This is a genomic window from Thermomonas haemolytica (assembly GCF_004346265.1).
Lineage (GTDB): Bacteria > Pseudomonadota > Gammaproteobacteria > Xanthomonadales > Xanthomonadaceae > Thermomonas > Thermomonas haemolytica.
In genome coordinates this window covers 1-40547 of sequence record NZ_SMAP01000013.1, presented here as the reverse complement: position 1 = coordinate 40547, position 40547 = coordinate 1, and the positions used below count along the sequence as shown (strand labels likewise).

The following is a 40547-nucleotide window of genomic DNA, read 5'->3' as shown; positions in this document are numbered from 1 at the left end:
ATCGGCCAGCTTGTAGTGCCTTGTCCCCTCGCACGAAGGGCATCGCTTCATGACCAAATCCTCGTTGATCTGGTCCGGTTTGGCTAGGAATTACCAAATACTTTCACCCATTCAGTTTGTCGGGAGCACGGCCGGCGGGCATGATCGCCAGACCCCGGACCGGAGGCGGCGATGCAGTACCTGACCCTGATCCACATCGATCCCGCGCTGCTCGACGCATTGCCGGCAGGCGAGTTCGACCGCCTGATGCGCGGCTGCTTCGCGAAGGCCGACGCCCTGCGCGACAGCGGCTGCCTGCTGGGCTCGCAGCAACTGGAAGACCCCGCGAGCGCGCGCACCCTGCGCGTGCGCGACGGGCTGGCACGGGTGACCGACGGCCCCTTCGCCGAAACCCGCGAGTTCCTGGCCGGCTTCAACCTGATCGAGGCCGACTCGATGGACGCGGCGATGGAGATTGCCCGCCAGTTCCCGTGGGCACGCTTCGGCAGCATCGAGGTGCGCCCGGTGCGCGACATGCAGGTCGTGCGCGGACGCGTCGGCGCCGGCTGAGAGGGCGCCTCGACCGGGCAATGCAACCCTTCCGGGCGCTCCTGCATCCCATCCGGACGTCGATGCCGCCGCCAGCGGCATTGCCGCTTCCCCCTGGAGACCGCCATGCCCGTCCGCCTGCCCCTGTTCGCCGCCCTGCTGTGTGCGGCCATCGCCCTCCCGCATGCCGACGCATCCCCGGCGTCGCCGCCGGCAACGCGCATGGACCTCACTTTCCAGCGTCTAGGCGAGGCCTTCGTCAAGGGCGGGCACACCGATGGCATGTCGATTGCCGTGGTGAAGGACGGCAAGGCCCATTTCTACAATTTCGGCACCACCACCCGCGGCAAGGACAGCCCGCCGACCGAGCACTCGGTGTACGAGATCGGCTCGATCAGCAAGCTGTTCAACTCGCTGCTGCTGGCCCACGCGGTGCTGGAGGGCAGGATCGATCCCCAGGCCGACATCCGCCGCTACCTGCCGGGCGCGTATCCGAACCTGGAGTGGGAGGGCACGCCGGTACGGATCATCGACCTCGCCGACACCACCTCCGCGCTGCCCGACAACCTCCCCAACCCGTTCCCGGCGAATACCGACCCCGACAAGGCGCCCTTCATTGCGAATGCGGCGATGGAGCGCACCACCCCCGCGCAGGTGGACGAAGCCCTGAAGGACGCCAAACTGCTGCGCAAGCCCGGCACCCAGCCGCAGCACTCCAACCTGGCGCCGGACCTGCTGGGCCGCATCCTCGAACGGATTTACGGGGAGCCGTATGAAACCCTGCTGGCCCGTTACATCGAGCAGCCCATGGGGATGCAGGCCGGTACCGGGAATGCGCGCGCGGCGGATGAGGTGGATGGCTACAACAAGCGGCACGTGGCCATGCCGCGCCTGTACGCGCGCGCGTTCCTGATGGCCGGTGGCCTGCGCTACAGCACCACCGACATGGCGAAGTTCATCCGCGCGGAACTGGAAGCGACCGACCCGGCCATCCGCCTGACCCAGCAGCCGGCCTGGGGCGACCCGCTGCAGTCGGCCGTCGGCTACAACTGGACGCTGAGTAGGACCGTGGACGGCAAGCGCCGCCTGCGCACCTCCGGCAGCACGTTCGGCTGCTCCAGCTACATCGAGCTGTATCCGGACATGGGCTACGGCATCATCCTGCTTGCCAACCGCCCGGGCGAGACCCAGAACGAGATGCAGGACCTCGCCAACCAGGCGCTGGAGGACATCTTCGGCAAGCCCGCGGCGCTGCAGGCGCTTGAACAGGCGCTGCAGGCAGGCGGCGGCCGCGATGTCTCGCGCACGGTGGCCGACGTGAGGCGCAAGCATCCGGAACTGCACCTGACCGAGGATTACGTCAACACCTGGGCGTATCGCCTGCTGCGCGAGGGCAAGCCACAGCAGGCTCTCGGCCTGTTCCGCTACAACACCGAGCAGTGGCCGCAGAGCTGGAACGCCTTCGACAGCCTGGCCGAAGGCTACGAGGCGCTCGGCGACAAGCCGCAGGCAATTTCCAATTACCGCAAGTCGCTGGTGCTGGACCCCTCCAACACGCACGGTGCGGAGCGCCTGAAGCAGCTGCTGCAGCCGTAAGCGGCGGCCACAGGCCACCCGTGCCGATACGGCGAACTCCGATGCACCACCGGGACAACGGCCGATGGGCAGGGCGCGCACGCCGCGCGACGCTGGCCGCCCGCCTCACCGGAGCCCGCCATGCATCCGCGCCCTGCCCTGCTCGCCCTGCTGATCGCCACCGCCTGCCTGGCGCCGTGCCCGGCGTGGTCGGACAGTCTGTCGCCGGCGCCGATGCTGGCGATGCGGATGCACGACGGAATCGACCTCCCGGCCTGGCTGGTCAGCGAAAAGCTGGACGGCGTGCGCGCACGCTGGGATGGCCGTCGCCTGCTGACCCGCAACGGCGATGCGATCGACGCGCCGGGCTGGTTCACCGCCGGCTGGCCGTCGCAGCCGATGGACGGCGAGCTGTGGATCGCGCGCGGCCGGTTCCAGCAGATCAGCGACCTGGTGCGCGCGCTGCGGATGGACGCCGACGGCTGGCGCCAGGTGCGCTTCATGGCGTTCGACCTGCCCGCCGACCCCGGGGTGTTCGGCCAGCGCGCGGCGCGCCTGCGCGCACTGGTGGCGAAGACTGCGGCACCGCACCTGCGCGCGATCGCCCAGACGCCCGTTGCCGATCGCGCCGCACTCGATGCGCGGCTGCGCGCCGTGGTGGCGGCAGGCGGCGAAGGCCTGATGCTACACCGCGCGTCCGCTTACTACCGCGGCGGCCGCAGCGACGACCTGCTCAAGTACAAGCCCGCGGCCGATGCCGAAGCGCGCGTAGTCGGCTACCGCCCCGGGCAGGGCAAGTACGCCGGGATGGTCGGCGCCCTGCTGGTGGAGGACGCCCACGGCCGCCGCTTCGCGCTGGGCAGCGGGCTGTCCGACGCCGATCGCCAGCATCCACCGCGACCAGGGACGATCGTGACCTACCGCTACGATGGCCTGACCGCCAAGGGTACGCCGCGCTTCGCCCGCTATCTGCGCATCCGCGACGAGAGGCCGCCGCGCGGTGAACCGGCCGGCGCGCCTGCTCAGGGCTTGCGGTAGAGGTGCACGAAGCGGTCGGTCCTGCCGCGGATGGCGGGGTCGAATACGCTCTTGCTGCGGTCATCCTCCGGATTGCGCAGCGCCGGGATCGCCGCCTCCCACTGCAGGCCGTGCTTGCGGAAATCGGCGATCGCGAACTGCTCGTCGATCCGATGCAGGGTCTGCGCGTCGGCGCTGCCGGTGCCAGCCTTGGCGCTGTGATCGACCACCAGCAGCACGCCGCCGGGCTTGAGCGCACGCACTACCTGGTCGAGGAACTTGTCGGCATCGACCTTCGGCCAGCCTTCCTTTTCGTCCACCCAATACAGGTCGTGGTAGGACATCACGATCACCGCGCCGTCGAGCACGTTCTCGCCCATGCCCAGCGCGTCGCTGGGGCCGACGACGTGGACGACGTTGGGCAGGCGGTTGCCGGCAAGGCGTTCGGCCAGTCCTTTCTTGCCGAAGGCTTCATAGCCGGTGTTGTTGACCAGCAGCACCTTGCCGCTCGGGCCGACGATGCCAGACAGGATCTCGCTGTAATAGCCGCCGCCGGCCAGCAGGTCGGCCACGGTATCGCCGCGCTTGAACCTGGCCAGCGCCAACACCTCGGCCGGCTTGTCGCGCGCGTCGCGCTCGCGGTCGGCGGCGCTGCGGGCCGGATCGGCCAGCACCCGCGCGACAGCAGGCGACGGGCTGACGCTAACGCCGGCACAGCCAGGCAGCAGGGCGATGGCCAGCGCCGCCAGGGCCGGGGCGAAGGACGATGCAGGCGGGACGCGGCGCATGGCGGACTCCAGGGGGGCGTTGGGTGCTCCCATCATCCACGACCGAGCGCGGCGAACACGGGCCGGAGGTCATGCCGGACGATGCCGGCTTCATCGCGGCAAACCCGGTGTTCGTCGCGCGCCACCTTCCCATCCGGGTGGGCGCGGCTATGCTCGCGGCCATCTCCCGACGGCCCACCGCCCATGTTCAAGCGCCTGTTCTTCCTGCTGCGCATCACCATCGCCTGGGGCCTGGCGGTGATGCTGGTGGTCGGCCTGTATTCCAGCCTGCCGCTGATCGGCCGGCTGGAGTTCCCGGCGGTTCTGTTCACCTTCTTCACTATGGGCCTGGTGATCGCCGGCGCGTTCTCGCACCTGCACCGCGTGCGCTTGGTGGCCGGGCGGGTGGACAACGAGACCCTGGACAACCGCCAGAAGCGCATCATCGAAATCCCGCTGGAAGCCGGCGAGGCCTTCGACGTGGTCGAGGCCGCCGTGCGCGAACTTCCGGGCGTCGGCGACGTGCGTGCGGCGCGCGACAGCCTGCAGGTGCGCGCGAAGATCGCCCGCCCCCACCTGTACGGCGAGCCGCCGCTGCGGCGCTGGAACCCGCTGCTGTGGTTCGCACCCGACCACAACCTGCTGCAGGCCACGGTGACGCCGGCCGGCGACAGCGGCCGCGTCACCCTGATCTGCGAGCCGGAGAGCCCAGCGTGGAGCGACTGGTTCCTGGTGGACGACGGCACCAACTTCGAGAACGCCGAGGCGATCGCGCGCGCCATCACCCGCCGCATCGGCGACCGCCGCCGCCGCGAGCAGGCCAGCGCCGCCCAGACCGCGACCGAGAAGGAGCTCACCGAGGCCCGGCTGCACCTGCTGCACGCGCAGGTGGAACCGCACTTCCTCTACAACACCCTGGCCAGCGCCCAGCTGCTCACCCGCAGCGATCCCGCGCGCGCCGAGGCGATGCTGGGCCACCTCATCCAGTACCTGCGCCGCTCGCTGCCGAGCGCGGAGGACGACATGTCCACCCTCGGCATCGAACTGGAACGCGCGCTGGCCTACCTGGAAATCCTCAAGATCCGCATGGGCGACCGCCTGGCCGTGCAGGTGGACGTGCCGCAGGCGCTGCTTGCCACCCCGCTGCCGGCGATGATGCTGCAGACGCTGGTGGAGAACGCGATCAAGCACGGCCTGGAGCCGCGCACCGGCGGCGGCACCGTGTGGCTGCGCGCGCGCCGCGACGACGATGGCAAGGTCGCCGTGACGGTGGCCGACGACGGCGAGGGCTTCAATACCCAGACCAGCGGCACCGGCATCGGCCTGAAGAACGTGCGCGAGCGGTTGCGCCTGCGCTACGCCGGCGAGGCCAGCCTGGCGGTGATCGCCAATTTCCCCAGCGGCGTCGCCGCCACCATCACCGTACCGCCGCAGCTGCCCACCCGCGGAGACCGCCATGATTGATGCCGCCCCGAACGCCCCGACCTGCGTCGTCGCCGAGGACGAAGCCCTGCTGCGGCAGGCGCTGGTGGCGGAACTGAAGCGCGCCTGGCCGGGCCTGCAGGTGCTGGCCGAATGCGAGGACGGCGCCAGCGCGGTGGAGGCCCTGGCCGAACACCAGCCGGACGTCGCCTTCCTCGACATCCGCATGCCCGGCCTGACCGGGCTGGAAGTCGCCGCGATCGCGGCCGAGGCCAGCCCGCGCACGCGCATCGTGTTCGTCACCGCCTACGACCAGTACGCCATCGACGCGTTCGAGCGTGGCGCCATCGACTACCTGCTCAAGCCGGTCAAGCCGGAGCGCCTGGATGCCACCATCGCACGCCTGCAAACGCGAGGCGGCCAGCCCGATGCCGCCACCCTGGCCGCCTTGCTGGGCCAGCTGGGCGCACTGCCGCGGCAGGCCGATGCCCCCGAGCCACTGACCTGGCTGACCGCCAGCGCCGGACGCGAGACCCGCCTGGTGCTGGTGGACGACGTGCTGTATTTCCAGGCCGACCAGAAGTACACCACGGTGGTCACCGCCGACGGCGAGGCGCTGCTGCGCAGTTCGCTACGCGAGCTGCTGCCGCGCCTGGACCCGCGCACGTTCAAGCAGATCCACCGCTCCACCATCGTCAACCTCAAGGCCATTGCCGGCATCGTCCGCGACGACAGCGGGCGCGGCAGCGTGCGACTGAAGCAGCGCACGGAGACGCTCACGGTCAGCCAGCCGTTCATGGCCCTGTTCAAGCACATGTGAGGCCCGACATGTTCGATTTCGGCATCAGCAAGCTCGTCGCCCTGCTGCAGTTCCTGCTGGCCCTGGCCGGCTGCTCGATGGGGGGCGTGGATTACACCAGCCGGGTCGCGCAGGACGGCCACGTCAGCCTGTCCAGCCGGGCGCGCGTGGAAGATGGCGTGGCCCGCTTCGAATGCCGCGCCAGCGACAGCGGCTGGTGCCACTACACCCTGTACCCGGAGGCCTGCGGCCAGCGCCGCGACTGCGCGCTGGCGCCGCTGCGCCGCTTCGCCGTGGCCCGCGGCGACACCCGCCAGTTCGCGGGGCTGCGCGATTTCACCCCGTGCGTGGCCGCCGCCCCCCGCCCGCTCGGCCCGGACTGCAAGCCCGACCCGGCGCAAGGCGCCACCGCGGCGCCCCCGCACTGACCGCACCCGTCCCGCGCCGTACCATCGGCGCATGAACTACCTCGCCCACGCCTGGCTGGCGCGGCATTCCGACGACGCCATCCTCGGCGCGCTGCTGGGCGATTTCGTGCTCGGGCAAAGCGCCCTGGATGACTGGCCGGCCCCGGTGCGGGCGGAGATCGTGCGCCACCGGCGGATCGACCGCTATACCGACGCACACCCCGCGGTGACAGCGGCACGCGCACGCTTCGGCCCGCTGCGCCGCTATGCCGGCATCGTGCTGGACGTGTATTTCGACCATTGCCTGGCGCGCGACTGGGCGCGCTGGGAAGCGCAGGTACCACTGGCGGAGTTCACCGCCCGTGTCTATCGGATCCTCGACGAGCGACGCGAAGGACTGCCGCCGCGGCTGGCGGCGCTGGCACCGCGCATGGCGGCGCATGACTGGCTGGGGTCGTATGCCCGGCGCGAGAGCGTGGATACCGCAGTGCGCGGCATCGCGACCCGGCTCTCGCGCAACGGCGAGAAACTGGTGGCCTGCCTCGAGATGCTGCGCGCGGACGAGCCCCACCTGCAGGCGACGTTCGAGGCGTTCTTCCCGGACCTGCTGCAGGCCGCCGCCGCATTCCGCGCCACCCCGGGCTTGGGGCTCAGCGGCAACGGAACAGCGCCGGCTGGCTGCTGACGTAGCTGCGCACGCGGGCATACCCGCTGCTGCGCCCGTAGCCGATGCCGAACTCGCGCTCGCCCACCCGCTGCAGGCGGGTCTCGACCTCGTTCGGGGTCCGCGGCGCCTTGCGGCGCTCCCCGGCCAGGCTGCCACGGGACACGGTGGAGATGCTGGAGATGTTCATGACTGCCTCCTGAATTGGTGTGTTAGTAATGTAATACACCAGTTCAAAGGCAACACGTGCCGGAAGTCATGGCACCAGTGCGCACCCTCCTTCCCGCAATGCGTTCATCAGCGGCTGCAGGTGGGGCTCATATGCCTTCCACTTCGGGACACGCTGATCGATGACGCGCTGACGAACCTGCACCGTACTGGCAGTCGCCACGGCCTTGCGGCGGCTGTTGCGTGGATCCGCCATCTCCGGGACATACTGCATTCCGCAGAAAGCCGACACCCTGCGCAGGCTGCCCTCGGGATCCGCGACCAGATCCGAATAATTGACGTCGAGTATCCTTCCCGGAAACATCCGGTGCCAGTGCGCCATCAGCTTCCGGTAAGCAAGGTAATGGTCGGCAAGCGTGGCCTGATCGTACGAAAACGCATTGATTCCGTTGAAGATTTCCCGAAGGTTCGAAAAGCAGACCTCCAGAGGATGCCTCACCATGTGCAGGACCCTGGCCTGCGGCAAGGCCCGGCAGATCAGTCCCAGCACCCTGTAGTTCCCCGGCTGCTTGTCCGTGAAGAAGCGGACCCCCTCGAGACGCCACGCGACTTTTCCGAGATAAATGCTTCCGACATCGACCTGGCGCCGTTCGATCAGCCTGTCCAGGACATTCACGTCGACAATATCCCGGGCATGGCAGTCGGCCGCATACCGCAAAGCCGCAGGAAAATCCGAAAGCTCGCCAAGCGCACTCAACTGCGGACTGGCGGCAAGCATCTGCTCCAAGAGCGTGGTGCCAGACCGGTGCATGCCGACAATGAAAATCGGCACCGCCCCCTGATCAGCGGCAGCGGATATGGCATCTAACGGGAAATCGAGCAGGCGTTGAAGCAGGCGTCGCTCTTCCGACGGGTCGTAGTGCTCAACGCGTCGCTTTGCCCGGCACATCAGCTCGAGGGCGCTCCATGCCAGCGCCCTGTCGCCGACATCATCCGCTTCCTTGTGAAGTGCCCGAGCCAGCAGTGCGGCGCGATGGGGATCATCACCAGCGACCTGCAACGCGGAAAGGATGCGCGCGATGTGGTTCCGCTCTGCAGTGTGCGACTTGAGCCTGGCGAGTAGCCACCAAGCCTGGGCGTTCGCGGGGTTGCGCGCAAGCAGTCCCTCGAAAATATCCTCCGCTTCCTGCGAAGCACCCTCCTGGACAAGTAGTTGCGCGTGCAGGAGCGATATCGCCTCGCTGGCCTGGCCATGCTGGATCGCAGCGTCGATACAGCGCCGTGCCATGGCGAAATCACCGGCCAGGCTCAGGCAGCGCCCGCATTCGGCCAGCACCGTCGGGGACGCCCCCCGATCCGTCAGGAATCCCTGTGCGGTCGCGTGCAGGGCGCTCGACAGGTTGAAGGTGTGCAACCTACGGATAAGCCCGAGCCTGCCCTCTTCGGTGACGGGCAGGTGGCCAGATGCGCGTTCGGCCCACTCCAAGGCCTTCCGATAGCCTCCCGCATGGGATTCTACGTACGACAACTCCACCATGATGTCGCCGGAATCTGGCATGCCGGCCAGTTCGCGCAGCCACAACGCGCGTACCTCGGCCCATGCCCCCCTGGCGACGAGCCCTTGCGCCTGTTGCCTTGCAGCCATCAATTTCATTTCCATGCTGCGCACCATCATGGCAAAAAAAACCGGCCCCTTGCGGGGCCGGTGAAGTCGCTTGCCGACAGCAGGCGCCCAGTCGAGCGCCCGCTGCTGTAAAGCGGATTACCAGTCGTACGAAACGCTGAACTGGACCGTACGCGGAGCCTGCTGCGCGATCGGCAGCAGGTAGGTGTTCGACACCGTGTACGGCGCCGTCTCCGAGGTGACGTCCACCTGCGTGGTCTTCCTGTCGTTGGTCACGTTGCGCACCGCCACCGCCACCGACAGCTTCTTGTCGAAGTAGGCCGGACGGTAGGTCAGGCCCAGATCGATGGTCTTGGTCCAGGGCGTCCGCTGGCTGCCCGGAGTCGCGACCTGGCCAAAGCAGGTGTGGTAGCTGGAACCGTAGCCGACCGGATCCGCGGCCGGATCGTTCTCGTTGATGTTGCCGGGGTTGAAATAACCCAGGCAGCTGATCGGCGCACCCGAGACGATACGGATATTGGCCGAGGCCAGCCACTCGTCGGTGATGGCGTAGCTACCGCGCATCTTCAACTGGTGGCGACGGTCGTTGGCCAGATAGCCGTAGGAGTAGCGCATGAGGGCGGCCGCATCCCAGTCCTGCGTCTTGGAGATGTTGGTCTGGCCGAACTCGGACTTCACCTGGCCCTCGGTATTGCCGCGGCTCTTGCTGAAGGTGTAGTCGATGCGGGCTTCCCACTTGCCATCCCACGGACGCTCCAGGTACAGGTCCAGAGCGGTGTAGGTGCGCTTCACGCCCTGATCGAAGCCCAGCTGCGCGGAGCTGATCTTCATGTCGGTACGGGTGCCGGTCGGGTTATTGCTGCCGTCCACGTTGGCGAAGCTGTAGGTGTTGGCGCCACCCGGGTTGAACATGTAGCAGTAGGCCACTTCCATGCGGGTACCGCCCGCGTTGGTGGCGATGAACTTGCCGTTCTGGAAGTCCACCGGGGTCAGGCCGGCCGCATCCATCAGCGCGTAGGGATCGCAGAAGTCATCCACGGCCGACTTCAGGCTGCGATGGGTCAGCTTGGCACCCAGCATCCAATCCGAGGTCAGCATCTTCTCCATGCCCAGGATGTACTCGTCCTGGTACATGTTCTTCAGATCGCTGGGCGCGAACGCCTTCACGTCGACAGGCAGGCCGTACTCACCGTTGGACGAGTACGGGCCGCTGCCACCGTCCGTGCGCGGCACCGGGGTCAGGCCGGTCGGGGTGCCGTCCGCGGCGATGCCGGTGTAGGTGAAGTACTCGCGGGTGAAGGTCGAGGCCGACGCGCCACGGATGGCGACGTTGTTCGGCAGCGCCAGGAAGTAGCGACCGGCATTACCGAACACCTTCATCGAGCTGTCGCCGTTCACGTCCCAGGAGAAACCGATGCGCGGCGCCCACTGGTTCTTGGCATCCAGATAGGCTTCGCCCACGTTGTTGCGGTTGACGAACTTGTCGTTGCGGATACCCAGCGACAGCAGGAAGTTGTCGGTGATCTGCCAGCGGTCTTCCAGGTAGTACGCCTTCTGGTCCAGCGACATGCTGGTCGCGGTCTTGAAGATCAGCTTGTAGGCGTAATAGCCGTTCGGATTGGACGGGCTCGCCGGGCTGCCAACGTGGCCGGGCACGATGTTGCCGGTGGTGCGGCCATAGATCCAGCGGTCGACCAGCTGATCCTGGCCTTCATTGAAGGCTTCGAACTTGATGTTGTCGATACCGGCCGTCAGCGTGTGGCGCCCCAGCACCCACTCGAGGTCGACGCGCGTACCCTTGCTCTTGTCCTTGGCATTGATACCAACGGCACCGCTCTGGTTGTTGGTGATCGGCGTGCCGCCGGTGATGGCCGGGTTCTGGTTGCTCACGCCGCCCAGGAGCGGAACGCCCGGCAGGATGGACGGGTTGATCTGGCGCTTGTGCAGCGTGCTCTCGCCGTACAGGGCGCTCAGGGTCAGGGTGTCGGTGAGGTAGCCGGTGTACTTGAGGATGTTGAATTCGTTCTTCTGGTAGAACGGATCCGGCACCACCGACAGCTTGGAGCCGATGCTGCCGTCGGAGAAGGTGTAGGCATAGTACTCACCCGTGCGATCCGACTTGTCGCTCAGGTAGGTGTACTCCAGGAAGTGGTTGTCAGTGATCGACCAGTCCAGCTTGCCGTACAGCTTCGGATTCTTGGTGGTGTTGTCGGTCAGACGCGGCGCACTGGCCAGCGCGGTCGGGGTCGTGGTGGTTTCCGAACGGTTCCACTCACCCAAGGCGAAGAAGAACAGGCGGTCCTTGATGATGGGGCCGCTGGCGTAGGCCGTGTAGCTGTGGCTCCAGGTCACATTGTCCTTGCCGCGCTGGTAGAGCGTACCCGGCTGGGTGGTGTTCTGGTAGGTATATCCGGAAGGCAGCGAGATGTTGGGGAAATAGACATCTTCAGGCTTGCCACGCAGGCTCTTCGGGGTGTAGGTCACCTGACCACCGAAGTGCCAGTCGTTGGTGCCGCGCTTACCGATCTGGTTGATCACGCCACCGTCGGAACGGCCGTACTTCGCGCTGTAGCCGCCCAGGAAGGTTTCCTGCTGCTCGATCGCCTGGTACGGCAGGGTGAAGCCGCCCAGGTTGGACACCGGCTCGCCGGTGAAGTAGCCGTTCACGTAGTAGGCGTTCTCGGACACGCCGGAACCGCCGAAGGACACCAGGCCACCGAAGAAGCCGGCCGCGCCATTGACGGCACCCGGAGCCAGCAGCGCGATGGCTTCGGCGGAACGCGCCAGCGGCAGGCGCTGCAGCTGCTGCGCCGTGACCACGGAGCGGGTGTCGAGGGTGGTGGTGTCGATCGGCGCGATGGTGGTCCCGGTGACGGTCACGGTCCCGAGGGTGGTGGCGGCGCCACCGAAGGAGGCCGCGGCGCTGGAGCCGACGGTCACCACCACTTCACGCTTCTCACTGCCGGAGGTCACGGTGTAGTTGCCGACCGGCAGGTTGTTGATGTTGAAGCGGCCGTTCGCGTCGACGGTGACGGTACGGGTGAAGCCGCTGTTATTGGTCACGGTCACGGTCGAGCCTGCCGGCGCGGAACCGTTGATGCCGCCCGTGGTGCTTTGCGCCTGCACGCCACCCGCGAAGCACAGACCCAGAGCAACGGTCAGTGCGCTTCGCTTCAGGCCCTTGGCCAGGTAATTAGAAGCCATTGTGTGTAACCCCCATGTGGGACGAAGTGACTAGAAGTTGTACAGATACGCCCGGCCTGCGATGGCCCGACTGCCCGACTATAGACCAGTCAACAATTCTTTAACAAGGCCCTCAGGGCGCATTCATGATGCTGGCTGCGCATTCAGTTTCGGGCGCAACGGATGCCGGACGGGACTTGACAGCGCAGGCATGGCGGCGGTCGCCGCTACAGAAGACGAAGCCCCGGCGGGGCCGGGGCTTGGCGGGATGCCGGCGGATGCGGCGTGATCAAGCGGCCAGGGCGCGCGCGATCCGCTGCTGCTCTTGTCGCAGGGCCTCGGGCAGGCGCGGGCCGTAGTCCTCGAGGTCGCGGCCGATGCTGGCGAACTCGGCCTGCCAGCCCGCATGGTCGAGGCCAAACAGCTTGGCGCGCGCCTCGTCGGACAGGGCCACGCCCTCGAGGTTGAGGTCGGCCTCGGCCGGCAGGTGGCCGATCGGGGTCTCCACGGCACCCGCCGTGCCTTGCACGCGACCGATGATCCATTCCAGCACGCGCAGGTTGTCGCCGAAGCCGGGCCACAGGAACTTGCCGTCGTCGCCCTTGCGGAACCAGTTGACGTGGAAGACCGCGGGCAGCCGTGCGCCCGGGCGGTCGAACGACAGCCAGTGCGCGAAGTAGTCGGCGAAGTTGTAGCCGCAGAACGGCTTCATCGCCATCGGGTCGCGGCGCATCACGCCGACCGCGCCGGTCGCCGCGGCGGTGGTCTCCGAGCCCATCGCCGCCCCCACCAGCACGCCGTGGGTCCAGTCGCGCGCCTGGAACACCAGCGGCACCAGCGAGGCGCGGCGGCCGCCGAACACGATGGCGCTGATCGGCACGCCCTGCGGGTCTTCGGCCATCGGCGAGTACGACGGGCATTGGCGGGCGCTGACGGTGAAGCGCGCGTTCGGATGCGCGGCCGGGCGCGTGGCCGGGTCGAACGGCTCGCCGCGCCAGTCCAGCGCGGGGGCCAGGCCGTTGTCGATGCCTTCCCACCACGGCTGGTTGTCCGCGGTGACGCCGACGTTGGTGAAGATGGTGTTGGCCTGCACCGAGGCCAGCGCGTTCGGATTGGACTTGGCCGAGGTGCCCGGGGCCACCCCGAAGAAGCCGGCTTCTGGGTTGATGGCATACAGGCGGCCATCGGCGCCGGGACGCATCCAGCAGATGTCATCGCCCACCGTCCACACCTTCCAGCCGGCGCGGCGGTAGCCTTCCGGCGGGATCAGCATGGCCAGGTTGGTCTTGCCGCAGGCCGACGGGAACGCGGCGGCGATGTAGTGGGTCTGGCCCTGCGGGGTCTCGATGCCGAGGATCAGCATGTGCTCGGCCAGCCAGCCCTCCTGGCGCGCCTGCCAGGACGCAATGCGCAAGGCATGGCACTTCTTGCCCAGCAGCGCGTTGCCGCCGTAGCCGGAGCCGTAGGACTTGATCGTCAGCTCCTCGGGGAAATGCATGATGAAGCGGCGCTCGGGATCGAGCTCGCCGGTGGAATGCAGGCCCTTGACGAAGGTGCCCTCGCGCTCGATGCGCGCCAGCGCCGGCGCGCCCATGCGGGTCATGATGCGCATGTTGGCGACCACGTACGGCGAGTCGGTGATCTCCACCCCGCAGCGCGACAGCGGCGAGTCGATCGGGCCCATGCAGTAGGGGATCACGTACAGCGTGCGGCCCTGCATGCAGCCGTCGAACAGCGCGTCCATCTTGGCGTGCGCCGCATCCGGCGCCATCCAGTGGTTGTTGGGGCCGGCGTCCTCGCGCTCGGTGGTGCAGACGAAGGTGAGGTGCTCGACCCGCGCCACGTCGTCCGGATGCGAACGGTGCAGCCAGCTGCCGGGATGGGTGGCCTCGTTGAGGCGGACCAGGGTGCCGTCGGCTTCCATCCGCGCGATCAGCGCCGCGTGTTCGGCGTCACTGCCATCGCACCAGTGGATGGCGGCCGGGCGGGTGAGGTGCGCCACCTCCGCGACCCACTGGTTCAGGGATTCGAGCTTGCTGGTCATCGGGCGGGGTCCTTGCCTGTGTCAGGCGCTGATGGAATGTGGGATGAAATCGTTTGCAGGGCGCGGCGCGGCAAGCCCGTCGGGCCGGCGCACGGCGCTCAGCCGCGCGCGGGCACCAGGGTGGCCATCATGTGTTCGATGTAGCCGTCGAAGCCTTCGATCGGCTGCCGGGCCTGGAAGCGCGGCAACTCCAGCTGCAAAAAGCCCACGTACATCGCGTACGTCATGCGCGCGCGGTTGAGGGCGTCCTTCTGGCTCAGGCCGGCCTGGCGGAACGAGGTGAACAAAAAGCCGGTGCGGCGCTCCAGCACGTGCGCCAGCACCGCGTCCACCGCCGGGTGGCCGGCGGCCTTCAGCAGCTCGGAGTAGATGACATGGGTCTTGCTGTGCTGGGCGATCAGGCGGAACAGCGTGCGCAGGCGCTCGGTGGGGTCGGCGATCGCCTCCAGCGCGCCATAGGCGTTCTGCTCATCGCGCTCCCAGCGCTCCAGCGCCGCCTGCAGCAGGGCATCGCGCGAGGGGAAATGCCAGTAAAAGCTGCCCTTGGTGACGCCCAGACGGCGCGCCAGCGGCTCCACCGCCACCGAGGCCACGCCCTGCTCGGCGATCTGGTCCAGCGCCTCCTTGGCCCAGTCATCGGCGCTCAGGCGCCCGCTGCGTGCAGTGGCTTCGATCATTACGGGCGGCTTCCATACGGCATGGCAGGGTGAAGTATGCTGAGTTTTTGCTCTTGTTTGCGCGTTGACAGCTTACATCCAGGCGCCATACTAGTGCGTATGGTAAGCCTGCCGGCCTGCGCCCGCAACGCTTGCCCGCCCACGATCCGCCGCGCCACGGGAGTCCCGTCATGAGCATCGTCCTGCCCTTCCTCGCCCTGCTCCTCAGCGGCGCCTTCGCCGCCTACCACCGCCTGCGCCTGGCCACCTGGGCCGCGCTCGCGGCCAGCCTGCTGGTGGCCTGCTGGCTGCTGCAGGCCAACCCCACCGCCACCCTCGTCGCCGCGGCGCTGCTGGTGCTGGTGGCCGGGCCGCTGCTGGTGCCGGCGATCCGCAAGCCGCTGCTGACCGCGCCGGCCCTGCGCGTGCTGCGCAAGGCGCTGCCACCGCTGTCGCAGACCGAGCGGATCGCGCTGGAAACCGGCTCGGTCGGGTTCGAAGGCGATCTGTTCAACGGCATGCCCGACTGGAACAAGCTGCTGGCCTACCCCAAGCCGCAGCTGACGGCGGAGGAACAGGCGTTCCTCGATGGCCCGGTGGAGGAGCTGTGCAAGCGCATCAACGACTGGGAAATCACCCACGTGCATGCCGACCTGCCGCCGGAGCTGTGGGACTTCCTCAAGCGCAACAAGTTCTTCGGCATGATCATCCCGAAGGAATACGGCGGCCTGGGCTTCTCCGCGCTGGCGCACCACAAGGTGATCCAGAAGATCGCCTCGATCTCCAGCGTGGTCAGCGCCACCGTCGGCGTGCCCAATTCGCTGGGCCCGGGCGAGTTGATCCACCGTTACGGCACCCGCGAGCAGAAGGACTACTACCTGCCGCGCCTGGCGATCGGTGAGGAAGTGCCCTGCTTCGGCCTGACCGGCCCGTTCGCCGGCTCCGATGCGACCTCGATCCCCGACTTCGGCATCGTCTGCAAGGGCCAGTGGAACGGCGCCAACGTGCTGGGCATCAAGCTCACCTTCGACAAGCGCTACATCACCCTGGCGCCGGTGGCGAGCCTGATCGGCCTGGCCTTCCGCATGTACGATCCCGACGGCCTGCTGGGCGAGACCCGCGACATCGGCATCACCCTGGCGCTGCTGCCACGCGACACGCCCGGGGTGGAAGTGGGCCGCCGCCACTTCCCGCTGAACTCGCCGTTCCAGAACGGCCCGATCCACGGGCGCGAGGTGTTCATCCCGCTCAGCCAGCTGATCGGCGGCGTGGACATGGCCGGCAAGGGCTGGAACATGCTCAACGAATGCCTGGCGGTGGGCCGCTCGATCACCCTGCCCTCCACCGCCAGCGGCGGCGCCAAGACCGGCGCGGTTGTGACGGGCGCCTACGCGCGCATCCGCAAGCAGTTCGGGCTGTCGGTCGGCCGCTTCGAAGGCGTCGAGGAAGCGCTGGCGCGGATCGGCGGGCGCGCCTACGCCATCAGCGCGCTGTCGCAGGCCACCGCGGCCGCGGTGGACCGCGGCGACGTGCCCTCGGTGCCCTCGGCGATCGCCAAGTACCACTGCACCACCCTGGCGCGCGAAGTCTCCAAGGACGTGATGGACATCATCGGCGGCAAGGGCATCATCCTCGGCCCGCGCAACTTCGCCGGCCGCGCGTGGCAGGCGGCCCCGATCGCGATCACGGTGGAAGGCGCCAACATCATGACCCGCAGCCTGCTGATCTTCGGCCAGGGCTCGATCCTCTGCCATCCCTACATCCTCAAGGAGATGCGCGCGGCGCAGGACCCGGATGCGAAAGCCGGGCTGGAGGCGCTCGACGCCGCGCTGTACCCGCACATCGGCGGCGCGATCTCGAACGCCGCGCGCTCGTTCTGGTTCGGCCTCACCGGCGCGCGGCTGCAGGCCGGGGTGGCGGGCGATGCCTATACCCGCAAGTTCTTCCGCAAGCTCAACCGCTATGCCGCCAACCTGGCGCTGCTGACCGACATCTCGCTGGGCGCACTGGGCGGGCGCCTGAAGTTCAAGGAGTCGCTGTCGGGCCGCCTCGGCGACGTGCTCAGCCATCTGTACATGATGGCCGCAGTGCTCAAGCGCCACCATGACGAGGGCTGCCCGGACGCCGACAAGCCGCTGCTGGCCTGGGCCTTCCACAACAGCGCCTACGAGATCGAGCTGGCGCTGTCGCAGGCGCTGCGCAACTTCCCGATCAAGCCGCTGGGCTGGTTGCTGTGGCCGCTGGTGTTCCCGCTGGGCCGCCGCGCCGAAGCCCCGGGCGACCGCCTGTCGCGGCGGGTGGCCAACCTGCTGATGAACCCGAACGAGGCACGCGAGCGCCTGGCGGCCGGCGTGTTCCTGACCCCCGGCGACAACAACCCGGGCGGCCGCATCAACAGCTATCTGGCGCAGGCCATCGCGGCCGAGCCGGTGGAGCGCAAGTTCCTGAAGGCGCTCAAGTCCGGCCAGATCGACGCGCTGGAGTTCCCCGCCCAGCTGGACGAAGCGGTGCGGCTGGGGGCGATCAGCGCGGACGAACGTGCCCAGTTGGAGGCCCTGCGCACGATCACCCTCGACACCATCATGGTGGACGATTTCGACACCGAGGAACTGCGCGCCGCCAGCGCGCGCACCGGCGGCCACCCCGCCCGCGCCGCGGCCTAGGGAACCTCTGATCCACTCAGAGGTTCCCGCCGGCCATGGATGGCCGGCCACGCATCCATCATGCAAGTGATTGATGCGTGTGAGCCGAGTCCGGACCTGGGCCGGACTCGGCGTGGGCTGACAACGCCTGGATGGCGTTGTTCAGGCCTTCCCTAACGGCTGGCGCGGGCCGGGGCCGCTCAGCCCGGCCCGGCCTCGCGCGCCAGCAGCGCGCGCTTGCGCGCCACGCCCCAGCGGTAGCCGGACAGGCTACCGTCGCTGCGCACCACGCGGTGGCAGGGAATCGCCACCGCCAGCGGGTTGGCGGCGCAAGCCGCGGCCACCGCGCGTACCGCCTGCGGCCGGCCGATGGCCGCGGCGATCTCGGCATAGCTGGCGGTACGGCCCGGCGGGATCTTGCGCAGCGCCTCCCACACCCGCTGCTGGAACGCGGTGCCGCGGATGTCCAGCGGCAGTTCCAGTCCGATCGCGGGCGTCTCCACCAACCCCACCACCTGCGCCATCCAGCGCTCGAACTCGGCATCCCCGCCGACCAGTTCGGCCCGTGGGAAGCGGTCCTGCAGCTCGCGCAGCAAGGCCTCGGGATCATCGCCGAGGGCGATCGCGCACAGGCCGCGCTCGCTGCGGGCCACCAGCAGCGCGCCCAGCGTGCACTGTCCCAGCGCGAACCGGATGCGGGCCTTGGCACCGCCCGCGCGGTACTGCGCGGGCGGCATCCCCAGCAGCGCGTCGGCACTGGCATAGAACCGGCTGCTGGCGTTGAAGCCGGCGGCGAAGGCGGCATCCACCACCGTGGCCCCGGGCTGCGCCAGCGCCGCGCGCAGCGCGCGCCCACGATGCGCCTGCGCATAGGCGCGGGGCGTCACCCCGGTGAGCGCGCGGAACAGGCGATGGAAGCGATGCGGCGAAAGCCCGGCGGCCTGCGCCAGCACCTGCAGCGAGGGCGGCGTCTCGGCCTGCTCGATCCGCCGGCAGGCGGCCGCGACCAGGGCGGCATCGTCGGCTGAAGGGGCTGGCGTGGAAGCAGGTCTCATGCCGCCACTCTAGCGCCGCCGGGCAGGCGCGGCCTCCCGCTTCTTGCACGCCGCGGCGCGCCGCATCGCGCCGGCTCAGCGCACCTTGCGGAAGGTGAGGTTCAGGCGGAAATCGCCGGTGGCCGGGTCGTGCCCGGGCGCCAGCGGGCGCACGCCGTGGAAGCGCATCCGGTCCACCCCACCCCAGACCGCCACGTCGCCATGCGCCAGCGGCACCCGCACCGTGGGTTCGCCTCGCGTCATGCCGCCGAACAGGAACACCGCGGGCAGCCCCAGCGAGACCGAGACGATCGGTGCCCGCGTATCTTCCTCGTCGCGGTCCTGGTGCAACCCCATGCCCGCGCCGGGACGGTAGCGGTTGATCAGGCAGGCGTCCGGCCGATAGCCGGGGAACCCGGCCGCCGCCGCTGCCGCGACCGCCAGCTGCAGGAAGTCGTCGGGCATGGCCGGCCACGCGCGCCCGCTGTCGGGGTCGATCGCCTCGTAGCGGTAGCCGCGGCGGTCGCTGTACCAGCCGTAGCGCCCGCAGTTGGTCATCTCCACCTGGATGCGGCGCCCACCGGGCGTGCTCAGGCGACGGAACGGGGCCTGCGCGGCGATCTGCGCGATCCCATGCAACAACGCCGGGGCTGCTTGCAGCGCGAACCCGTGCAGCACCCGCGCCTGCGGCCCCAGCATGCTGCTGCCGCCGACCGCCGCGCTGGCGAACAGGTCGCTCACGCCGCCGGGACGAGCTCCAGCACCGGCGCGCCGCCCAGCAGCGGCATCAGCCAGTGGTCGAGCAGCAGGAAGCCGAACAGCGCCATCAGGTACACGATGGAGTACTTGAACGTGCGCATGGCGAAGAAGTCGTCGGGCGGGTCCAGCAGCCGCCACGCGTACCACAGGAACACCCCGCCCAGTACCAGCGCGCCGGCCAGGTAGAAGAGGCCGCTCATGTGCGCGGCCCACGGCAACACGCTGGCCACCAGCAGCAGCACGGTGTACAGCAGGATCTGCCAGCGCGTGTAGGTGACGCCGTGGGTCACCGGCAGCATCGGCACCAGCGCGCGCGAATAGTCCTCGCGGCGGAAGATGGCCAGGGCCCAGAAATGCGGCGGTGTCCACACGAAGATGATCAGCACCAGCAACAGCGCATGCGCCCAGTCCCACGGGCGCTGCATGCCGCTGACCGCGGCCCAGCCCAGCAGCGGCGGCACCGCGCCGGCCAGGCCGCCGATCACGATGTTCTGCGGCGTGGCGCGCTTGAGGAACCCGGTATAGACGACCGCATAGCCGATCAGGCCGCCGAAGGTCAGCAGCGCGCACAGCCAGTTCACCCACAGCAGCAGGATCGCCATCGACAGCGCCGCCAGCAGCAGCGCGAAGCCCAGGACCTGCCCCGGCCGCAGCGCGCCGGTGGCCAGCGGGCGTTCGGCGGTGCGCGCCATCACCCGGTCGATGCGCGCGTCCAGCAGGTGGTTGATGGCCGCCGCGCTGGCCGCCGCTAGCCAGATGCCGACGGTCGCCGCCAGCATCCGCCGCCACGGCCAGTCCTCGCCGGGGCGGATCGCCAGCAGCATGCCGATGATGGCGGTGAACACGATCAGCGCCACGATCCGCGGCTTGGTCACCGCCCAGTACTGCGGCGCCCGCGACAGCAGCACCACCTCAGGCCTCCGGCGGACGCAGCCGCGCCAGCAGGCTCACCAGCAGGAACAGCAGCAGCACCGCGCCGGCGTTGTGCAGCACCGCCACGTGCAGCGGCAGCGACAGCAGCACGTTGGCCATGCCCAGCCCGAACTGGATGCAGACCATGAGCCCCAGCAGCGCACCCCAGCCGCGCAGCCCGGGCGCGCGCAGCAGGCGCAGCGCCAATAGCAGCACGTACCCCGCCACCACCACGGCCATCATCCGGTGCGCGAGCTGGATCGCGACCCGCGCCGGGTTGTCGAGGATGCCGCCTTCGTAATCCACCCCGATCCCGCGCCACAGCACGAAGCCCTCGCGGAAATCATGCGCCGGCCACCAGGCCCCGGCGCACTTCGGGAACTCGTTGCCGCAGGCCAGCGCGGCGTAATTGGCGCTGGTCCAGCCGCCCAGCGCGATCTGCAGCGCCAGCAGCGCGAGGCCGATGCCGACCAGCATCCGCAGCCGGCGCGCGTCCGCGCTCAGCAGCGGGCGCCCGGTGGCGCGCCAGGCGGTCCAGGTGAGCAGGGCGAAGGTGGTCAGCCCGCCCAGCAGGTGCCCCATCACCACCACCGGCTTCAGCAGCCAGGTCACCGTCCACATGCCCAGCAGGGCCTGGAAGATGATCACCGCCAGGGTCAGGGTGGACACCCGCGCCAGGTCCACGTTCGACCAGCGCAGCGCGCCGATGAGCAGCAGCAGTTCCGCCGCCACCGCCAGCACCGAGGCCGGCCCATGCGCGCCGCGCATGTACAGCGGGATGGCCACCGCCACCGCGGCGGCCGCGCCCAGCACGTGCAGCCAGCCCTGCGGGCGCCGGCGCGTGGCCAGCAGCGCCAGGCTGAACACCAGCACGCCCAGCAGCCCGGCGATCATCCGGTGCACCTGCTCGCGCCAGGCTTTCTCCGGGACCACCGGGCGGATCGCGGTGGCCGCGTGGTCCAGCACCTGGTCGGCATGCGTCGGCCACGCTGCGCGGCCGTAGCAGGTCGGCCAGTCCGGGCAGCTGAGGCCGGCGTTGGACAGGCGCACGAAGGCACCGAACACGATCACCCCGGCCGCCAGCAGGACCGCCAGCCAGGCGATGCGGTGGAAATGGCGGTACAGCGGTGGACGCGGGGAAACGGCGGGGGCAGTCATCGGCTCAATTGACCTTCAGCAGGCGGGCGAGGTCGCTGCGCAGATCGCCCGGATCGAACCCGGAAGGGTAGCGCAACACGACGAAGCCGTTGGGATCCACCAGCCACACCGGATCGCCCGGCGCGACGGCGGTTCCCGACACCAGGGCTGTACGCAGGCGGGCGTCCATCTGGATCGGGTGCACCTCGCGCATGCCGGTGGTCGGCATCGGCAGCGCCCCACCCCACAGCACGTGCACGCGGTCGGCCTCGCGCCCCATCAACCGCCAGACCTTGTCCAGGCTCTCCAGCAGCTGCACGCAGGCGGCGCGGCGGGCGCCGTCGCACCCCTCCGGGATCGCCACGATGCGCCAGGTGCGCGGGCTGTCCTTCCAGCGGTAGCGGCCACCATCGACCAGGGCCAAGTCGTGGTCGCGCAGGTCCCCATAGGGCTGCAGCAGCTCGCCCTTGTTCTTCAGCGCCTGCGGCTGCCAGCCGGAGAAGCGCAGCGCGCCGGCCACCAGCAGGGTGCCGAACGAGAGCCCGAGGATCACCAGCAGGGCGTTGCGGTTGCGGCGCGCGGCGGCGGCCGGCGCCGGGGAATGGGAGGGCATGTTCATCGGGACCTGCTCCTGATCGTGAGGACGATGGCGGTCACCAGCGCCGCCAGCGCCAGCCCGAACCACTGCACTGCATAACCGAGGTGGCGTTCGGGGGTGAGCGTGTTCGGCAGGATGTCGAGGTCGCGCTGGCCGGGCGCCAGCATCACCCCCGTATCACCCTGCCGGTGCGCCGGATCCAGCCGCAGCACCCGCGGTGCGATCCGGGTGCGCAGGCCCAGCGCGGCGGCGATCGCCGGCAGGTCCAGGCGCACCGCCAGCCAGCGCCCGTCCGCCTGGCGCGCCAGCGGCGCGCCGTAGGCCAGGCCTTCCGCCGGCGGCGGCGCCAGCAGCCCGCGCACCGCCTGGTCGACCATGCGCGGGCAGCCCGGCGCGGGCAGCGCGCGATCGCCGCCCAGCGGCCACCAGCCTGCATCCACCAGCAGCGGCTGCGCGCCGTCCTCGGGCAACAGCACGCAATACATGCGCACGCCTACCCGACCCTCGCGCTGCTGGTTGTCCAGCCACACGGTGGCATCCGCCAGCACACCGCGCCCTTCCGCCCAGTCGTAGGCCTGCACGCGCGCCGGATCGGAGGCCAGCAGCAAGGGCCGGGGTTGCGCCTGCGCCTGGCTGCGCGCCTGCGCCGCCGCGGCCAGCATGTGTTCCTTCTCGTGCATCCGCGCCAGCTGCCAGCGCCCCAGCGCGGCGAACGCCAGCGCCAGCAGCAGCGCCAACGCCCAGCCCCCCAGCAGCCGCCAGCCGCGCGCGCTCATCGCCGCCCCGCCTGCTGCGATAATGCCGCCACGCCGCCTTCCCGGACCGGCACGGAGACCGCCATGGGCGAACCCCTGAAAATCCTGCTGGTGGTGGGTTTCCTGCTGCTCATCCTGTGGAATCTCGGCGCGGGCCTGTATTACATGCTGGTGGACAAGGGCACCAGCAAGCGCACGGTGAACGCCCTGACCCGACGGGTCGCCCTGAGCGTGGCGCTGATCCTGCTGGTGGTGCTGGCCATCAAGCTGGGCTGGATCGTGCCGCACGGCATCGGCCGCGCACCGGGCTGATTATCGCCCCCTGGGCCACCGTCCGTCCCGTCGCGCCCCCGCGCGGGAGACGGCCACCGGCCAGCGAACGAAAAGGCCGGCAATGCCGGCCTTTTGCTTGCCCGCGGGCGCCCGCCCGGCTCAGAGCACGTACACGAACAGGAACAGGCCCAGCCAGACCACGTCCACGAAATGCCAGTACCAGGCCACCGCCTCGAACGCGAAGTGGTTGTCCTTGGTGAAATGGCCCTTGGCGCAACGCAGCCAGATCACCAGCAGCATGATCGTGCCGAGGGTGACGTGGGCCCCGTGGAAGCCGGTCAGCATGAAGAAGGTCGAGCCGTAGATGCCCGAGCCCAGGGTCAAGTTGAGGCTGTGGTAGGCGTGCGCGTACTCGGTGGCCTGGAAGTACAGGAACAGGCAGCCCAACGCCACGGTCAGCCCCAGGAACAGCAGCAGGATGCCGCGCTTGCCCGCTTTGAGCGCATGGTGGGCGATGGTGACGGTGACCCCCGAGGACAGCAGGATCAGGGTGTTCAGCAGCGGCAGGCCCCACGGCGGAATCGTCTGGAAGCTGCCGCCGATGTCGGCCGGGCCGTTGGTCGGCCAGCCGCCGAAGAAATCCGGCCACAGCAGCGCGTGGGTCTCCACCCCGTGGCCCTCGCCCGCCAGCCACGGCAGCGCGAACTGGCGCGCGTAGAACAGCGCGCTGAAAAACGCGGCGAAGAACATCACCTCGGAGAAGATGAACCACACCATCCCCATCCGGAACGACACGTCCACCTGCTTGTTGTAGTGGCCGGCAAGCGATTCGCGGATCACATCGCCAAACCACTTGAACAGCACCGCCAGCAGGCCGGCCAGGCCGACGAAGAACACCGTGCGGCCCCAGCTGACCTCGTTCAGCCAGCTGGCGAAGCCGACCATCAGCACGAACAGCGCGACCGAGGCGAACACCGGCCACTTGCTGCCGTGCGGAACGAAATAGACGTCCTGGTCGTGGTGGCCGTGCGTGGCGTGGGCTTGGGACATGGCGGTCTTCCGATACGTGTGCGGTGGGTCAGGGCGCGGCGCGAGCCGCCCCGGCTTGGCCCCGCGCCGTCGCCAGCGCGGCGGTTTGGGTGTCGTTCTTGAAGAAGGTGTAGGACAGCGTGATGGTCTTGATATCGGCCGGCAGCGCCGGATCGACGATGAAGCGCACCGGCATGTCGCGCGACTCGCCGGCCTCGAGCGTCTGCGCGGTGAAGCAGAAGCACTCGGTCTTGTTGAAATAGCCCGAGGCGCGCGCCGGAGCCACCGAGGGCACCGCGTTGCCGACGATGGCGCGCTCGGCAGCGTTGCGCGCGAAATACAGCGCCTGGTACTGGCGCCCCACCTGCACCCGCAGGCTCTGCTGTTCGGGGGCGAACTTCCACGGCAGCTTCGAGTTCACGGCGCCATCGAACTGGACGGTCACCCAGCGGTCGGCAGGGCGCTGCACGCCGGCATCCTGTACCGGCCCCTGCTCCAGGCGCACGCCGAACACCTTCTGGCAGGCCAGCCGGTACAGCGGCACCATCGAAAACGCGAAACCGAAGGCGAGCAGCGCCACCCCGGCCAGCTTCCAGACCCCATGCTCGCGGATACCGGCCATGCTCAGCGCCCCGGCATGCCCAACAGCAGGAACCCGGCGTAGACCGCCAGCGCGATCACGCCCAGCAGCCACGCGGTGCGGCGCGCGCGCCTGCGGCGGGCCTCCAGCGCGGGATCGGTGGCGTGATCGGGACGCATCGGCATGCTCCGGCGGCTCAGTGCGTCACGTCGCCGTGCGCGAGGTCGCCTTCCTTGATCACCGGCGGCTTCTCGAAGGTGTGGTGCGGGGCCGGCGACGGCACCGTCCATTCCAGCCCGCGCGCGCCTTCCCAGGCCCGCGCCTCGGCCTTGGCGCCGTGCTTGAGCGAATGCCACAGGATGAAGGCCATCATGAACGGGGTCAGGAACATGCCGAACGCGCCGATCGAGCTGACCAGGTTCCAGTCCGCGAACACCACGCTGTAGTCCGGGATGCGGCGCGGCATGCCGGCCAGGCCGAGGAAGTGCTGCGGGAAGAACAGCACGTTCACGAACACGATGCTCCACCAGAAATGGAACTTGGCCCAGGTCTGGTTGTACATGCGGCCAGTCCACTTCGGCCACCAGTAGTAGATCGCGGCGATGATCGCGAACAGCGCGCCGGTCACCAGCACGTAGTGGAAGTGGGCGACCACGAAATAGGTGTCGTGGTACTGGAAGTCGGCCGGCACGATCGCCAGCATCAACCCAGAGAAGCCGCCGATGGTGAACAGCACCACGAAGGCGATCGCCCACAGCATGGGCGGCTCGAACGTGAGCGAACCGCGCCACATGGTCGTCACCCAGTTGAACACCTTCACCCCGGTGGGGATCGAGATCAGCATGGTGGCGAACATGAAGTACAGCTCGCCGCCCAGCGGCATGCCGACCACGAACATGTGGTGCGCCCACACGATGAACGACAGGAACGCGATCGCCGCGGTGGCGTACACCATCGCCTGGTAGCCGAACAGCGGCTTGCGGCTGAAGGTGGGAATGATCTCGGACACGATCCCGAACGCCGGCAGGATCATGATGTACACCTCGGGGTGGCCGAAGAACCAGAAGATGTGCTGGAACATCACCGGGTCGCCGCCGCCGGCCGCGTTGAAGAAGCTGGTGGAGAAGAAGCGGTCGGTCAGCAGCATGGTGACCGCGCCCGCCAGCACCGGCATCACCGCGATCAGCAGGAACGCGGTGATCAGCCAGGTCCAGGCGAAGATCGGCATCTTCAGCAGGTCCATCCCCGGCGCGCGCATGTTGAGCACGGTGGCGATGATGTTGATCGCGCCCATGATCGAGCTGATGCCCATCATGTGGATGGCGAAGATGCCGAACGCCAGGTTGGCGCCGCCCTGCAGCGACAGCGGCGGGTACAACGTCCAGCCGCCGGCCAGCGCGCCACCCGGCAGGAAGAAGGTCAGCAGCAGCAGGGTGAAGGCGAACGGCATGATCCAGAAGGACCAGTTGTTCATGCGCGGCAGCGCCATGTCGGGCGCGCCGATCTGCAGCGGGATCATCCAGTTCGCCAGGCCTACGAAGGCCGGCATGATCGCGCCGAAGATCATCACCAGCGCGTGCATGGTGGTCAGCTGGTTGAAGACCTCGGGCTTGACGAACTGCAGCCCCGGCTCGGCAAGCTCGGCGCGGATGCCTACCGACAGCGCGGCGCCGATGATCACCATGATGAAGCTGAACACCAGGTACAGGGTGCCGATGTCCTTGTGGTTGGTCGAGAAGAACCAGCGCTCGACGAAGCCCTGCTTGTGGTGGCCGTGGGCGTCGTGGTGGGCGACGGCATCGGGATGGGTGGCGGACATGGCGTGACCTTCTGGCGAATGCGGTGCGTGGATCAACCGGCCTGCGCGACCGCGGCAGGCGGGACGGACGGCGCGGCGGCGGTCGCCGCGGGAGCCGCGGGCGGCGCGGCGGCCGGGGCCGCGGGGCTGGCCGGCGCCTGCTTGGCCTTCTCGGCCGCCAGCCACTGCGCGAACTCCTGCTGGCTGACCGCCTTCACCACGATCGGCATGAACCCGTGGTCCTTGCCGCACAGCTCCGCGCACTGGCCGCGGTAGATGCCGGGCTTGTCGATCTTGGCCCAGGCCTCGTTGACGATGCCGGGCACCGCGTCCTGCTTCCAGCCCAGCGCCGGCACCCACCAGGAGTGGATCACGTCGTCCGCGGTCAGCACGAAGCGGACCTTGGTGCCCACCGGCAGCACCAGCGCGTTGTCCACGTCCAGCAGGTAGTGCGGGGTGTCGGCCATGGTCACGACCTTGCCGCTCTGGCGCAGCTCGTCGTGCTTGCGCGCGAGGCGGCTGGTGAAGGCGACGTTCTCGCCCAGGTATTCGTACTTCCACATCCACTGGTAGCCGGTGACCTTCACCGTCATCTGCGCGTCGCGCACGTCGTACATGCGCAGCAGGCCACTGGTGGCGGGGAACGCCAGGCCGATCAGGATCAGCACCGGAATCGCGGTCCAGATCAGCTCCAGCCGGGTGCTGTGGGTGAAGCCGGTATCCGGCACCGCGCCCTTGGACTTGCGGAACTTGAACATGGCGATGGCCATGGCGCCGAACACCAGGATGCCGATCACCACGCACACCCACAGCATGATCATGTGGGCGTCATAGGCGGCCTGCGAGGTCGGGGTGACGCCCTGGCCCATGTTCAGCTGCCAGCGGTGCGGATCGGCGGGGCCTGCCGCCGGGTCCTGCGCCTGCGCCAGCAGGGGCAGCGCGGCGCCCATCGCCGCCAGCGCCAGTTGTTTCATACGACCGGATGTCATCACGCCAAGCCCCGCCTGTCCTGTGTAAGTCCGAAGTGGCCCGGTCGCGGCATGCGCGTCTGCGCCCCGCCCGCCGGCCGGCATCAAGAAGCTGAACGGAACACAAACCCCTTGACCAGTCCCGAAGATTACTGGGGCCGCGGGTACTCGGCAACCATCGCATGCGCCTTCTTGGCCGGCGATCTACACTAATGCATTGCAATCCGACGCCTGCGGGCCCATGAGCACCCGTCCCCCACCGACCCCGATCCTGTCCCCGGAACTTCCGCCCGTCCCCGCCCCCACCCGCGCCGCGATCACCGCCGGCTGGATCCGCGACGAAGCCACCCACGTCCGCGAGCTGCTGGAGCAGGCCCGGCTGCCGGCCGCCGACCGCGACGCCGCGCAGGCGGTAGCCGCCGACCTGGTGCGCCGGGTGCGCGCCCGCGCCCGCCACCAGGGCGCGGTCGAAGCCTTCATGCGCCAGTACGACCTCGGCAGCGAGGAAGGCGTGCTGCTGATGTGCGTGGCCGAGGCGCTGCTGCGCATCCCCGACCAGGACACCGCCGACGCCCTGATCCGCGACAAGCTGGGCGACGCCGACTGGAAGAAGCATCTGGGCCAGTCCGAGTCGTTGCTGGTGAATGCCTCCACCTGGGGCCTGATGCTGACCGGCAAGCTGGTGGACCTGGCCGATGACACCAAGCGCGACGTGCACGGCGCGTTCCAGCGCCTGATCGGCCGCGCCGGCGAGCCGGTGATCCGACTGGCGGTGCGCCAGGCGATGAAGATCATGGGCCACCAGTTCGTGCTGGGACGCACCATCGACGAGGCGCTGGCGCGCAGCCGCAAGGGCGAAGGTGCCAATTACCGCTACTCGTTCGACATGCTGGGCGAAGGCGCGCTGACCACCAGGGACGCGCTGCGCTACCAGGACGCCTACCGGGGCGCGATCCACGCCATCGGCCGCGACTACGCGCCGCACCGCGCGGCGGGCGCCGACGCCGTGTTCGCCGCGCCCAGCATCTCGGTCAAGCTGTCCGCGCTGCACCCGCGCTACGAGCACGCCAAGCGCGCGCGCGTGCTGGCCGAGCTGGGCGAGCGCCTGCTGGAGCTGGCCCGGCTGGCCAAGCAATACGACATCGGCCTGACCATCGACGCCGAGGAAACCGACCGCCTCGAACTCTCGCTCGACCTCGTGTTCCAGGTGATGGCGGATTCCTCGCTGCAGGGCTGGGACGGCTTCGGCATCGTGGTGCAGGCCTACCAGAAGCGCGCGCCGTTCGTGATCGACCACATCGTGCACATGGCCGGCCAGCTGGGCCGGCGCATCCCGGTGCGGCTGGTCAAGGGCGCCTACTGGGATGCCGAGATCAAGCGCGCGCAGGTGGAGGGCCAGGCCGGCTACCCGCTGTTCACCCGCAAGCAGAACACCGACGTCAGCTACCTCGCCAACGCCCGCCGCCTGCTGGATGCCGGCGATGCGGTGTACCCGATGTTCGCCACCCACAACGCGCACACCATCGCCCGCGTGCACCGGATGGCGCGCGCCATGCGCGGCCGCCGCGACTTCGAGTTCCAGAAGCTGCACGGCATGGGCGACGACCTCTACGCCGAGGTGATCCCGGCCGACCGCCTGGACGTGCCCTGCCGCGTGTACGCGCCAGTGGGCAGCCACGAGGACCTGCTGCCGTACCTGGTGCGCCGCCTGCTGGAGAACGGCGCCAATTCCAGCTTCGTCAACCGCATCACCGACGAGGACATCCCGGTCGAGGAACTGATCCGCGACCCGGTGGACTTCGTGTCCGCACTCGAACACATCCCGCATCCCCGCATCCCGCTGCCGGTGGATCTCTACCGCAGCCAGGGCCAGCCTCGAGACAATTCCATGGGCATCAATCTCGCCAACGACAACGCGCTGCGTGACCTTGCCGCCGCCATGAACACCGCCGGGATCGGGCAGTGGACCGCCGCGCCGCTGGTGCCGGGCGCGCAGCCCGCCGGCGAAGCGATCGCCGTCACCAACCCGGCCGACCGCCGCGAGGTGGTGGGCCACTGGCAGGCCGCGGACGCCACGACCGTCGAGCGCGCGCTGGCCAACGCGGTGGCCGCGCATGCCGGCTGGGACGCCACCCCCGCCGGCGCGCGCGCGGCGCTGCTGGAACACGCCGCCGACCTGCTGGAGGCGCGCATGCCGCAGTTCATGGCGATGTGCGTGAAGGAAGCCGGCAAGACCCTGGCCGACGGCGTGGCGGAAGTGCGCGAGGCGGTGGATTTCCTGCGCTACTATGCGCTGCAGGCGCGCGAGCATTTCGCGCCGATCACGCTGCCCGGCCCTACCGGCGAGTCCAACCAGCTGCAGCTGGCCGGGCGCGGCGTGTTCGCCTGCATCAGCCCGTGGAACTTCCCGCTGGCCATCTTCCTGGGCCAGATCGCCGCCGCGCTGGCAGCCGGTAATACCGTGATCGCCAAGCCGGCCGAGCAGACCAACCTGATCGGCTTCGCCGCAGTGCAGTTGCTGCACGAGGCCGGTATCCCGCAGGACGTGCTGCAGTTCGTGCCGGGCGACGGCGCCACCGTGGGTGCGGCGCTGACTCGCGATGCGCGCGTGGCCGGCGTCTGCTTCACCGGCTCCACCGAGACCGCGCGCCTGATCAACCGCGCCCTGGCCAGCCGCGAGGCCGGCCCGATCGCCACCCTGATCGCCGAGACCGGCGGCCAGAACGCGATGATCGCCGACAGCTCGTCGCTGCCGGAGCAGGTGGTCAAGGACGCGATGGGCTCGGCCTTCACCTCCGCCGGCCAGCGCTGCTCGGCCGCGCGCATCCTGTTGGTGCAGGACGACATCGCCGACAAGGTCATCACCATGCTCGCCGGCGCGATGGCCGAGCTGAAGGTGGGCGACCCGGCGCTGCTGTCCACCGACGTCGGCCCGGTGATCGACGCCGATGCCTGCCAGGTGCTCACCGCGCACGCACAGCGCATGGACGGCGAGGCGCGCCTGATCGCGCGCACCCCGCTGCCGCCCGAAACCGAGCACGGCACCTTCTTCCCGCCCACCGCCTGGGAGCTGCCGTCGATCGACCTGCTGCGCGAGGAGAAATTCGGCCCCGCCCTGCACGTGGTGCGCTGGAAGGCGGACGAGCTGGACGCGGTGGTCGATGCCATCAATGCCACCGGTTACGGCCTGACGTTGGGCATCCACTCGCGGATCGACGCCACCATCGACCGCATCGTGGCGCGCGCCAAGGTCGGCAACATCTACGTCAACCGCAACCAGATCGGCGCGGTGGTCGGGGTGCAGCCGTTCGGCGGCCAAGGCCTGTCCGGCACCGGCCCCAAGGCCGGTGGCCCGCACTACCTGCCGCGCTTTGCCACCGAAAAAACGGTGACCATCAACACCACCGCCGCCGGCGGCAATGCCAGCCTGCTGACCCTGGGCGACTAAGCCGCGTTTGCTGCGCACGCCCCGCGCGGGGCAGCACTTCGTGGCCTTCGCGGCCCGCAACGAAAAAGCCCCGCCGAAGCGGGGCTTTTTCTTGCCGCACGATCGCAAGGATCAGAAGCGGTACTGCATCGACACGCCCACCAGATCGGCGTGGCCGGTGTACTTGCCGGCCAGGGTCGAGGTGTTGCCGGACGCCGCGTCCACCGGCAGGTTGATCGTCGGCGACTTGATCTCGATGCGCTGATAGGCGGCATCGAAGGACAGGTTGTCGCTGACGTTCCAGCTGGCGCCGATCGAGTACAGGGTACGGTCGTTGTCGGGCAGGCGCGGGGTGCGGGTGGCGTCGTTGGTCGGGGTCTTGTCCTTGCCGATGCCGCCGCGCAGGGTCAGCGCCGGCGAGAGGTCGTACTCCATGCCCAGCGAGTAGAAGCTGGTGTTGCTCCAGTGGAAGGGCTCACTGCCGACCACGGTGCCGTTGCTGCGCTTGATGGTGACGTCCTGCAGCGAATCCCAGCCGGTGTACTGGTAGTCGGCCAGCACGCGGAAGTTGTCGGCGAAGGCGTACTTCACGCTCACGGTGGTAATGCTCGGGGTCACCAGGCGCGCGCCGCCCGGGCCGCTCACGAAGCGCGGATCGCTGGCCAGCAGGGCCGGCACGCCGGAGAAGTACAGATCGCCCTTCAGTTCATGTTTGATCTCGGAGCGGTAGCTCAGGCCGATCGCCAGCTTGTCGGTCGGGGCGATCTGCGCGCCCACCACGTAGCCGATGCTGTTGTCGGCGCCCTTGACCTTGAAGCCGCCATCCAACGCCTGCGGCTGGAACGGATACAGCGGATTGAAGCAGTTGGCCGGATTGCCGGAGCCGGCGCAGATCGCGGTGCCGAAATCGATCGCCTTGGTCAGGGTAGCCTGCGCGCGCTCCCAGATGAAGCCGGCGCCGATCGAGATGCCATCGCTGAGCTTCAGCGCGGCGGACAGGGTCAGGTCCATGGTCTTCACGTCGGACTCGATGGCGCGGTAGCGGCCCACCCAGTTCGGGTCGTACTTGGTCGCCAGGCCGAACGGCGCGCCCAGGCTGGCGCCCAGGGTCAAGCCTTCCAGCGCGCCGTGCATCGGGAACACCGCGGCCATGTTCGGCACCAGGGTCGGATCGCCCGGGTCGCCGCCATTGCCGCCGGTCAGCGGCTTGGCCGGGTTGCCGAGGATGGCGCCGCCGCCGCTGAACTTGGCATTGAGATCGATCACGGTCAGGTCGGCCTGGAAGGTGTTCTTGTCCAGGTTGACCATCGCCGCCGGGTTGAGAGAAACCACCGCCGCGTCCTTGCCGACCATGCTGCCGGCGCTGGACTTGCCGAGGTTCTTCACGCTCTGCTCGCGCAGCTGGAAGCCCGAGGCGGCCGCCTGGCCGACGAACAGGGTGCCGAGCACGGCCAGCGCGAGTGCCGAAGCGCGGATCTTGCGAGTGTTGCCCATTTGATGTGTCTCCGAATGCTAGAGCGGTATGGTTTTTTGTGTTGCCAGCAGCGATCGGCGAAGATCGCCGGGCGCACGCGTCGCGTGTGCGCGCACCGGAGTTCCCCCTCCACGTACGTCGCCGTATGCGACTATACCGCAAACTTTAACCCTGCTCTAACAATTCCTCCGGCCCGCCACGGCCCCGCATGTTCGTCGCCATCCCGCCCCGCCCGCAGCGCCATTTCGTGTGGGCCACTCCCACCCTGTTCGCCCTGCTGTGGCTGGCCTACGTGCTGGCCGCCCTGCATGCGCCGGCCGGCAGCCTCGCCACCGCGCTGGACTGGGGCGTGCTCAGCGGCGGCCTGGACAGCCTCGAGGAGTGGCGGCAGGCGCTGGCCGACGGTAGCGCGCTGCGCCTGGTCTCGGCCCTGTTTCTGCACGCCGACTGGCTGCACCTGCTGGGCAACCTGGTGTTCCTGCTGATCTTCGGCCTGCCGGCGGAACGGGTGATGGGTGGTGGCCGCCTGCTGCTGCTGTTCCTGCTCGGGGGCGCGGTGGCCAACCTGGCCGCGGTGCTGGCGATCGAAGCGCCGGACCGCATCATCATCGGCGCCAGCGGCGCGGTCTCGGCCCTGATCGGCGCTTACCTGGCCCTGCTGCCCGGCGCGCGCCTGGGCGTGGTGCTGCCGCTGGGCCTGTTCCTGCAGTTCGTGCGGGTGCCGGCGTTCCTGCTGATCGGCCTGTGGGCGCTGCTGCAGGTCGGATTCGCGTATGCCGGGCCGGCCTTCGGGGCGGTGGCCTGGCCCGCGCATATCGCCGGCTTCCTGTTCGGGATCGTGTTCGCGCTGCTGACCAAGGCGGCGATCGCACGCCGCCTGCGCCGCCAGCGCGGCTATTGAGGCATTGCCGGGGCCGGCTTGGCCGCGGGCTTGGCCGGTGTCGCCGCGGACGCGGGTTTGGCCGCGGCGGGTACCGGCGGCGGCGCGACCCCGACCATCGCCTTGAGTTCGCGCAGGGCGGCGTCGATCGGCTTCTGCCCGGGCAGCACGTCTCCGGCGTTGTCGCCTTCCATCGCGCCGGCCTCGGCGGCGAGATGGCCGGGCAGCTCCGCCTCGCTGATCGGCGCCGGCCGGCGCTGGCCGTCCTCGGGATGCAGGACCACGTCCGGCGTGATCCCCAGCGCCTGGATCGAATGGCCGCTGGGGGTGTAATAGCGCGCGGTGGTGAGCTTCACCGAATCGCCGTTGTCCAGCGGCAGCAGGGTCTGCACCGAGCCCTTGCCGAACGTGCGGCTACCCACCACCCGCGCGCGCTTGTTGTCGTGCAGCGCGCCGGCCAGCACCTCGGCGGCGCTCGCGGAGCCAGCATCCACCAGCACCACCACCGGCGCCCCGTGCAGGCGGTCGCCCGGGGTGGCGTCGAAGCGGGTGGTGCCGATCGCCTCGCGCCCGCGGGTGCTGACGATATTGCCACTGTCCAGCAGCTCGTCCGCGATCTGCACCGCGCCCACCAGCAGCCCGCCGGGGTTGCTGCGCAGGTCGATCACCAGCCCGCGCAGCGGCGCGGATTTCTGCAGCGCGTCGAGCTGCTTGACGAAATCGGCGGCGGTATCGGCCTGGAAGCTGGCGATACGGATGTAGCCGAAGCCCGGCTCCAGCATCCGCGAGCGCACGCTGGCGGTGCGGATGGTGTCGCGCACCAGGGTGAGGTCAAACGGCTCGCGCACGCCTTCGCGCACCACCTTCACCACCACCTTGGTGCCGGCCTTGCCGCGCAGCGGCGCGGAGCCGTCGCTCTGGCCGGCCATCAGCAGCTTGCCGTCGATCGCCACGATGCGGTCGCCGCTGCGCAACCCGGCGCGCGCGGCCGGGCTGTCGTCGAGCGGTGCGATCACCCGCAGGCTGCCGTCCGGCAGCTGCTGCAACTGCACGCCGACGCCGTCGTAGGCGCCGCGGGTCTGTTCGTCGAAGTCCTCGGCATCGGCCTTTTCCAGGTAGGCGCTATGCGGGTCGAGGTTGAACAGCAGGCCGCGCACCGCCGACTGCATGAGGGTGTGGTCGTCCACCGGATCGACATAGGCCTGGCGGATGGCGTTGTACACGGTGACGAAGCGCCGGATTTCTTCCAGCGGCACCTTGGAAGCCGCCAGCGCGGCCACGTCCGGGTCCTCGCCATCGTCCTGCGGCGGCGCTGCGTCCGCTGCCGGCGCGGGCGCGGCCTGCTGCGCCACGGCCAGCAGCGGGGATGCGGCAAGCGCCAGCACGATGAGAAGGGAAAGTGGCCTGGTCCGCATGCAGTGCTCCCGCTGTCTGGAATCGCCGGTGGTATCGGTGCGTCGTTCGACCCCCTGGTGCGGGGTCAGTTCCGTCATCTTGCCTGTGAACGCGGCGCACGGCACGCCGGCACGGTCATTGCCGGCTCAGCCAGGCCGCGGGATTGACCGGCGCGCCGTTGTGGCGCAGTTCGAAGTACAGGGCCGGCACCGACTGCCCGCCGGAGGTGCCGACGGTGGCCACCGCATCGCCGCGCCGCACCGCGTCGCCGGCGCTGCGCAGCAGGCTGTCGTTGTGCGCATACAGGCTCATGTAGCCGTTGCCGTGGTCGATGATGAGGATGTTGCCGTAGCCGGTCATCCAGTCGGCGAACACCACGGTGCCGTCGGCCACCGCCTTCACCGGGGTGCCGGCGCCGGCGGCGATCAGCACACCATCGCTGCGGCGGCCATCCGGCAGGCGCCCGGCATAGCCGGCCAGCAGGCCGCCGGCGACCGGCCAGCTCAAGCCGCCGACGCGCAGGGCTGGCGCGCTGGCCACCGCTGGACGCGGCACCGGCTTGCCGCTGGCCCGCGCCTGGCGTTCAGCCTCGGCCTTGGCCTGCGCGGCCTCGCGCGCCGCCCTGGCCGCCGCCGCGCGCAGTTGCGCCAGCAGCTGCTGCAGGGCCTTGGCGTCCTGCCCCAGGGCCTGTTCGCGCGCACTGCGATCCTTGTACTGGTGGTCCAGCTCGGCCAGCAGGCTGGCGCGCTGCTGGCGCGCCTGCTGCAACTGCGCCAGCTGGCGGGCCTGCTGCTGGCGGGCTCTCTCCATCGCCTGCTGGCGGCGGGTGATTTCGTCTTCCAGCCCCTGCAGGCGCGCGATCTCCTCGCCGAGCGCGCGGATGCGTGCGGCCTGCGCGCGCTGCAGATAGCCCTGGTAGGCCAGCTCGCGCTCGCCATCGGCCACCCGGTCCTGCGCCAGCAGGGCCTTCAGCGCGGGCGCATCCCCGGCCACCTGGGCGGCGCGCAGCAGGCGCGCGAGTTCGGCCCGGCGCGCCGCCAGCGCGTCGGCCTGGCGCCCGCGCTCGGCCTGCAGCCGCGCCAGTTCCTGGGCATCCCGCTGCAACTGCGCCTGGGTCTGCTGCAGGGCACGCTGGGTACCGCCCACCTGCTCGTCGGCTTCGCGCAGGCGCTGGCTGGCCTGGCCGCGCTGACTTTCCAGCTTGCGCCGCTGCGCCGCCACCTCGCGCAGCTCGCCGCGTACGCTTTGCAGGCGCTGCTCGGCCTCCTTCGCGTCCTTCGCCTCCTGCGCACGCAGGCCGCCCGCGGCGAACAGCAGGCAGCAGGCGATAGTGGCGGCCAGCCGACGCATCAGGCCGGCAGCAGCAGGCTGTGCCCGGTCATCGCGGCCGGTTGCGGAAGCCGCATCAGGTCGAGCAGGGTCGGGGCCACGTCGCGCAGGGCACCGCCCGCGCGCAGCGACACGTTTCGATCGCCCACGTACACCAGCGGCACCGGCCCGACCGTGTGCGCGGTGTGCGGCTGGCCGGTTTCCGGGTCGCGCATCATCTCCAGGTTGCCGTGGTCGGCGGTGATGATGAGCGCACCGCCGGCCGCGCGCACCGCATCCACGATCCGCCCGAGCGCCACGTCCACCGCCTCGGCGGCGCGGATCGCGGCCTCCAGGATGCCGCTGTGGCCCACCATGTCGGGGTTGGCGATGTTGCAGACGATGGCATCGAAACGGCCACTGGCGATCGCCTCCACCAGCCGCTCGGTCAACTCCGGCAGGCTCATCTGCGGCTGCAGGTCATAGGTGGCGACCTTGGGGCTGGGGATGAGGATGCGCTCCTCACCCGCGAACGGCGCCTCGCGCCCGCCGCTGAAGAAAAAAGTGACGTGCGCGTATTTCTCGGTCTCGGCGATGCGCAGCTGGGTCAGGCCCGCTTCCGCCACCACCTCGCCGAAGGTGTTGCGCAGGTCTTCCGGCGGGAATGCCACCGCGGCAGGCAAGGCAGCATCGTACTCGGTCAGGCACACGAACCGCGAAAGCACCGGCCTGCGCGCGGCAAACCCCGTAAAGCCTGGATCCACGAACGCGGCCGTGAGCTGACGCGCGCGGTCGGCGCGGAAGTTCATGAACACCACCGCATCGCCGTCGCGCATCGGCCCGGCGCCCTCCAGCACGGTGGGCGCGACGAACTCATCGGTCTCGCCGCGCGCATAGGCCGCCTCCAGCGCGGTGAGCGCATCGGCGGCGCGGTATTCGGCGCGTGCCTCGACGATCGCCTCCCACGCGCGCTGCACGCGGTCCCAGCGCTTGTCGCGGTCCATGGCGTAGTAACGGCCGCCGATGCTCGCGATGCGCGCATTGCCAAGCCGCACGCACAACGCCTGCAAGGCTTCCAGACTGGCACGCGCCGACTGCGGCGGGGTATCGCGGCCGTCCAGGAAGGCATGCACGGCCACCTGCGGCACCCCGGCGCGGTGGGCCAGCTCCAGCATCGCGAAAAGGTGCTGCTCGTGGCTGTGCACGCCGCCGGGCGAGAGCAGCCCCATCACATGCAGGGTGCCTCCATTGGCCTTGACCGCGGCACAGGCGGCGACGAGCTCGGGATTGGCGAAGAAGCTGCCGTCCTCGATCGCCGCATCCACCCGGGTCAGGTCCTGGTACACGATGCGGCCGGCGCCGAGGTTCATATGGCCGACCTCGGAATTGCCCATCTGCCCGTCCGGCAACCCGACGTACTTGCCTTCGGTATGGATCAAGGTATGCGGGCAGCGGGCCAGCAGGCCGCGCCAGTGCGGCAGCTCGGCCAGCGCCAGTGCGTTGTCCGCGGTCTCCTCGCGGTGGCCCCAGCCATCCAGGATCAGCAGGACGACGGGCCTGGGGCGCGGGGCGGCGGCAGTGGACACGGGGCACTCCGGGGGATGTTCGACGGATGCGTGATTGTAGCGGCGTGTAAACCCTGCGCCTTGCCGCCGCATCCCAACCGGCACGTCCACAAGGCCGGGAGGCCCGATGAAACCCCTGTTGCTCTGCACGTTCCTGCTCGCCTCCGGCGTGGCGCTCGCCGCCCCGCAGGCGCAACCGCCGCTGCGCGACATCGACAAGGTCAACGGCGGCATCGTCGCGGAGGCCGGGCAGGCCTATGGACGGCTGGAGACGGTGAACGGCGGCATCACCCTCGGCCGCGGCGCCCGCGCCAGCGGCGTGGAAACCGTGAACGGCGGGATCGATGCCGGCGACGATGTCGTCCTGCGCAGCGCCTCCACCGTCAACGGCGGCATCCGCTTCGGCCAGCGCGGCCGCATCGACGGCGACCTGGAGACCGTCAACGGCGGCATCACCCTCGACCGCGGCGGCGTGGTGCGCGGCAAGGTGAGCACCGTCAACGGCGGGATCGGCCTGCAGGCCAGCACGGTCGAAGGCCGGGTGGAGACCGTGACCGGCGACATCACCGTGGGCGGCGGCTCGCGGGTGGTCGGCGGCATCCTGGTGGAGAAGCCGAAGGGCACGCTGCACGGCCTGTTCGGCAAGCCCAAGATCCCGCGCATCGTGATCGGCCCGGAGGCGGTGGTGGAAGGCCCGATGGTGTTCGAGCGCGAGGTGAAGCTGTACGTGCACGCCAGCGCCCGCATCGGCAGCGTCACCGGCGCCAGCGTGGTGCGCTACAGCGGCGAGCGCCCGCCGGCGGACTGACGAAGGCAGCCGCGCAGCCGGCCGGCATGGGCGGGCCGCGCTGCTAGGATGGCGGGACCCCGATCTGGAGTCCCGCCGATGCGCCCGCTGCCCCTGCTGCTATGCCTGGCCCTGTGCGCCTGCGGCCAGAACGCGACCGCGCCGGCGGCGGACACGACGGCGCAAGCCGAGGCCCCCTCCCGCGCCCCGGTCGCGGGCGATCATGCGTTCCGGCCCGCCATCGATGCGGCAGATTTCGCCGCCCATGTGCAGCAGCTGGCCTCGGATGCCTTTGGCGGGCGCGGGCCGGGCACTCCCGGCGAACAGAAGACGGTGGACTACATCAAGGCGCAGTTTGCGCGCATCGGCCTGCAGCCAGGCAACGGGGAGCAGTGGTTCCAGACGGTGCCGATGGTGCGCAGCGTGGCCGATCCGTCTACGGTGCTGCATCTGTCCATCGGCGACACCCGCCAGGATCTGGCCTTCGGCACCGACATGGTGGTCGGCAGCCACAGCGAGCAGCCGCGCGTGGAACTCAAGGACAGCCCGCTGGTGTTCGTCGGCTATGGCATCGACGCTCCCGAGCGCGGCTGGAACGATTACGCCGGGCTGGACGTACGCGGCAAGACGGTGGTCATCCTGGTCAACGACCCCGGCTTTGCCAGCGGCGATCCGCGCCTGTTCGATGGCAAGCGCATGACCTACTACGGTCGCTGGACCTACAAGTTCGAGGAGGCCGCACGCAAGGGCGCGGCGGCCGCCCTGATCATCCACGACACCCCCGGCGCGTCCTATGGCTGGGATGTGGTGCGCAATTCGTGGTCGGGCCCGCAGTATTACCTGCCGGCTTCGGTGGATCCGGCGCCGCGATTGCCCATCCAGGGCTGGCTCAGCGGCGAGGCCGCCAAGGCGCTGTTCGCGGCCGCGGGCCAGGATCTCGGCCGCCTACGCGCAGCCGCCGGCAAACCCGGCTTCAAGCCGGTGCCGCTGCCTGCGACCGCCTCGGTGGCGTTGCAAAGCACGCTCAGCACCGCGCAGTCGCGCAACGTGCTCGGCCTGCTGCCTGGCCGCGAAGCCGCGGACGAGGCCATCGTGTACATGGCGCATTGGGACCACCTGGGCACGCATGCCGACGAGCCGGGGGACAACATCTATAACGGCGCGGTGGACAACGCCACCGGCGTGGCCGCCCTGCTGGAACTGGCGGAGGCGTTCCAGCATGCGCCGACGCCACCGAAGCGCTCGATCCTGTTCCTGGCGGTGACCCTCGAGGAATCCGGCCTGCTCGGCTCGCAGTATTACGTCGCCCATCCGGTGATCCCGCTGGCCAAGACCGTGGCCGTGTTCAACATCGATGCCCTGGCACCGATCGGCAAGGCCCGCGACATCACCGTGGTCGGCAAGGGCAATTCCGAGCTGGAGGATCTGCTGGCCGAGGTCTTGCGCCAGCAGGGGCGGCGCATCAGCGAGGAATCCAACCCCGCGGCTGGCTACTACTTCCGCTCCGACCACTTCAACTTCGCCAAAGCCGGCGTGCCGGCGCTCTACATCGACAGCGGCGAGGCCCTGGTGGACGGCGGCCGCGCCGCAGGTGAAGCGGCCACCCGCGATTACACCGCGCACCGCTACCACACCCCGGCCGACCAGTACGACCCGGCGACCTGGAAGCTGGACGGCATCGTGCAGGATCTGGACGCGCTGTACGCCGTGGGCGCCCGTCTGACCAACGATGGCCAATGGCCGGCGTGGCGCGCAGGCAGCCCATTCAAGGCCGCGCGTGACGCGATGCGCCCGCCGGCCGCCGCGGCAGGGGCACCGCCAGCGCGGTAAGCCGATGGCTTCGGGCTAGACTCCCGGCATCCATCCACCGGGAGCCACGCCCATGTTCATCGCCTATTGCTGCGTCCTGATCGCCGCCTGCCTGCCCTACCTCTGGACCGTGATCGCCAAGTCGAGCGTGCCCGGCTACAACAACAAGGACCCGCGCGGCTGGATCGCACGCCAGGACAGCTACCGCGTGCGCAACGCCTACAACGCGCACCTCAACGCCTTCGAGGCCTTCCCGGCCTTCGCCGCGGCGGTGCTGATGACGCAGTTCGCGCAGGTGACGCCGCAGCACGTGGCCTGGCTGGCGCTGGCGTTCATCGGCTTCCGCGTGTTGCACGGAATCTTCTACATCACCGCGGTGCCGCTACTGCGCAGCCTCTGCTGGCTGGGCGGCTTTGCTTGCGTGGTGGCATTGATGGTTCTGGCCGCAGCCAAGGTCGGCGGTTGATACGTAACCTCCCCCTAATCCCGGACACCTGAGAAGTAGAGCTTTCTGGCATCTTTCCGCCAGGAGGTTCCATGAAGAAGTCGAAGTTCAGCGAGAC

The 40547-nt window shown here is 69.5% G+C and carries 35 protein-coding genes; 14 read left to right on the top strand and 21 right to left on the bottom strand.

The window, feature by feature from the left end; genetic code table 11:
• The first annotated feature begins 171 nt into the window (after nucleotides 1-171).
• The 3 genes from EDC34_RS11905 to EDC34_RS11895 all read left to right on the top strand — a co-directional run bounded on the left by EDC34_RS11905 (nucleotide 172) and on the right by EDC34_RS11895 (nucleotide 3141).
• A complete protein-coding gene (locus tag EDC34_RS11905; RefSeq protein WP_114961063.1) occupies nucleotides 172-549 on the top strand; it encodes a YciI family protein in 378 nt (125 codons plus the stop codon).
• A 105-nt stretch (nucleotides 550-654) separates the two neighbouring features.
• Nucleotides 655-2124, top strand: coding sequence for a serine hydrolase (locus EDC34_RS11900; protein WP_114961064.1), 1470 nt, complete (start codon nucleotides 655-657; stop codon nucleotides 2122-2124).
• A gap of 120 nt (nucleotides 2125-2244) precedes the next feature.
• Nucleotides 2245-3141, top strand: a complete 897-nt coding sequence (locus tag EDC34_RS11895; protein WP_114961065.1) for a DNA ligase — start codon at nucleotides 2245-2247, stop codon at nucleotides 3139-3141.
• On the opposite strand, the gene EDC34_RS11890 is transcribed toward EDC34_RS11895, so the two are convergent.
• Nucleotides 3126-3908: a class I SAM-dependent methyltransferase gene (locus tag EDC34_RS11890; protein WP_114961066.1), complete on the bottom strand. Its 783-nt coding sequence runs from the start codon at nucleotides 3906-3908 to the stop codon at nucleotides 3126-3128. The genes EDC34_RS11895 and EDC34_RS11890 overlap by 16 nt on opposite strands.
• 183 nt (nucleotides 3909-4091) lie before the next feature.
• Here EDC34_RS11890 and EDC34_RS11885 point away from each other — a divergent pair, with 183 nt between their 5' ends.
• From EDC34_RS11885 to EDC34_RS11870, 4 genes are read left to right on the top strand one after another with little or no spacing between them, the layout of a single operon-like run.
• Nucleotides 4092-5351, top strand: a complete 1260-nt coding sequence (locus tag EDC34_RS11885) for a histidine kinase (protein WP_114961067.1) — start codon at nucleotides 4092-4094, stop codon at nucleotides 5349-5351.
• Entirely contained in the window at nucleotides 5344-6129 is a 786-nt protein-coding gene (locus EDC34_RS11880; protein WP_114961068.1) for a LytR/AlgR family response regulator transcription factor, read from the top strand. Before EDC34_RS11885 ends, EDC34_RS11880 begins: the two co-directional genes overlap by 8 nt.
• Before the next feature lie 8 nt (nucleotides 6130-6137).
• Complete coding sequence (locus tag EDC34_RS11875; RefSeq protein WP_114961069.1) at nucleotides 6138-6536, top strand: hypothetical protein; 399 nt, start codon at nucleotides 6138-6140, stop codon at nucleotides 6534-6536.
• Nucleotides 6537-6567: 31 nt separating this feature from the next.
• Nucleotides 6568-7200 (top strand): acyl carrier protein phosphodiesterase, encoded by a 633-nt coding sequence (locus EDC34_RS11870; protein ID WP_114961070.1) that lies wholly within the window; start codon nucleotides 6568-6570, stop codon nucleotides 7198-7200.
• Here the strand turns inward: EDC34_RS11870 and EDC34_RS11865 are convergent.
• From EDC34_RS11865 to EDC34_RS11845, 5 genes are all read right to left on the bottom strand, one after another.
• The gene (locus EDC34_RS11865; RefSeq protein ID WP_114961071.1) at nucleotides 7166-7369 is read right to left on the bottom strand and encodes a hypothetical protein; all 204 of its coding nucleotides are present in this window, start codon (nucleotides 7367-7369) and stop codon (nucleotides 7166-7168) included. The genes EDC34_RS11870 and EDC34_RS11865 overlap by 35 nt on opposite strands.
• A 66-nt stretch (nucleotides 7370-7435) precedes the next feature.
• Nucleotides 7436-9022 (bottom strand): tetratricopeptide repeat-containing sulfotransferase family protein, encoded by a 1587-nt coding sequence (locus EDC34_RS11860; protein WP_114961072.1) that lies wholly within the window; start codon nucleotides 9020-9022, stop codon nucleotides 7436-7438.
• An 87-nt stretch (nucleotides 9023-9109) separates the two neighbouring features.
• On the bottom strand, nucleotides 9110-12175 hold the full coding sequence (locus EDC34_RS11855; protein ID WP_114961073.1) for a TonB-dependent receptor: 3066 nt from the start codon (nucleotides 12173-12175) through the stop codon (nucleotides 9110-9112).
• A 268-nt stretch (nucleotides 12176-12443) separates the two neighbouring features.
• Nucleotides 12444-14198 carry a phosphoenolpyruvate carboxykinase (GTP) gene (locus EDC34_RS11850; RefSeq protein ID WP_114961074.1) on the bottom strand — a complete coding sequence of 585 codons (1755 nt, stop codon included), beginning with the start codon at nucleotides 14196-14198 and terminating at the stop codon, nucleotides 12444-12446.
• A 98-nt stretch (nucleotides 14199-14296) separates the two neighbouring features.
• Nucleotides 14297-14875: a TetR/AcrR family transcriptional regulator gene (locus tag EDC34_RS11845; protein ID WP_114961075.1), complete on the bottom strand. Its 579-nt coding sequence runs from the start codon at nucleotides 14873-14875 to the stop codon at nucleotides 14297-14299.
• 170 nt (nucleotides 14876-15045) lie between these two features.
• On the opposite strand from EDC34_RS11845, the gene EDC34_RS11840 reads away from it, so the two are divergent.
• Complete coding sequence (locus EDC34_RS11840; RefSeq protein WP_114961076.1) at nucleotides 15046-17517, top strand: acyl-CoA dehydrogenase; 2472 nt, start codon at nucleotides 15046-15048, stop codon at nucleotides 17515-17517.
• A 179-nt stretch (nucleotides 17518-17696) separates the two neighbouring features.
• On the opposite strand, the gene ada is transcribed toward EDC34_RS11840, so the two are convergent.
• The 6 genes from ada to EDC34_RS11810 all read right to left on the bottom strand — a co-directional run bounded on the left by ada (nucleotide 17697) and on the right by EDC34_RS11810 (nucleotide 22712).
• Nucleotides 17697-18551: a bifunctional DNA-binding transcriptional regulator/O6-methylguanine-DNA methyltransferase Ada gene (ada, locus tag EDC34_RS11835; protein ID WP_114961077.1), complete on the bottom strand. Its 855-nt coding sequence runs from the start codon at nucleotides 18549-18551 to the stop codon at nucleotides 17697-17699.
• 75 nt (nucleotides 18552-18626) lie between these two features.
• On the bottom strand, nucleotides 18627-19271 hold the full coding sequence (alkB, locus tag EDC34_RS11830) for a DNA oxidative demethylase AlkB (RefSeq protein ID WP_240311137.1): 645 nt from the start codon (nucleotides 19269-19271) through the stop codon (nucleotides 18627-18629).
• Nucleotides 19268-20194: a heme o synthase gene (cyoE, locus tag EDC34_RS11825; protein WP_425477506.1), complete on the bottom strand. Its 927-nt coding sequence runs from the start codon at nucleotides 20192-20194 to the stop codon at nucleotides 19268-19270. The genes alkB and cyoE overlap by 4 nt, the downstream gene beginning before the upstream one ends.
• Nucleotides 20195-20201: 7 nt before the next feature.
• Nucleotides 20202-21359, bottom strand: coding sequence for a COX15/CtaA family protein (locus EDC34_RS11820; protein WP_114961078.1), 1158 nt, complete (start codon nucleotides 21357-21359; stop codon nucleotides 20202-20204).
• A 4-nt stretch (nucleotides 21360-21363) separates the two neighbouring features.
• On the bottom strand, nucleotides 21364-21951 hold the full coding sequence (locus tag EDC34_RS11815; protein ID WP_114961096.1) for a hypothetical protein: 588 nt from the start codon (nucleotides 21949-21951) through the stop codon (nucleotides 21364-21366).
• 2 nt (nucleotides 21952-21953) lie between these two features.
• Entirely contained in the window at nucleotides 21954-22712 is a 759-nt protein-coding gene (locus tag EDC34_RS11810; RefSeq protein WP_114961079.1) for an SURF1 family protein, read from the bottom strand.
• 63 nt (nucleotides 22713-22775) lie between these two features.
• On the opposite strand from EDC34_RS11810, the gene EDC34_RS11805 reads away from it, so the two are divergent.
• Nucleotides 22776-23003: a twin transmembrane helix small protein gene (locus EDC34_RS11805; RefSeq protein ID WP_114961080.1), complete on the top strand. Its 228-nt coding sequence runs from the start codon at nucleotides 22776-22778 to the stop codon at nucleotides 23001-23003.
• Nucleotides 23004-23123: 120 nt separating this feature from the next.
• Here EDC34_RS11805 and EDC34_RS11800 read toward each other — a convergent pair whose 3' ends face one another.
• From EDC34_RS11800 to coxB, 5 genes are read right to left on the bottom strand one after another with little or no spacing between them, the layout of a single operon-like run.
• Nucleotides 23124-24014, bottom strand: coding sequence for a cytochrome c oxidase subunit 3 (locus EDC34_RS11800; RefSeq protein ID WP_114961081.1), 891 nt, complete (start codon nucleotides 24012-24014; stop codon nucleotides 23124-23126).
• Nucleotides 24015-24042: 28 nt separating this feature from the next.
• A complete protein-coding gene (locus EDC34_RS11795; protein ID WP_114961082.1) occupies nucleotides 24043-24615 on the bottom strand; it encodes a cytochrome c oxidase assembly protein in 573 nt (190 codons plus the stop codon).
• Between the two features lie 2 nt (nucleotides 24616-24617).
• Nucleotides 24618-24752 carry a hypothetical protein gene (locus EDC34_RS12490; protein ID WP_275895191.1) on the bottom strand — a complete coding sequence of 45 codons (135 nt, stop codon included), beginning with the start codon at nucleotides 24750-24752 and terminating at the stop codon, nucleotides 24618-24620.
• A 17-nt stretch (nucleotides 24753-24769) separates the two neighbouring features.
• A complete protein-coding gene (gene ctaD, locus EDC34_RS11790; RefSeq protein ID WP_114961083.1) occupies nucleotides 24770-26392 on the bottom strand; it encodes a cytochrome c oxidase subunit I in 1623 nt (540 codons plus the stop codon).
• A gap of 32 nt (nucleotides 26393-26424) precedes the next feature.
• Entirely contained in the window at nucleotides 26425-27360 is a 936-nt protein-coding gene (gene coxB, locus EDC34_RS11785; protein WP_425477505.1) for a cytochrome c oxidase subunit II, read from the bottom strand.
• Between the two features lie 220 nt (nucleotides 27361-27580).
• Here coxB and putA point away from each other — a divergent pair, with 220 nt between their 5' ends.
• A complete protein-coding gene (putA, locus tag EDC34_RS11780) occupies nucleotides 27581-30787 on the top strand; it encodes a bifunctional proline dehydrogenase/L-glutamate gamma-semialdehyde dehydrogenase PutA (protein ID WP_114961085.1) in 3207 nt (1068 codons plus the stop codon).
• A 111-nt stretch (nucleotides 30788-30898) separates the two neighbouring features.
• Here putA and EDC34_RS11775 read toward each other — a convergent pair whose 3' ends face one another.
• Nucleotides 30899-32260, bottom strand: coding sequence for an OmpP1/FadL family transporter (locus EDC34_RS11775; protein WP_114961086.1), 1362 nt, complete (start codon nucleotides 32258-32260; stop codon nucleotides 30899-30901).
• Nucleotides 32261-32448: 188 nt separating this feature from the next.
• Between EDC34_RS11775 and EDC34_RS11770 the strand changes: the two genes are divergently transcribed.
• Complete coding sequence (locus EDC34_RS11770; RefSeq protein WP_114961087.1) at nucleotides 32449-33141, top strand: rhomboid family intramembrane serine protease; 693 nt, start codon at nucleotides 32449-32451, stop codon at nucleotides 33139-33141.
• On the opposite strand, the gene EDC34_RS11765 is transcribed toward EDC34_RS11770, so the two are convergent.
• The 3 genes from EDC34_RS11765 to gpmI all read right to left on the bottom strand — a co-directional run bounded on the left by EDC34_RS11765 (nucleotide 33135) and on the right by gpmI (nucleotide 37409).
• Nucleotides 33135-34535 (bottom strand): S41 family peptidase, encoded by a 1401-nt coding sequence (locus EDC34_RS11765; RefSeq protein WP_114961088.1) that lies wholly within the window; start codon nucleotides 34533-34535, stop codon nucleotides 33135-33137. The two genes, EDC34_RS11770 and EDC34_RS11765, sit on opposite strands and share 7 nt — an antisense overlap.
• Nucleotides 34536-34650: 115 nt before the next feature.
• Complete coding sequence (locus EDC34_RS11760) at nucleotides 34651-35865, bottom strand: murein hydrolase activator EnvC family protein (protein ID WP_114961089.1); 1215 nt, start codon at nucleotides 35863-35865, stop codon at nucleotides 34651-34653.
• Complete coding sequence (gene gpmI, locus EDC34_RS11755) at nucleotides 35865-37409, bottom strand: 2,3-bisphosphoglycerate-independent phosphoglycerate mutase (RefSeq protein ID WP_240311138.1); 1545 nt, start codon at nucleotides 37407-37409, stop codon at nucleotides 35865-35867. The genes EDC34_RS11760 and gpmI overlap by 1 nt, the downstream gene beginning before the upstream one ends.
• Before the next feature lie 106 nt (nucleotides 37410-37515).
• Here gpmI and EDC34_RS11750 point away from each other — a divergent pair, with 106 nt between their 5' ends.
• From EDC34_RS11750 to EDC34_RS11740, 3 genes are all read left to right on the top strand, one after another.
• On the top strand, nucleotides 37516-38196 hold the full coding sequence (locus EDC34_RS11750; protein ID WP_114961091.1) for a DUF4097 family beta strand repeat-containing protein: 681 nt from the start codon (nucleotides 37516-37518) through the stop codon (nucleotides 38194-38196).
• A gap of 78 nt (nucleotides 38197-38274) precedes the next feature.
• Nucleotides 38275-40005: a M28 family metallopeptidase gene (locus tag EDC34_RS11745; protein ID WP_114961092.1), complete on the top strand. Its 1731-nt coding sequence runs from the start codon at nucleotides 38275-38277 to the stop codon at nucleotides 40003-40005.
• Between the two features lie 52 nt (nucleotides 40006-40057).
• The gene (locus EDC34_RS11740) at nucleotides 40058-40450 is read left to right on the top strand and encodes an MAPEG family protein (RefSeq protein ID WP_114961093.1); all 393 of its coding nucleotides are present in this window, start codon (nucleotides 40058-40060) and stop codon (nucleotides 40448-40450) included.
• Nucleotides 40451-40547 lie beyond the last annotated feature (97 nt).

Bases quoted from the DNA above. Each gene is read 5' to 3' on its own strand.
- EDC34_RS11740 (WP_114961093.1), top strand. From the start codon at position 40,058: ATGTTCATCGCCTATTGCTGCGTCCTGATCGCCGCCTGCCTGCCCTAC.
- EDC34_RS11865 (WP_114961071.1), bottom strand. From the start codon at position 7,369: ATGAACATCTCCAGCATCTCCACCGTGTCCCGTGGCAGCCTGGCCGGG.
- EDC34_RS11900 (WP_114961064.1), top strand. From the start codon at position 655: ATGCCCGTCCGCCTGCCCCTGTTCGCCGCCCTGCTGTGTGCGGCCATC.
- EDC34_RS11850 (WP_114961074.1), bottom strand. From the start codon at position 14,198: ATGACCAGCAAGCTCGAATCCCTGAACCAGTGGGTCGCGGAGGTGGCG.
- EDC34_RS11775 (WP_114961086.1), bottom strand. From the start codon at position 32,260: ATGGGCAACACTCGCAAGATCCGCGCTTCGGCACTCGCGCTGGCCGTG.
- EDC34_RS11745 (WP_114961092.1), top strand. From the start codon at position 38,275: ATGCGCCCGCTGCCCCTGCTGCTATGCCTGGCCCTGTGCGCCTGCGGC.
- EDC34_RS11905 (WP_114961063.1), top strand. From the start codon at position 172: ATGCAGTACCTGACCCTGATCCACATCGATCCCGCGCTGCTCGACGCA.
- EDC34_RS11855 (WP_114961073.1), bottom strand. From the start codon at position 12,175: ATGGCTTCTAATTACCTGGCCAAGGGCCTGAAGCGAAGCGCACTGACC.
- EDC34_RS12490 (WP_275895191.1), bottom strand. From the start codon at position 24,752: ATGCGTCCCGATCACGCCACCGATCCCGCGCTGGAGGCCCGCCGCAGG.
- EDC34_RS11890 (WP_114961066.1), bottom strand. From the start codon at position 3,908: ATGCGCCGCGTCCCGCCTGCATCGTCCTTCGCCCCGGCCCTGGCGGCG.
- EDC34_RS11760 (WP_114961089.1), bottom strand. From the start codon at position 35,865: ATGCGTCGGCTGGCCGCCACTATCGCCTGCTGCCTGCTGTTCGCCGCG.
- EDC34_RS11815 (WP_114961096.1), bottom strand. From the start codon at position 21,951: ATGCCCTCCCATTCCCCGGCGCCGGCCGCCGCCGCGCGCCGCAACCGC.
- EDC34_RS11860 (WP_114961072.1), bottom strand. From the start codon at position 9,022: ATGATGGTGCGCAGCATGGAAATGAAATTGATGGCTGCAAGGCAACAG.
- EDC34_RS11765 (WP_114961088.1), bottom strand. From the start codon at position 34,535: ATGCGGACCAGGCCACTTTCCCTTCTCATCGTGCTGGCGCTTGCCGCA.
- EDC34_RS11840 (WP_114961076.1), top strand. From the start codon at position 15,046: ATGAGCATCGTCCTGCCCTTCCTCGCCCTGCTCCTCAGCGGCGCCTTC.
- EDC34_RS11805 (WP_114961080.1), top strand. From the start codon at position 22,776: ATGGGCGAACCCCTGAAAATCCTGCTGGTGGTGGGTTTCCTGCTGCTC.
- EDC34_RS11810 (WP_114961079.1), bottom strand. From the start codon at position 22,712: ATGAGCGCGCGCGGCTGGCGGCTGCTGGGGGGCTGGGCGTTGGCGCTG.
- EDC34_RS11895 (WP_114961065.1), top strand. From the start codon at position 2,245: ATGCATCCGCGCCCTGCCCTGCTCGCCCTGCTGATCGCCACCGCCTGC.
- EDC34_RS11800 (WP_114961081.1), bottom strand. From the start codon at position 24,014: ATGTCCCAAGCCCACGCCACGCACGGCCACCACGACCAGGACGTCTAT.
- EDC34_RS11750 (WP_114961091.1), top strand. From the start codon at position 37,516: ATGAAACCCCTGTTGCTCTGCACGTTCCTGCTCGCCTCCGGCGTGGCG.
- EDC34_RS11880 (WP_114961068.1), top strand. From the start codon at position 5,344: ATGATTGATGCCGCCCCGAACGCCCCGACCTGCGTCGTCGCCGAGGAC.
- EDC34_RS11795 (WP_114961082.1), bottom strand. From the start codon at position 24,615: ATGGCCGGTATCCGCGAGCATGGGGTCTGGAAGCTGGCCGGGGTGGCG.
- EDC34_RS11885 (WP_114961067.1), top strand. From the start codon at position 4,092: ATGTTCAAGCGCCTGTTCTTCCTGCTGCGCATCACCATCGCCTGGGGC.
- EDC34_RS11875 (WP_114961069.1), top strand. From the start codon at position 6,138: ATGTTCGATTTCGGCATCAGCAAGCTCGTCGCCCTGCTGCAGTTCCTG.
- coxB (WP_425477505.1), bottom strand. From the start codon at position 27,360: ATGACATCCGGTCGTATGAAACAACTGGCGCTGGCGGCGATGGGCGCC.
- EDC34_RS11770 (WP_114961087.1), top strand. From the start codon at position 32,449: ATGTTCGTCGCCATCCCGCCCCGCCCGCAGCGCCATTTCGTGTGGGCC.
- EDC34_RS11870 (WP_114961070.1), top strand. From the start codon at position 6,568: ATGAACTACCTCGCCCACGCCTGGCTGGCGCGGCATTCCGACGACGCC.
- EDC34_RS11820 (WP_114961078.1), bottom strand. From the start codon at position 21,359: ATGACTGCCCCCGCCGTTTCCCCGCGTCCACCGCTGTACCGCCATTTC.
- ctaD (WP_114961083.1), bottom strand. From the start codon at position 26,392: ATGTCCGCCACCCATCCCGATGCCGTCGCCCACCACGACGCCCACGGC.
- ada (WP_114961077.1), bottom strand. From the start codon at position 18,551: ATGAGACCTGCTTCCACGCCAGCCCCTTCAGCCGACGATGCCGCCCTG.
- EDC34_RS11845 (WP_114961075.1), bottom strand. From the start codon at position 14,875: ATGATCGAAGCCACTGCACGCAGCGGGCGCCTGAGCGCCGATGACTGG.
- putA (WP_114961085.1), top strand. From the start codon at position 27,581: ATGAGCACCCGTCCCCCACCGACCCCGATCCTGTCCCCGGAACTTCCG.